This window comes from Vibrio sp. 10N.261.51.A4 (assembly GCF_041471945.1).
GTDB lineage: Bacteria > Pseudomonadota > Gammaproteobacteria > Enterobacterales > Vibrionaceae > Vibrio > Vibrio crassostreae_C.
On record NZ_JBFRPJ010000104.1, the window covers coordinates 1 to 57,671 of the forward strand.

The window sequence follows — 57,671 nt, forward strand, 5'->3', positions numbered from 1 at the left end:
AACTTTACGGGGTCACTTCACAAGTAGATGGCTTTTCTATGTTCGGGTGTTCACTGCTGCTATCTAGAGCATCGTTAACGCCAACTTCGCGAGGTTATAAGCATCGACATAACCCGAGTGCTGACGACCTTCCCACTCAATATTTTTGGCTTCTTGAGCAGCGCGGTGACCAATGCGTTTGTCTTTCAAGCGATTCTGAACACGGTAAAGCGTTGCGATGTTTAAGAACTCGCTAAACGGAGGCTCGATGCCTTTTTCAATACACTCTTTGTGTAAGATAAGATCGTCGCGTCCCCACGCTGCGTAGATTTTTTTGGGACCACCAAAGTTCTTAATCATCGACTTTATGACAGACTCTAATGGGCGACCCTGCTTTTCGATTTTACGAGGTGTAATGCCCGTTAACTCGGCACAGAATAGAGAGACTTCGTCTTTCTCTGGCTTAACGTAGTATTGTGCTCGCTTCACGATAGTACCGGATGCTAGATCAATCTCAGCAAGACCAACTTCAATGATCTCTCCTGTTGTTCCCACACCGTCTTCGCTCCAACAGCACATTTCCAAATCGAAACACACAACTCGATTGTGATTCATACGTCGCCTAATTCTCTCGTCAAAAATTTTGTGAAATTGTACATGAGCCCAATACAGAACTCGACCCTAGTTGTATCAAGTGCTCATTTAGCCTGCAATTGTCACTCGATTTCGGCCATTCGACTTACTTTGATAGAGCATACTGTCTGTTTTTTGCAGAATCTCTTCCGTGTTTTCATTAGCGTAAATAGCAGCACCAATACTCAAAGTACAACTGAGCTGTCGACCTTTGTGCTCACAATGAGACTGGCTCACTGTTCTTAGAATACATTGTAAGTATCGTTCTATGGCTTCATGGTTTGTAATACTAGAAATGATACAGAACTCATCTCCACCTATACGAAACAGGTTATCCCCCTCTTTCAAGCTCACTGAAATCAATTTAATTACATGAATGAGTAAAGCATCCCCTGCAGGGTGACCGAATTGGTCGTTAATGCCTTTGAACTTGTCGACATCAAATCCGATGAGACTAAAGGGTTCATTTCGCTGTATCGCTTTATCTAACATCTTATTGAAAGCACGTCGGTTATAAACCTCGGTCAGGCTGTCGTGGTTGGCTAGAAAACGAAGCTCTTCTGTTCTTTTATCAAGCATTTGATACAAGCGCTCTTTCTCTCGGATTTGCATATTAACGATATACGCCAACAGCAATGAGATAGTTGTTCCGACTAACGCGATTCCGGTTAATACCAGATAACCATAGAAAGAGATGCATGAATCTATTTTGTAATCGACCTTCCAATCTCGATTGGTCAGTGAGATTGTTTTGGTAATGTGGTGCCCAGATACCGCTTCATAACCCTCGGTTTCAAACAATATTGGGGAGTCTTCTGCTTCGAAACCCGTATCGGTAACACGAATATAGACATCCATGTCTCCCACTGCCGAAGCCAGTAGATTTTCAAAGTAGTAAGTCGTTCGAACCACACCAATCACAACGCCAAGTAGATTATCGCTTTCGCCTTCAAACACAGGGTGATAAACCAACATGCCGGTCTTTGGTGTATTTTGATCTAAGCCGTCTTGAAGCAAGCGAACTTTGTCTGAAATATTCGCTTTACGTGTCTGTTTAATATTATCTAAAACCAGCTTGAAGCGCTCACGAGAAAAATAAAAGCCAAGTACATTGTCGTTTGCTTGTGTGTTGGGATACAGGTCACTAGCAATGAACGCCGGCTCACCATCTAAGATGTAACCAAAGACTTTGGCTTCGTGTTTTGGAATAGTGAACAGCTCGCAAGACGGGTATTTTTCTTTCATCTTAGCGGTATGCTCGGCAATCTCGTCTGCTGCCACTTTTTGCATCCACTGCAAGCCAATTAGACTTTTTGAAACATTAATCGTTTGTTGTGCAAAACGATCAAACTTATCCCAGTTTTCAGGATCATTTGCGTAGAAAAAATTAGCACCAGAACCAATGTAAGCCACGTCATTAGCGATAAACGCTTCCAAACTCAGTGTCTGGTGAGTAGCAAAGCTATCCAAATTCATATTTAACGCGCGGTTTTGGTTTAACGCGACTAATATAAAACACAACACAGTAATCAAAAAACTGACCAAAAATACGACCAATGGGAGAGTTCGTCTCTTCAACCCTGTAAGTGGGTCGGTAGTGTGCGGCATGTGGCTTCCAAATAGTCTCTAATGAGTTAAAAGTATATAACGGAAGGGAATCATGCTCCATTTCTGTTTAGTCTTAAAACTGACATAAAACGGGCATTGTTTACCTTGCCCTCACATCGACGACCAATATTCGACCGAATCTCGACTAAATTTCAAGCTAACACACCAAAAACCCACTTGATTAAAAACATTAAATACCACTCTTAAGCCTTGAATATGCTAGTATCCATCCATATTTATAGCTTGAAAGTGACCGTTTCGGCTTAGTGCCAATGAGTTTCTTTCCAACCTGTATATTCCTTTGAACCGACGAATATACCGTTAAATCAATTTTAAAGAGAAATCACTATGATCGTTGATTTGAACCTAATCCCACAAACGTTTGATATGCTTCACGCAGGCCTAACTGCATCAAGCGTTTTACTACTGTTAATTGCCGTTTCTCGTAAAACCAAAGTGGTTGAGAAAGTCGTAGAAAAACCAGTAGAAAAGATCGTTGAAGTTGAAAAGCCAGTTGAGAAAATTGTCGAAGTAGAGAAAGTTGTTGAAGTTGAACGTGTGATCGAAAAAGTAGTAGAAGTTGAATCTAAGCTGGCAACAGCACCAACAGATTCTGCAATGCAGCTACTGTCTATCATGCAGCAAGAAGCTCGTTTAATTGACTTCCTAAAAGAAGACCTAACATCATTCTCTGATGAAGAAGTTGGCGCGGCAGCTCGTGTTATTCACACTGGCGGTCAAAAAGTATTAGCCGATTACGTAACGCTTTCTCACATCCGCACTGAAGATGAAGAAACACGTATCACTATCGCTGAAGGTTTCAACCCTCAAGAAATTCGCCTAACTGGCAACGTAACGGGCAATGCACCATTCAACGGCACACTAGTTCACAAAGGTTGGAAAGCAACTGACATGAACCTGCCTAAGCTTGCTGAAAACTACGATGCATCTGTAATTGCACCGGCAGAGGTGGAGCTATAATGAAACACCAAAGTCATTCAGCTCAAGAGCCATCTTCTCAAGAGCAAAACCAGGTACCCAAGTTCAGTGTTGGTATCGATTTAGGTACTACACATTGCGTTTTGTCTTACATAGACACAAGCAATGAAGACGCTCGCGTTGAGGTGATGCAAATCCCTCAACTGACGGCGCCAGGTACAGTAGAAACTCGCAGCCAACTTGGCTCGTTCCTATACCAACCGCACGAACATGAAATGAATGCGGGCTCTCGCGTTCTTCCTTGGTCTTCAGAGCCAAAAGCGCTAGTGGGTGCAATTGCTCGTAACCTTGGTTCTAAAACCCCTATCCGTTTGGTAGCAAGTGCAAAATCTTGGTTATGCCACGGTGGTGTTAACCGTCGCGATGCTTTCCTTCCTGCAGGCAGCCCTGAAGAAGTTGAAAAAGTATCTCCGCTTAAGACAACTGAATTGTACCTTGAGCATCTTAAAGACGCATGGAACCACGCAAACCCAGAACACAAACTGGCAGACCAAGATGTAACGATCACGGTTCCAGCTTCGTTTGATCCTGCGGCTCGTGACCTAACAGCAGAAGCTGCACGTAATGTTGGTTTCACTCACCTAACGCTTCTTGAAGAGCCACAAGCGGCTCTGTACAGCTGGATTGATAACAGCAACGACACATGGCGTGATGAAGTAAACGTTGGTGACATCGTTCTTGTTGTCGATATCGGTGGTGGTACAACCGACCTTTCGTTAGTTGAAGTAACACAAGATGACGGCAACCTAAGCCTGAACCGTATCGCAGTAGGTGAACATATCCTACTTGGCGGCGACAACATGGACTTAGCACTGGCTTACCGCTTGAAGATGAAACTGGCGCAAGAAGGCAAAGAACTGGCTCCTTGGCAGGTTCAAGCAATGACTCACGCATGTCGTGATGCGAAAGAAGCACTGCTTAACGATGCTGAACTGCAATCTGTGCCTATCGTTGTTCCAAGCCGTGGTTCTAAACTGCTTGGCGCAACACTGAAAACAGAACTGACTCAGCAAGAAGTTCAACAAACATTAGTGGACGGCTTCTTCCCTAAAGTTGCTGTAACTGAGCACCCTGTACAAAAGACGCGTGGCGCACTGACTCAAATGGGTCTGCCTTACGCTCAAGACGCAGGTATTACTCGTCACATTGCCGCATTCCTTTCTAAGCAAGCGAACGCGCTTTCTGGAAATAGCGAAACGGCTCAGCAAGATTTCAACCCGTTTGCAAACATGCCCGGTATGCCCGGTACGCAAGGGTCAGAAGCGCCAGCGGCAGACTTCATCAAGCCAACAGCAATCCTGTTCAATGGTGGTGTTCTAAAATCGAACCTACTTGCTGATCGTCTTTCAGATACGATCAACGAATGGTTGATCAATGCTGACGAAGAGTTCGCAAAACAGCTTTCAGGTTTAGATTTAGACCTAGCGGTTGCAAGTGGCGCTTCATACTACGGCGCAGTTCGTCGTGGCCAAGGCGTTCGTATCCGCGGTGGTATCGCTTCTTCTTACTACGTAGGAATTGAAAGCGCGATGCCAGCTATCCCAGGTATGGCTCCTCCGATGGAAGCTTTGTGTGTTGCACCATTTGGTATGGAAGAAGGTTCAAGCGTACAAGTACCTAGCCAAGAATTCGGTCTAGTGATTGGTCAGCCAGTACACTTCCAGTTCTTCGGTTCAACCATTCGTCGTGAAGATGAAGCGGGTACGCACCTTGATCACTGGGCGCCTGAAGAGCTTGATGAGCTTCCTGAAATCCAAGTGACATTGCCGGTTTCTGAAGGCCGTCGCGAAGGTGAAGTGGTTCCAGTGACTTTGGCTTCTCGCGTTACTGAGCTAGGCACCTTACACCTAGAAGCGATTGCTACTGACAACGGTCAGAAGTGGCACGTTGAGTTCGATGTTCGTGAAGACTCGAATAACGACTCAAACGAACAAGCATAATGAATCAACGGCACCTTAGCGGGTGCCGTTACTTTATCAATGCATTTCTCAATCTAGTCCTGCCTGTTTCTCAGGAATGACGTTTACGAATAACAACAATAAGACCAAAGCTATCAAAAAACTGGTCATCACTCTGGAAGAATAAGGTTTTGTATGGCAACTCCTCGTTTTTTAGTCGGCATTGACTTAGGTACAACCAATACGGTTGTCGCTTACTGTGAAATCAACGACGACCTACAACATGCTCCCGTTTCTCTTTTCGATATTGACCAACTCATCGGCCCCGGTGAAGTGGTTCGCAAGCCCTTACTCCCATCCTTTCGTTACCACCCAGCACAAGGTCAAATCTCCCCTTCTGACCTGACGATGCCGTGGGAACCAAGCCCCGTTGAAGGCGATATTAAGAACGTTATCGTCGGTGAATGGGCTCGTGAATTAGGCGCTAAGGTTGAAGGCCGCCAAGTATCGAGTGCTAAGAGTTGGCTATCACACCAAGCGGTTGATCGTAACTCCGACATTCTGCCTTGGGCTGGCGTAGCTGATGTCGATAAAGTCTCGCCAGTTGTGGCGAGTGCAAGCTACCTCAACCACATTCGCCAAGCATGGAACTACCGTAACCCGAGCAACAAGCTGGAAAATCAAGATGTTGTGGTTACCGTTCCGGCTTCCTTCGATGAGACAGCACGTAAGCTGACACTCGAAGCGGCAGAACTGGCGGGCTTAGGTAAGATTCTATTACTCGAAGAGCCGCAAGCCGTTTGTTATGACTGGTATGCCCGTCACCAACAAACCGCAGCAGATGAACTTCAACAAATTCCGCTGATTCTAGTGTGTGATGTTGGCGGTGGTACCACCGATTTAAGCTTAATTGAAGCCAAATTCGATGCGAACACCGACGGTAATAACGAGCTCGCACTCGACCGTATTGGCGTTGGAGAACACTTGATGCTCGGTGGTGACAACCTCGATTTAGCGCTTGCTCACCTCGCTGAGCAACGCTTCAATCAAAACAAAAAGCTCAATGCCTCTAGCCTAACCAAACTGATTCAACAGACTCGCGCCGCAAAAGAGAGCCTGCTTTCTGCCAATGCGCCCGATGATGTAAAGATCACCATGCTGGGCAGCGGTTCAAAACTGCTTGGCGGTACTAAGAGTATTGGTTTAACTAAACAAGAAGTCCATCAAATCGCATTGGAGGGTTTCTTCCCGCTTTCTGAGTTTACTGAAACACCCGACAAACGCCGCAGTGCTGTGGTTGAGTTTGGTCTGCCTTACGTGGCTGACCCTGCGGTGAGTAAGCACGTTGCAGAATTCCTAGCAACGCACCAACAAGTGTCTAAAGCCGCATTGGAAAACTCAGACTCTATTGAGTTCGATGACACCAAACCTGCAATTCCAGTTGGCGTGCTGCTCAATGGTGGTGTGTTTAACAGTGAACTGGTAACAGAGCGAATTACTCAGCTACTGGGCAACTGGAACGGTTCTCCTATCACAGTGCTTGATAACCCTCATCCAGATTGGTCTGTTGCCCTTGGCGCGGTTGCCTTTGGTAAAGCACGCCGCGGTGCACAGCTGAAAATCGGTGGCGGTGCTGCCCGTTCTTACTTCTTGCATCTGCAAGAGAAAAACAAGATGGGTAAAGCGCTTTGTCTGCTTGCCAAAGGAACCGAAGAAGGCCAAGAGATACGCTTGAACAGCCGTCGTTTCTCGCTGACTTTAGGTGAGCCAGTACGATTTAATCTTCTGACTTCAACACACGATCAAATTGCTCATGACACCGCCATTCAAAACGGTGTGATGGTCAATGTGGATGCCGACTTGTTCTCCCCTCTCCCACCGTATATTTCTACGCTGGAAGGCTCAGGTACTGCAGAACTTCAAGCCAACCAAAAAGAGCGTGTTGAAGTACTGCTCGCTTGTCAGTTAACCGAAGTCGGCACATTGAAAATGGAGTGTGTGAGTATAGAAGATGACTCTAAGCGTTGGTTGCTTGAGTTTGAAGTAAGAAACAAGCAAGGCGATGAATCTGATACCTCCGCGCTTCACCCAAGATTGGAAGAGTGTAAGGAGTTGATTTCTCGCCTGTACAGCGGCAACAAGAAGAGTGCTGAATCGAAAGAGATCAAAACACTATCGAAAGATCTTGAGAAGCGACTAGGTAAACGCGATGAATGGGACTTCACGACCCTTCGTCATCTATTTGATACCTTCTCATTAGGTCGTAAACGTCGTCGCCGCTCAGAAGCACACGAGAAGAACTGGCTACGTTTGGCGGGATACTCGCTACGTCCTGGCTTTGGCGATCCGACTGACTCATGGCGTATCGAACAGATTTGGGGCCTTTACCAACAGAACATTCAGTTCAAGAACCACCAAGGCTGGACAGACTGGTGGGTATTCTGGCGTCGTGTCGCTGGTGGGCTAAACCAAGAGCAGCAAGAGAGTATCTTGGCGGACATCGCTAAATACCTTCACCCAGGTGCAATGAAGAACCCTAAGACAGCCAAAGATGCGCAAGATAATGGTTATGAAGCCATGGTCCGTTTAGCGGCGTCACTTGAGCAACTTGAGGTTGAAGACAAAGTGCTGCTGGCAAGTTGGTTCTTAAGCAAAGCGATCAACCATAACCAATTTGAACAAGCGCACTGGTGGGCGCTAGGACGATTAGCATCAAGAACGCCTTTGTATGGCAGCCAACACAGCGTAATTCCTAGAGAGCAAGCTGAACAGTGGTTACCAAAACTGCTTGAACAGAACTGGCAGAAAGAGCAGATGATCGCCTTCGCAGCGGTGATGATTTGTCGAAAAACCGGTGACCGTCAGTTTGATATCTCTGACGACTATCGCAATCAAGTGATTGAGAAGCTTAAGCAAAGCAAGGTACCTGACTCATGGTTAACACTAGTGAGTGAAGTGACTGAGCTTTCTGAGAGTGAATCTAAGCGTGTGTTTGGTGATGCGTTACCAAGCGGATTAAGCCTAATCAATAACTAGGTTTGAAAACGATTAGCTTTCGTTGCTAATGGTAAAGAAGCTAGCAAGAAAAGAAAAAGCCACTTTCGATTCGTTGAAAGTGGCTTTTTTATTGGTGGCTTAAGGCTGGTATGTGTAATCGACTTATAGCTTTTTGGTTAAGAGCCTTAGCCGTGTTGCAGTTCATCATTGTTAATGTTTGGTTCCAGTTGGGTTGATAGGAAAATCCGTATTTTCATAAATGTCAGATAGTTTTTTCGGTTTCTTCTCTTTTGCTCCTTTGTTCGATTGATTATGAGTTTCGCTTAAAAGCCATTCCTCATGCATTTTTGCTGAATCCAAAAACTCTGGATCCTCCATTGCTTCCTTGCGAAGTTTATTTACACGTTCGAGAGTATCCCAAATCATAATACTTCACCTCCACTAAGGCAGTAATATAAAGATAGCTCAACCCCATGAAACTTCAACTAACCCAATGAGATAGCGATCTCAATTTCGTAATTCACTCGCTTTAAATGAGTGGATATGGTCACCTTTAGTTGGGCTCAAATAGTGGGTCTTTCCCCATGATCTTCGAAGATCATTAGGCACAAAAAAAGCGAGCTCGATGCTCGCTTTTTGTTTTTCTATCTGTTGATCGAAACACCAACACTCACTCGATTAAATCACACCGAGATTAAGCACGGTTACCGATTTTCACCTTGCCATTGGTAGCAAACCAAAGGGCTTCTGAACGACGACGACCGATTAAAATCGGGCCATCATCGTAGAACAAAAAGTTCTTCCAATGCTTCTTGAAAATCGCCCATTTGGTTTCAAGAACATTGTACTTTTCATAACAAAAATAAACAGTTACGTCATCTTGCCAATCAATAAAGTTAAGAATCTCTTCTGGCATTTCAGGCTCATCCGCTTCCCAATGCGCCATCCAGCTGATCTCTTCATTCCAGTTCGATGCTTTGCTTGGCCAGTCTTGCGAGCTCAGTCGTTCTGCGTCTGGGCTTTGAGGGCTCACGTTCTCTTTCCAGAACTGAGATGCTCTCGCCTGTGTCATTGGCTTAATCTTTTCCAAGTCCTCTGCCGGCAGCGGCATTGACTGGTGTGTGAAAATCCATTTTCTTTGGTATTCGTCCAAAGTTGTGTATGACATCAAAATTCCTCAAATATCTTCTCAGGCTGATGGATTTACCATGCCTATCTGTTCTTTTTGATGCAGTGACGGTTTCATTTTATCTATGTCGTCACTGCCTCTAAATCTGTATTTACGCTTAATTGGTACTTACGCCTAATGACTATTGATCTCTATACAGCGCGTCTATCTTCCCAGTTTGGGTTAACTAATGCCGTCAGTATATGGTCTTCCCATTTACCGTTAATCTGTAGGTAGTCTTTAGCAAAACCTTCTCGGACAAAACCAAGATGTTCTAATACACCAGCACTGCGTTCGTTGTGAGGCATGTAGCCCGCCATTAAGCGGTGCATGTTCTGCACATCAAACATGTAGTCTTTGGCCATGCTCAAACCTCTGCGCATGTAACCGTGGCCTTGTGCACTTTGCGCCAATGAGTAACCGACATTACAAGCGTAGAACGGGAAACGCGACAAATTACTGAACGATATGGTGCCTAACATTTCATTAGAGTCAGCGTTAATCAGTAAACAGTAATAGCCTAGCCCCATTTTATGAAGCTCGTTTAACTTAATCAGTCGCTGCGCCCAACTCGCTATATCAAAGAACGCATCTTCGCGTATCGGCTCCCAAGGTTTCAGGTACTCTCTGTTAACCTGAAAGTACTCGCTGATCATGCCAGCGTCATCGATTTCAGCCGTGCGTAAAATCAGACTACCATCATGCTTATAAATGCGCTCTGGTGTACTCAAATCTTCCATAATCTTGTTCTTATTCGATCAGTTCTTTCTGATACCGTAATCACGAAGCTTATTCGCAATTGAGGTATGAGATACATTCAAACGTTTTGCTAGCTTACGGCTTGATGGGAAAGACTGATAAAGCTTCTCTAGAATCTGAGATTCATAGTCTTTCATGATTTCATCGAGCGAACCATCTAAGCTCAGGTTCGCCATTCCTGCCGTCATTGTTTCAAGCTGTGGCAAGTGGAATTGCTCAACCGTTAGCGTGTCTGAATCCAACTCTGTCAGTGCGCGTAGAACCATGTTGTCTAACTGACGAATGTTGCCCGGCCATTGGTAATTACCAAGCTGGTCGACTAACTCTTGAGTCAGTTTTGGTTTTAACATACCTAACTGCTGCGCGTACTTTGCAACGAACAGTTCCAACAGTGGCGCTACGTCGTTTGAGCGTTCACGCAATGCAGGGATAGACAGAGTCAGTACATTCAAGCGGTAAAACAAATCTTCACGGAACGAACCCGAGTCGGCTAATTCAGAAAGACGGTGGCGCGTTGATGCAATAATACGAACATCCGCGTGCATCTCTTCTTCTTCACCAACACGACGGAATGAACCATCTTGTAGGAAACGCAGCAGCTTGATTTGAAGATGCGGGCTCATCTCGCCAATTTCATCTAAAAATACGGTACCGCCATTCGCTTGCTCGAAAATGCCTTTATGACCTTGCTCATGGTTGAATGAACCCGGCGCATGACCAAACAATTCCGTTTCCGCTACGTCATCAGGCATCGATGCACAGCTTAGAATCAAGAATGGGAAAGACGATCGATTTGAACGGTTATGACACGCTTTCGCCAGCATCTCTTTACCCGTACCTGTATCGCCTTCAATTAATAGAGGCTGATCCAGCATAGCCAATTTCTTAGCTTGGCTGATCAAGGCTTTATGGCGATTAGAGACACCAACAAAGTGTTCAAAACCCAGGTTGTTCTGTTCTGGGATTGAATCTGGCGAGTTCATCTCTTGATTACAAGAACGAATCGTCATTACTGCGCTTGCCAGTACCGCTTCGTTGACATCACCACCAAGGTAAATCGGCAGGATCTCAATAGAGAAATCTAAGCCATCCAACACGACAACTTCACGATGGCGCGTTACATCGCCTTCGATCCAACGAGCGAAGTTAAAGCTAGGAATGAACGTCGCTAACGGCTCACCGATCACTTCGTCTTCTTGCTTGTTAAAGAGGTTCAATGCAGCGTGGTTTGCCATATCGATTGAGCCTTTAAGGTCAATCGCTATCACAGGGTCAGGTAGGTTTGCCAGCAGAGCAATCAACTCTGTGTTGTGCCTTTCGCTTGGCATAAATTGGATTTTACGTACATCCTTCACACCTGAAATTCGGCGAATTTCAGCCATAAGTTCACTAAAAGCATCAAAATTAATATCAGGGCAGTTTAAGTAAATAATGCCTTTAACATCAATTTCGATTCCTCTTAAATCAATGCTTTTTGAGGCCAAGATATCGAGCAACTCACGCGTTAAGCCGAGTCTGTCTTCACACAATACTTCAAGACGCACAAATAGTCCTATTATAGGTGTCAGGATAAGTTGACAGTAGTGTGGATTAAGCTCTGAGTTCAGTCAAGAAGAAGAGTAAACATATGTTTACTCTTCACTCGCAAACGACTCAATGTCATACACTTTATTGCTAAGTAACTCGCTTTATTGGTTAGTAGCTCGCTTTGTTGATCAGTAGCTCGCTTTGTTTAAGCGTGATGCGCTTTATTAATAAGCAACTCACTCTATTTAAGCGTAATGCGCTTTATTTCAGAAAGGACGGCTTTGCGAAGATCTGATATTTTTACTTTTCGCTCATTATGCCAAGGCATAGGACGCAGCAATGTCATGGCTTTTAAACCCAGTCTCGCAGTGAGAATACCGACACCGAGCCCCTGCCCTGCTCGAGCTGAAACCTTGCCTGCAAGATCCATCGAGACGAGGTCCATACTCGCGTCTATCGCGAGTTCACTCGCCCCTGCCGCTGCCATGTTGATCAACACCAACTTGAACAACTTAATACGCGACCAGTAACCAAGCTCAATGCCATACACATCAGCAAGCTTGTCTATCATGGTGAAATTGCGCCACGCCACCAGCAACATATCGGCAGCCGCCAATGGGCTCACAGCAACCAAAGCGGCCGATTCGGTCGAGAACTTGGTGACAATTTGAGTCGCCACTTTATCTTGTTGGGCAACAACGAGTGCATCATACATATCCAAGACTTCAGCATCGCTGTGCGCAGGGTTAATGCTGTTTCGCCATTTATCATAAGCGGGTGATTCAGCGACAATACCGCCCTGCTTCGCAATGTGTTCACAGAACGCTTTGCCTTTACCGACACTCTGGCTTTGCAGTAGCTCTTCACTCTGCTCTTGGACACTGAAATGGTCTTTCAGCGAACGCAGCTTCCACAACTCTTTGCCTATTGCGCCTAAACCTAATGAAGCAATGGCAGCAATAAAGCCAGCCCAACCTAACGCAAGCCAGTCTGCTGTTTGAATCGCGGTAATGACAGAGTCAATCGCCTGCCAGCCCACCAGACCAGAGAAAGCGACAAGTAAGCCCGTTCCAAACCACTTCTTCTTTTTACTCGGTCGAATCACTTGTTCCAGTTGCTGCTCAGCATCACCATCAAGATCTGTTTCTACTTGTGGTGCAACGGGTACAAACTTTTCTTGTTCCGTGAATAGCTTTTGAGCCCCCAAATCTGGGGTAACTTCATTCTTATCAGGCTCATCGAACGAGGTCTTCAACGGTTCATCAAAGACCTGTTTCGTTTTTAATTCACTCATTTTAATTGCCTCAATTACTTCAACTTGTCGCCAATGAGATATTCTAAAACCTTGTCGATTCTCAGATGCTGGCAAGGCTCGTCAGAGTGCTGCTCCATCGGCCTAAAACTCGTGAAATCAAATTGGTTGGTTTCCCAATACTGTTTATTGGGCAGTTTACGCGGCACCTCTCCCGGATACATGGTTTGAGGTTCGTTATCTAAAGTCACACCTTGCAACGCCGGAACATTGTCTGAGCCCGACGAGATATAACCCGCACTGGTCGCTTGAATAGACGCGATGCTCATGCAACTCATGTCGATATGTTCAAACGCCGCCTGTTGCCAAGCCGGATGTACCATCTGTTGTAACAGCGATACCAAGTTCGGATGTTGATCCGGTGTCACGTGGTCAGCCTTGGTGGCTGCAAATAAGATCTTGTCGATCTTCGGCGCAAACAAGCGTCTTAGCATATTGCTTCGCCCGTACTTAAAGCTCTTCAATAACTGTTCTAACGCACCACGCATGTCCATGAAAGAGTCATAGCCTGCGTTAAGTGGTTGTAAGCAATCCACCAGCACGATTTGTCTGTCGAACGTGGCAAAGTGATTCTTATAGAACGCCTTTACGACTTTCTGTTGATACTCTTCATAACGCGCTTTTAAAACTGCATAGTTGCTGGTTTTTGAGAACTTGCCCTCAGGTGCGATGCACGGGAAAAATTGCAACACAGGCGCGCCTTCAAGCTCACCTGGCAATACGAATCGACCCGGTTGTACCCAGTGCAATCCGTTATCCTTACAAGTATGAAGGTACTGAGTATAGCTATCGGCAATCGCGATCAGTTTCTTTTCTTCTGCTTCGGCTAGCAAGTCAATGTCGCCACGTATTGTGTTCCACTGTTGCGAATAGGTTTCTCTATCGCCTTTCAACGCGGCAAATTGAGATTGACTCCAAGTATCAAAATCCATATCCAGCAAAGGTAAATCTAGTAGCCATTCTCCCGGATAATCAACAATATCGAGATAAAGGGTGCTGTTTTTGCTCAGCAGCTTCTTTGCGCCTTTAGCTGGCTTATATTTAATTGCTAGACGAATCTCACTAACATCTCGCGTTGGCACTGGCCATTCTGGTGGTTGTGCATTCAAAGATTCCATCGCTTCATCATAAGAGAAGCGTGGAATCATCATGTTTTGTTGCGGGATGCGCTTTGCGCCAATAATTCTGCCATCTCTCGCTGATGCAAGCAGTGGTAGATTTTTGTGGGTAGACGTATGAAGAAGCTGATTTACCAGCGAAGTAATGAATGCTGTCTTACCCGCACGAGAAAGCCCCGTAACCGCTACTCGAATGTGAGAATCCGTTCCTCTGCTTATAAAGTCACTCATTTCTTGAGTTAGGTGTTTCATTTGAACGACTCCGTGATAGTTAGGCTGGATTGCTGACTCACCAAGAGCGCAATCATTTGGAAAAATAGCCTACTTATTTATTCCAATCGGAATATCTTAAATACTGATGTTTTTGCTTATGGTGATAAGTATGCAATACACATTCTTAATGCTAGATGAATAAAAGCCCCTGACTACATTCATAATCAGGGGCTTTAGAATTTTTCTGCGATATCCGACGTTTAATCGTCTTCAATCAACTTGTAGATAACAAACAGTGCAATCTCTGCAATTAGCCAAAGCGCACAAGTAATTGTCACGTATTTATTATCAAAGATGCTGATCCCTTTCAAGATCAGGTCGTAACCAACAAAAGCACCAATCACCACTGCCAAGATAATCTGTAGGATCTGAATAAAACGAGGCATTCCTCTCTCCTATATTCTTATATCAAACTATGTGTTTATCACTATATCATTGATAATAAGACAAAAGTGCAAATAATGCTGCACTTTTGTCTTCAACTTTCTGTCAAGAATTGCAATTCAAACGCTGAAGCTAGCGCCTGTTACGACTTTTGACTTCGGTAAATTATGCTTTTTCAGCTTCAGCAATTTTCACTTTCCACGTATCAGGGCCGATCTGGTGCGCGTTCACGCCGTTAGAGTCAACCGCGACCGTTACCGGCATGTCTTCAACTTCAAACTCGTAAATCGCTTCCATACCGAGATCTTCAAACGCAACCACGCGTGCTTTTTTAATTGCTTTCGCGACTAAATAAGCTGCACCGCCAACGGCCATTAGGTAAACCGATTTATGTTGTTTGATTGACTCTACCGTTGCAGGGCCACGTTCTGCTTTACCAATCATGCCCATAATGCCGGTTTCTTCTAGCATCATGTCGGTGAACTTATCCATACGAGTAGACGTTGTTGGGCCAGCAGGACCAACCGCTTCATCGCGTACCGCATCAACAGGGCCAACGTAGTAAATAAACTTACCTTTCAGGTCAACGCCTTCAGGTAAACCTTCACCACTTTCAAACATGCCTTGAATACGCTTATGCGCTGCATCACGACCGGTTAAGATCTTGCCTGATAGAAGAACCGTTTCGCCAGTCTTCCACTCTTGAACGTCTTCTTTAGTAATTTCATCTAGGTTAACACGGCGTGTATTTGCGCCTGCTTCCCAAGTAATATCTGGCCACTCTTCTAACTTAGGTGGTGTTAGTTCTGCAGGGCCGCTGCCGTCTAGCGTGAAGTGAACGTGACGCGTTGCTGCACAGTTCGGGATCAAGCAAACGGGCTTAGAGGCTGCATGCGTTGGCGCTGTTTTGATTTTAACGTCAACCACAGTCGTTAGACCGCCAAGACCTTGTGCACCAATACCCAGTTTGTTTACACGGTTGAAGATATCTAAACGAAGCTCTTCTTCTGCGTTCTCTGGACCTTTGTCGATAAGGTCTTGAATATCGATGTGTTCCATCAGAGATTCTTTCGCTAGTACTGCTGCTTTCTCAGCCGTACCTCCGATGCCTATACCAAGCATGCCCGGTGGACACCAGCCCGCGCCCATTGTTGGGAGCGTCTTCTCTACCCATTCTGCAATATCATCAGAAGGGTTAAGCATAACCATCTTGGTTTTGTTCTCAGAACCGCCACCTTTTGCCGCGATTTGAATTTCAACTTTGTTGCCAGGAACCATATTAATGTGAACAACCGCAGGTGTGTTGTCTTTGGTATTAATACGCTTACCTGCAGGATCCATTAGGACAGATGCACGCAATGGGTTATCTGGATTGTTGTAAGCTTGACGAACGCCTTCATCAACCATCTGTTGTACTGTTTGATCCGTTTCCCACCTAACATCCATACCGATGTTCACGAAACAAGTAACAATACCCGTATCCTGACAAATTGGACGATGGCCTTCCGCAGACATACGCGAGTTAATAAGAATCTGAGCGATAGCATCTTTTGCTGCTTGGCTCTCTTCTTTCTCGTACGCTTTTTCTAGGGCTTGGACAAAGTCTAAAGGGTGATAATAAGAAATGTACTGAAGTGCGTCAGCGACACTGCTGATCACATCTTGCTTACGAATAACCGTCATTGCATGCCTCTTTATTGTTCTGGTTCCATGTGGGTTCACAGTTTGACTATATGTGCCAAATCGAATTAGGTGGTTTAGCTTTTTATTGTGTTGAGCTGTATTTAGTTGCTTTAGCAATCGCTTGCATAGCTTTAAACTAAACCACTTGGATTACTCCGTTCTAATCAAGAACCCATTTTATTTTCAATTTATGATACTCTTGCTTCCTCTCACACGCCATGCAGTGATCGAACTCTTTGTCACAAATTAAACAAATGAATAACAACGAATTTCGCTCTATCCAAATCAAGCCGCTTGAATATCAATCAACTTTAGCTAAACAGCTGTTTTCCCATATTGAAAACCTGCCGTGGGCAATGCTATTACGCTCCGCTTCAGAACGCCACGTTGATAGTCGATACGATATTTTAGTTGCTCAACCCATCGCCACCTTCGAGACAATCGGTGCAGAAACGACCGTTAATGTTAATGAGACGTGCGAGGTTTCAGACTCTGATCCTTTCGAACTACTCGACCAATATCAGCAACAATTATTGCCTGCGACTAAAGAGCACACTCAGTTGCCATTCGTTGGCGGCGCTTTAGGCTATTTTAGCTATGATTTAGGGCGCAGAGTCGAGACACTTCCATCACTCGCAAAGCGTGATATTGAAGCACCTGACATGGCAGTTGGCTTGTATGAATGGGCTGTTATCGTTGACCACCAATTGAAAACGGCGTGTATTGTCGGTAGCAATATCGATGAACATCATGATTGGCTAATGCAGCAGATGGCTCAATCACACCTATCACATGCGCCCTTTGGGTTAACCACACCGTGGCAATCCAATATGAGCGAAGAGAGCTACGCCACTAAGTTCGATAGTGTTCAAGAGTACCTGTTATCCGGGGACTGCTATCAGATTAACTTAGCTCAGCGCTTCAATGCCCAATACCAAGGTAGTGAATGGCTGGCTTATGACAAGTTAGAACAGTACAACTCAGCGCCCTTTTCGGGTTTTATCCGTTTGGCCGACTGCGCAATCATCAGTGTTTCGCCAGAGCGTTTCTTAGAACTCAAAGACAACGTCATTGAAACCAAGCCAATCAAAGGCACACGACCTCGTTCTGAGGACCCGATGATTGATAATGCCAACGCGCAAGACCTAGCAAGCGCCGATAAAGATCAGGCGGAAAACTTGATGATCGTCGACCTACTTCGTAATGACATTGGCCGAGTAGCAAAACCGGGCACAGTGCATGTACCAAAGCTCTTCGATATTGAAAGCTTCCCTGCCGTGCACCACTTAGTGAGCACGATACGAGCGGACCTTGATGACCAATACTCTGCAACTGACCTTCTGAGAGCCTGTTTCCCTGGAGGCTCGATTACTGGCGCACCAAAAGTTCGCGCGATGCAGATCATTGAAGAGTTAGAACCGCATCGACGTTCAGCGTACTGCGGCAGTATTGGCTACATCAGCCGAAATGGCAGAATGGATACCAGTATTACCATTCGTACATTAGTCGCCGAGAACAACACGCTTTATGCTTGGGCTGGCGGTGGTGTGGTATTTGATAGTGATTGTGCTTCTGAATACCAAGAAACACTGGATAAGCTGAGTCGAATTCTACCGGTACTTGAAGATTGCTAAACCTAATGTCATTAACTGCGAGTTCCGCGACTTAATGACGAGTTCCGTAGCTTAACGGCTAGCAAAAGTTCGATATAAAAAGAAACCGAAGGATCGCAAGATCACTTCGGTTTTTTAGTCTTTGAACTAGAGTGCATTGCTCACAACGCATTATTAGCGTGTTTAAGCGACCTTCACCGCAGAGACACCCCACTTCTTAAGCATCTCTTTAAGATCATTGGCGGTGTAAGGTTTACTCAAAATGTCATCCATTCCACACTGAATACAACGTTCGCGTTCTTCAAGTGTCGTTCCGGCGGTCAGTGCCACAATAGATTTAACGTAACCGTTCTCTCTTAGTTTCTCTGTCGCTTCAAAGCCGTCCATAACGGGCATTCTGCAATCCATGAATACAATGTCGTATTCATTGTCTGACGCGAGCTCAAACCCTTCAACACCATTACTTGCGATAGCCGGTTCAATCTCATGTTTACGAAGCATTTGTTGGATGATGATCTGGTTCATTTTAATATCATCAACCACCAGCACTTTAAGTAGTGACAATTCCGCTTCAGACTCGAAGCCCTTGGCGACACTATCACTCTCAGCTGGAACATCGACAACTTGAAGAGGAATCGAGATGGTAAACGTCGTACCTGAGCCAACAACACTGGTCACCCCAATATCGCCATTCATCAGAGCCACCAGTTTGCGACAAATCGCTAACCCAAGCCCGGTGCCCTCATAGTTTCTGCTACTTGAGTTATCTGCCTGCGTAAAAGGTTCAAACAGCGTCTTATGCGCCGATTCAGCAATTCCGACTCCGGTATCTTCTACAGAGAAAACAAATTGGTTTTTGTCCCACTCAATATCAACATTCACATGCCCTTCTTCTGTAAATTTAATCGCATTACCGATTAAGTTCACAAACAGCTGAGTGATGCGCTCTAAATCGCCTTGAAAATGGGAAGGAACATTTGACGCAACACTGATATTGAATTCAAGCTGCTTCTCTATTGCTCGATTGACGAAGATGCTTTCAATCGTGTTTCTCAAATCATGCAACGCAAATTTCTTAGGAATAAGATCCAACATCCCTGCATTGATTTTGCTGTAATCCAATAGATCATTAATGATGGTTCTGAGAAACTCTCCAGACTGGCTCAGGTTGTTCACAATTTCACGCTGAGAACTGTTGAGTTCGGTATCACTGATCAATTCTGCACTACCTAACAAGCCATTAAGCGGAGTTCTTAACTCATGGTTAATCATGGCCACAAAGTCACGCGTTGCCCTTTCGGACTCTTCCGCTCGTTTACGTGATTCAATATTTCGGTTGATTGCTAGTTGATGGGTTAAGGCACTGCAGATAAGGTCCGTTACTAACAGCAGTTGGCTTTGTATAAACTCGTAGTCTTGGTCTAACAACCTGACTCTGACGATTAACGCGCCGACTATGACTTTTTCAACCTCTAAGGGCACGGTCAGCAGGTCGTCTTGCCAATGAGGTTCTTGAATGTCTTGCTCTAACACCTCGACAGTCTCATCGCCATAATCATAGGTGTGTAACTGAGGGATGAGCTTGGGAGGTAGAATCAAACGACTGGCTTCGATTAAGTAACTGTTAGTCACGTTCGTCGTTAGTTCAGATAGCATGACATCATCGAGATCATTTCTTAGAAACGCGCGCCCAAAATCAATCAACAGGTTGTCGATTTGTTCTTGGAATTCAATGCGGCGTATATTCGCGTTGGAGCGCTTTTCTAACTGACGCAAAGCAAGCTCAAGTTGTTGGTTAGCCTCGAACAGCTCGAGGCTCTTCTGTTCCAACAATCCTTCAGCCGCTTTTCTTGCCGCGATTTGACGCTTGAGCTTCTTCTCTAGGGCAGATGCCAGATCCATATTACTTTTCTACTTTGAGATTAAACCTAACCACGCTTTGGTCATCATTTTGTGGCGTCATCTCCACCGCGATAGATTCACCGTGGTATTCAGCGCATCCTTCTATAAGTCCTAAGCAAACATGAGACATACACCTTGCGCTTTTGTAGTCAAAAACAAGTTGTGCTTCGGTCGTGGTGATAAAACTGAATTCAGGTGGCTCAGCATCTGGATAGAGCTTCTTCACTTCAACGTGAATGTAGCGCTCTACGTGCTGAATAAATTGAAAGGTGGTCGTGCTATGAGCAAGGCTCGCTTTATTCGGTAATGAGGCCAGTAAGTTCTTAAATACAGACTGCCCAAACACGCGTTGCAAGCTTGCCGCATCAATATCGGTTTTCTTACTCAAGTTGATAATCAACCTGACAAGGTCTTTGTGGTCGTAACTGCCGACCGACGTATAGATCCCTTCGTCTTCTGACATTTCTAGAACTTCTTCCAAAAGCTCTAGCCCAAACTTGTCTTCAACAAGCTCTAAAAATTCGGTGAATATGATTCCTTTCATCTCATACCTTTTCTTCTATTTCTTTTTAGAATGGTCCACTAAGTTATTGTTATCAAATTCTTAAACAAAAAATCTACGTTTCGTCACCCAATTTTATGACATGGGTAACGCTTACTCGCCTGTATGCACATATTGAATATAGCAAAAATCGTCATTTTGAGGAGATTCATCGGTAAACAGCCTCTCATGACGCCCAATTGATAACTAAAAGAGGGAAAGTGAATGAAGAAAAACTCAATATTGGTAATCAACCCACGGTTATGTCTATACTTAAAATCATAATAATCAATATATTGGCTTGATATGAATAAAGAAAACTTCCTTCAACAATTCCAACTAAACCCTACCGTTGGCTATCACCCAGAGTCAGTAGAGCGTGTTTCGCATATCAGTGGCGATCAATTACGTAAAGCGGCAGTGGTGGTCGGTTTAGTGGAAAGAGAAGATGGTTTACATGTCATTTTTACAAAAAGAGCGGCTCATTTAAAGCATCATCCTGGCCAAGTCAGTTTTCCTGGCGGTAAACACGAACTCTCTGACCCTTCTATGCAATTCACCGCACTTAGAGAGCTCCATGAAGAGGTAGGAATTCGATCGGATCAAGTTAAAGTTGTTGGGCAATTACCCGCTTTGAGTACCATTAGTAAATTTTCTGTGACGCCGATTGTTGCAATGGTCGATCCTGACTATGAAGCCATCATCGATGAGAACGAAGTTGCCTCTATTTTTGAGGTGCCTGCCACCTATGTTTTAGACCAAGCCAAGTTACACAGCCACACTGTTAACTTCAAACAAATCAAGCATCGTGTTTTTGCGATGCCTTTCCAAGAGCACCTAATTTGGGGCGTTACGGCGCAAATTATCCAATCACTGCAGCAACATGTAGTGCAACGAATTACATAGCAACTACGTTTTGTTTAATCTCTGTTAACAAAATCCAGACTTTCTATGGAACAGATTTATTAATGCAATTTTACGCAAACGTTTCCCTGGTATAAATCTATACAACCCCGCCTTTCGCATAAATAAAACTAATACCATGCATAAACATAAATCACATGTAGCACGCTATTTTCGTGATCAAAAATTCGTTTTTCGCATATCATGTGACACGCCGTTTCATTACATGATTTAGATCTATTTTTTGCAGAAGAAAATTCTGCAGAATTAGCCCCGACTTATTTCCTGTTCCCAAAAAATGAGTAATTTAACATGAACACAACAACTTCTTCGGCAAATGCCGTTAAAGATTCAAGCAAGTTTAACTATAAAGATTTTACCTGGTGTTTATCACTATTCGGTACAGCAGTTGGTGCTGGCGTACTATTCCTTCCAATCAAAGCTGGTGCGGGTGGTTTTTGGCCATTAGTTATCCTAGCTCTAATTGCGGCACCAATGACTTGGTTCGCACACAAATCTCTAGCTCGTTTCGTACTGTCTGCTAAAAACCCTGAAGCTGATATTACAGACACAGTTGAAGAGCACTTCGGTAAGACTGGCGCAAACATTATTACTTTTGCTTACTTCTTCGCTATCTACCCGATCGTTCTTATCTACGGTGTTGGTATCACAAACACAGTTGATTCTTTCCTAGTAAACCAAATGGGTATGGAATCTATTCCACGTCCTCTTCTTTCTGGTGCACTTATCCTTGCTATGACAGCAGGTGTTGTATTCGGTAAAGAGCTGATGCTTAAAGCAACTTCAGCAATGGTTTACCCACTAGTATTCATCCTACTAGCGCTATCTTTTTACCTAGTTCCTGATTGGAACACTTCAATGATGGACGTAAGCCCAGAATGGTCAACAATGCCTTCTATTATCTGGCTTGCTATTCCAATCATCGTGTTCTCTTTCAACCACAGCCCAATCATTTCACAGTTCTCTAAAGAGCAACGTCGTGTATACGGTGATGACGCAGTTAAGAAAACTGACGCGATCACTGGCGGCGCAGCAATGATGCTGATGGGTTTTGTAATGTTCTTCGTATTCTCTGTAGTTCTTTCTCTATCTCCAGAGCAACTAGCAACAGCACAAGCACAGAACATCTCTGTTCTTTCTTACCTAGCAAACGTACATGAGTCTCCACTTATCTCTTACATGGGTCCTCTAGTAGCGTTCGCAGCGATTACTTCTAGCTACTTCGGTCACTTCCTAGGTGCTCACGAAGGTCTTGTTGGTCTAATCAAGTCTCGCTCTGGTTCTTCAATCTCTAAGATTGAAAAAGCATCTCTAGCGTTCATCGTTGTTACAACTTGGATTGTTGCGGTAGTTAACCCAAGTATCCTAGGTATGATTGAAACAATGGGTGCTCCAATGATTGCAGCTATCCTGTTCCTAATGCCTGTGTTCGCGATGCAGAAAGTACCAGCTATGGCTAAGTACAAAACTTCAGCACCTGTGCAAATCTTTACAGCTTTATGTGGTCTAGCGGCTATTAGTTCTGTAATCTACGGCGCTCTTTAATCTCAAGCCCTTTTTATAAGATGGCATCCATCTTATATCGCGAGATTAGACAAAAAATATAATGATAATAAATGAGCCTCCCTACTCCCCTTGGGAGGCTCTCTTTTTGAGGTAATCGCTATGATTAGTGTATTTGATATCTATAAAATCGGTGTTGGTCCATCGAGCTCACACACAGTTGGACCAATGAAAGCGGGTAAAGAATTTATTGATGACCTACGTTCAATGGGAAAATTGCGCGACATCACTAAAATCACCGTGGACGTATATGGATCACTATCACTGACAGGGAAAGGTCACCACACAGATATCGCAATCATCATGGGTCTTGCTGGCAATACTCCTGAGCGTGTTGATATCGATTCTATTGCTGGCTTCATTGCTCGCGTAGAAGAAACTGAGCGCCTTCCTGTTGGCATGCACTGTCATACAGTATCGTTCCCACGCGATGGCGGTATGAACTTCCACACTAGCAACCTTTCTCTACACGAGAACGGCATGAGCATTCATGCATGGGTTGGTGACGAAGTTGCATACTCAAAAACGTACTACTCAATTGGTGGCGGTTTCATCGTTGACGAAGAGAACTTCGGCAAAGAAGAAAAAAACCCAATCAAAGCACCTTACGAATTCACAACAGCTGAAGAGCTGGTTAATCAGTGCAAAGAAAGCGGTCTTTCTATCAGTACACTGGTTATGAAAAACCAAGCAGCGTTCCACTCAGACGAAGAGTCTCGCACTTACTTCGCTAACATCTGGAAAACTATGCGTGAGTGTATGGATCGCGGTATGAATACTGAAGGTATCCTACCTGGTCCACTACGTGTTCCTCGCCGTGCAGCAGCACTTCGCCAACAGCTAATGACTTCAGAAAAAACAACCAATGATCCAATGTCGGTTGTTGACTGGGTAAACATGTTTGCTTTCGCAGTAAACGAAGAAAATGCAGCTGGCGGCCGTGTAGTTACGGCACCAACAAACGGCGCATGTGGCATCATCCCTGCTGTATTGGCTTACTACGATAAGTTCATCCAAACAGTGACAGAGAAAGATTACATCCGTTACTTCGCAGCTTCTGGCGCGATCGGTGGTCTTTACAAGCGTAACGCTTCAATCTCTGGTGCTGAAGTTGGCTGTCAGGGTGAAGTTGGTGTGGCATGCTCTATGGCTGCTGCTGGTCTTGCTGAGCTTATGGGTGGTAGCCCTGAGCAAGTATGTATGGCTGCAGAAATCGGCATGGAGCACAACCTAGGTCTAACATGTGACCCAGTTGCTGGCCAAGTACAAGTACCATGTATCGAGCGTAACGGTATTGCTGCAGTTAAAGCAATCAACTCGACTCGTATGGCACTTCGTCGTTCTTCTGCTCCTACTGTTTCTCTAGATAAAGTTATCGAAACAATGCTAGAAACAGGTAAAGACATGAACGCTAAATACCGTGAGACTTCTCAAGGTGGTTTGGCTGTTAAGGTTGTTTGTTGATAGCCTTTGAATCAATCTGTTTTTAATCAGCAGATAATAAAAAGGAACGCCGATGCGTTCCTTTTTTGTATCTGAATTCCGGCCACTTATATCTAAGATGCTCGATTCGCATCTTAGATAATGGACCAAAGAACTAGATCACTTGTGAGATAAGCAGGAAGCAACCAAACAGCAGTGAGAACAACATCATTGCGCTGCCACCTTCTGCTCGGTATCGGTCATCAGCAACTTTCATGAAACGCTGTTTGTGGACCATAACCAGAGGAACAAACACCGCTAGGAACACCAAGATGATACCTGCGTAATTCAGTACTTGTAGGAACTTGTCTGCCGCAAGCAATGAACCAGCCAACGGCAAGATAAAGCTAATGCAGTACGTTACCGCTGTATTTTGGTTGAACATGTCTTTGTTCTGGTTGAACAACGCCATCGCCACACCAAAGAAAGAGGTCAACAACGCCAAGCCAGTGAAGGTAGACAAGACGTTACCCACCCAAGGAGACTGAGCCTCAAACGCCGCCATCAAATCTGATACGTTCTCAAAGCTACGGAATTGCTCTTCACTCAAGTTACCCACTACCGCAAACAACCAACACAAGTAACACACTAATGGGATCAGAGAACCGATGATCACCATGTTACGCAGCTGTTTGTCTGTCGCTTCGTGGTTGTAAGAAACCAAGGTTGGAATCACCACCATAAAGCCAAAGCTCGTAAACAGGATGGCACTGGTTTTGATTAGGTCAACGTGGTCATGGCTGGTTACCTGCATCAAGTTTTCTTGAGTCATGCTCGGCGCTAAGAAGGCCATGGTTGCAAACAAACTAGCAAGCATCACGAAGAACAATGCTCGATTGAGCTTATCAATCACACCAGTACCACTTGCGACTACTGCGCCAGCAAGCAAGGTAAACACGGTTTGGCTGGTAGTCGCGGTAATTTCGACGCCAAAGTTAGACAGTAACTTACTCAGCAAGTCACCTGCGCCCAGAATGTAAGCCATTAATAGGCAAATCAACAACGCGTATAGCAAGCCGTTGGTAAGCAACTGACCTTGTTTACCCAAGGTTTTTCGGGCAATAGAGTTTAATCCTAGACCGCCACCCGCTTTGATGGTCGCTTCTAGAAGTAGTAATGCTGCGTAAGTCGTACCGAAGCAGATCAGTACCATAAGCAGTGTGCCGTAAAGCAATCCGAATTGAGCTAATACCATTGGGATCGCAAGCATACCAGCACCGAGAGCGGTACCAGCGATAATTAGGGAGCTACCCATCATTTTAATATTCATTGTTTTTAACTTATTTGTTTAGTTTTTATAGATGTGAGTCTTCGTTCATCGAGCGGATGACAAAGGAGTTCAGATAGAAATAAAGTTATAAAACGAATAACAATAGGAGCGATAAGCGGTAAAGAAGCGTGCAGAGACGTTGTCGAACAGGGCGTTCAAAGGGGAGCTTGTCTTAAAAGAGGTAAAACGAGAAGCGTGAGTAAGCATTAACTGATGTGGTGAACCTTCCGTAGGTTCAATAATCGGTGATGTAATCTTGAATTTCATGTATGTGTCCAATAAGTCACATTCCATAGTATTTGAAGCAGCGTATCCGTTGCTGCCCTACCTCTATCATAGAGGTCTTTTCATCTTATCGAATGAGCCTCGAAACACAACGCTATAACCACAATTTTTGCTATTAAATTGAACAAAACAACCATTTGGATATAAATTGACCACTAAGTCGTCTAAAACAATAGTCTTTATTGATAAAAGACAAGCGGACAAATACATCGAGCTAATTAACAACCTAGGCTTTTCTAATTATCAGCACAATCAAAACTCGATGCTGCACTTCAATTTTCCCAAAACAACAGTCTGTTTTAAGAACAGCGAGGAGCTTGAAGCGCGTTCCATTTCAACACCAGGTTCCGCACAAACTTGCTACATCACAGAAGCATAACCACAACCGGAGTGTGGTCACACAATTCGTTATACCCCATAGGTGGTAGGAATTCTTACTAGTACAGTATTTGCGTCATTATAATTAATAAAAACAAACACCTTATGCGCTCAACAATCACCTTTAAAATCCTAGTGGCCCTCGCCATCGTGTTCACCTTTTTGCTGGCAATATCGACCTATTTCCAATATTCGCAACAAAAGCAACTTGTAAACTCAGTGTTAAGTGAGCAGCTTCACGACAAAGCAAGTAACTACTTCGATAGCCTCAATATGATGATGCTCACCGGCACCATGGCACAAAAAGAGACCCTTCGTCAGAAAGCACTGGCTCAAGAAGGCATTGAAGACGTTCGTGTTTTACGCGCCGACGCTGTCAGCAAGTTATATGGCCCAGGTAATGACAACCAAACACCGGTTGACGATATTGATAAACGAGCGCTAGCGGGCGAAACCGTTATCGAACCTTTTTCTGCTGATTGGGGCAAAGGCTTGGTTATTGCTCTGCCAATGAAGTCGAGTGAAGATTACCGAGGAACCAATTGTGTCGCCTGTCATATGGCACCAGAAGGTGAAGTCTTGGGTGCGATTCGTCTCGAATATAACCTTAACCATGTTAACTCGCTGATTAACACTCAAACCATGGCTGCTATTGGCATTATGGCAGTGATCTCGTTTGCCGGATTTGTCCTTACGATGGGATTAATTCGTAAGATTATCGTGCGCCCGCTGCAACAGACTTCTCGCTTTATGACCCAAATCAGCAACGATAAAAACCTATCCACTCGCCTGCCGGAACAAAGCAAGGATGAGATTGGCACGCTGGCTAACTCCATCAACTCGTTCATGGGAACCGTATCTGACAGCTTAGAAAAGGTACAAAGCACCTCGCACAAGTTAAATGCGTCTGCCAACCAACTGACTAGTGTCGCGCAAATTACCGAGCAAGCCGCCAGCGACCAGCAAAGCGAAACCGCAGAAGTGCAACACAATGTCGAAGGAATACAGGCACAGCAAGTCAATGTAGAACAAGCGACTTTAACAGCTTCAGAGCTTATCAATCACACCGCTGATGTGGCGTGTAAGAGTGCCAACCAAGCACACGAAGCAAGCAGTGAGATAAAAAACCTCGTTAGCAGCATAGAAGAAGTGAAACACAAAATACTGACACTCAATGAGCAAACCGGAGAGGTCTCTTCAATATTGAGTGTGATTCGTGGCATTGCTGACCAAACCAATCTTCTGGCCTTGAATGCAGCAATTGAAGCGGCACGTGCGGGAGAACAAGGTCGTGGGTTTGCGGTGGTGGCTGATGAAGTTCGCCACCTTGCATCGCGAACCGCAGAAGCAACAGGCAGCATTGAGTCAATCATTCATCAATCCCAGCAAGGCAGTGAAGAGTCGCTAACTTCTGCCGATCGCGTTTGCGAACAAGCTCATCAAAGCTCAACCGATATCGACGCACTTTCAATTGAAATGAATGGTGTGGTCGAAGAGATGAAACAAGTCTTGGCTCACGCACAGAATATTCAGCAGCAAACACAATCCACCACACAAGCGACTCAAGATGTTCAACAAAAGGTTGAGACCATCACCTCTCACGCCAACAACACGTCGCAATCTGCGGCTGAAACTCGCAACATCAGCAATGACTTAGAAGAGCTGTCTGATCACCTTGAGTCACTGATTAATCAGTTTACTTTATCGAGTACAAAGAAGAAGTCATAGATCGCCAACAAAAAAGCGCTCAACAATGAGCGCTTTATCTTCATAGCAACGTCTAATTCAGGCTTTAAAAGAACCGTAAACCAAGATTAGTGCGTAATGGAAACCGCGGTTAAGTCTTTATGCTTGTGATACATCGCGTGTTTGACTATCAGATTCGCACTCACGCTATCCATTCCTGACACTTCAACGTAAGCCCCTTTTTTACGGAACTTGAACACAACCTTATCAAGCGCCTCGACCGAGGTATTATCTAAGAATGACGCATCCGATATATCGATGGTCACTAAAGAGGTCGCGTTGTCATAATCAAATAAGTCGACAAACGCATCTGACGAAGCAAAGAAGACATGGCCTTTTACTCGGTGAATGGTGTGCATTTCGTTTGTCACGACTTCATCGGATATAAACACCATGGATTTGCTGGCATGTGCATAAAACAGAGCCGACAGCACCACGCCAACCGCCACCCCAATCGCTAAGTTATGAGTAAACACCACCACCGCCACGGTCGCTAACATGGTTACATTAGTTGGAAGTGTGTGGTCTTTAAGCTCAACAATAGAACGCCACGAGAATGTGCCGATAGAAACCATGATCATCACAGACACTAAAGCTGCCATCGGTATCAGCTTCAACCAATCAGAAACAAACACCACCATTAATAACAAAACAACCCCGGCGATCATGCTGGACAATCGGGTTAAGCCGCCTGATTTGATGTTAATGATTGACTGGCCAATCATCGCACAACCCGCCATACCACCAAAAAGGGAGGCCACTATATTGGCAACCCCCTGCCCTTTACACTCATTGTTTTTATTACTCTCAGTATCTGTCAGGTCATCGACGATGGTCGCTGTCATCAAGGATTCCAATAAGCCAACCAAAGATAGAGCAATCGAATATGGAAGGATGGTTGCAAGCGTATCGAACGTGAATGGAATATTGGGAATTAAAAACACAGGCAGTGAATCAGGAAGCTTACCCATATCGCCAATCGTTCTCACATCTAATCCGAACAACAAACTAATGACTGTCAGGGCAACAATCGCGACTAATGGAGAAGGTATTGCACGACCAAACTTGGGGAAATAAGGAAGCAGATAAATGATCGCCAAACCCAAAGCGACTAATACATAAACGCTCGAAGGGACGTTGACCAATTCAGGGAGCTGGGCCATGAAGATTAGGATGGCGAGCGCGTTAACAAATCCAGTAATCACCGATTTGGAAACAAAGTTCATCAGGTTACCGAGCTTGAGATATCCCGCCGCGATTTGAATAACGCCTGCAAGAAATGAAGCAGCAAGCAAGTACTCCAATCCGTGCTCTCTCACTAAGGTGACCATTAACAACGCCATTGCGCCTGTTGCTCCGGAAATCATTCCCGGACGACTGCCAACCAAAGCAGTGACGACACAAATACAGAACGAGGCATAGAGCCCTACTTTAGGGTCAACGCCTGCAATAATTGAAAATGCGATGGCTTCAGGGATCAATGCGAGTGCAACCACAATCCCAGATAATGAATCTCCTTTAACGTTTGATAACCAGTGTTTTTTTAAATAATTAAGCATGTAATTCTCTTTTACTTGTACAGCCAGTCCTGCCTTGTTGAGACATAATTTGATCGACTGTTTTTCTTGAATGAGCGAGCGCTCGAAAAGTGCGGGTGTAGAGAGAATGCAGGGGTTAAGGCGGCGTAATTAACACGTAGATATTAAACTCCTCTTGTACTTTAGTGGGAAATTAAGAAGGTGATCAAGTCCAAAATGACTGAATCCGCGCCAATATAGAGTGAGTCTCAACACAATCACACTCCCATTATTGAAAACAAAGGTTTCGATTACGCCATGCTCGTTCAGCAGCTCACATAGGGTGAAAGGTAAGGCTGACGCTAAGATCGAACAAAAAACACACCCTCAAACCTATTTATCGTCAGTAGACACAATATTTCTTTCACCAAGCAAGAATAAAGGTTGAAGCTGTCGGTATGACAGGTAATATGTCCAATCGATTTAAAAAGTTTATACGACTTAATGTTTCGGCTAATTATTGTGCAAATGTATGTTTATTTGCAGCAATGCCAGATACTTTGAGTTGAATTTGTCCCTCAATGGAGAATGAAATCAACATGACTTACGCGCCTGTAACAGACGTACTTGGCGGCAAGCTAGCGGTAGACAGTGAAGTAACTGTTCGCGGCTGGATCCGTTCACGTCGTGATTCCAAAGCTGGAATCTCTTTCCTTGCCATTTATGACGGCTCTTGTTTCGACCCGATTCAGGCCGTGGTTCCTAATAATCTTAATAATTACGAAAACGAAGTATTAAAGCTAACAACTGGCTGCTCTGTTGAAGTAACGGGTAAGATTGTTGAGTCTCCTGCGAAAGGTCAAGACTTCGAACTAGCAGCAACTGACGTTAAAGTTGTAGGCTGGGTTGAAGACGCTGACACTTACCCAATGGCTAAGACACGTCACTCTATCGAATACCTTCGTGAAGTTGCTCACCTACGTCCACGTACAAACGTGATTGGCGCAGTAGCACGTGTACGTAACTGTCTATCTCAAGCGATTCACCGTTTCTACCACGAGCAAGGCTTCTTCTGGACTTCTGCTCCGCTTATCACTGCATCTGATGCAGAAGGCGCTGGTGAAATGTTCCGTGTTTCTACGCTAGACATGGAAAACCTACCACGCACTGAAAAAGGCGACGTAGACTTCAACGAAGATTTTTTCGGTAAAGAGACGTTCCTAACAGTATCTGGCCAACTTAATGCTGAAGCTTATGCTTGTGCACTAAGCAAGGTTTACACGTTCGGTCCTACGTTCCGTGCTGAAAACTCAAACACAAGCCGCCACCTAGCTGAGTTCTGGATGGTTGAGCCTGAAGTTGCGTTTGCAGACCTTAACGATGTAGCGAAACTGGCTGAAGACATGCTTAAGTACGTTTTCGCTGCTGTTCTTGAAGAGCGCCGCGATGACCTTGAGTTCTTCGCTTCTCGCATCGACAAGCAAGCAATTACTCGTCTAGAGCAATTCGTAGACGCTGATTTCGCACAAGTTGACTACACTGACGCAATCCAAATCCTACTAGACTCTGGTAAGAAATTTGAGTTTGACGTTGAGTGGGGCATCGACATGTCTTCTGAGCATGAGCGTTACCTAGCTGAAGAGCACTTCAAAGCACCTGTTATTGTTAAGAACTACCCGAAAGACATCAAAGCTTTCTACATGCGCTTAAACGACGACGGCAAAACAGTTGCAGCAATGGACGTACTTGCACCAGGCATCGGTGAAATCATCGGTGGTGCACAACGTGAAGAGCGTCTAGACATTCTAGACGAGCGTATGATTGCTATGGGTATCGACCCTGAGCACATGAGCTGGTACCGCGACCTACGTAAATACGGTACAGTGCCACACGCTGGTTTCGGTCTTGGTTTCGAGCGTCTAGTATCTTACGTAACAGGTATGGGTAACGTTCGTGACGTGATTCCATTCCCACGTACACCACGCTCTGCAAACTTCTAATTCGAAACCTATTCGATATTAAAAGTTAAGAACAAACAAAAACCTCCGCACTTGCGGAGGTTTTTTTATGTTCGGAATAAAACGAGTCCAGATGCTTCTGCGTGCCACTATCTGAGACTCATTATTTCAAAAGCTAATCCACATCTTGGTCGATAGCGTATTTTATTGCAAGACCGCAAATTGCCATCATAACGAATGGGATCGCGGCAGTGGTGTATTCCGCCCACGCCATATCAGCGAATGCTTTTGCCAGCAGTACGTGGCCGAGAATAAGCAGAAGCGCACACACAATAGCGACAATAATCAGCTTAACTTCATTTCCCATAGTCATTTTCAACATAACGGTATCTCCAATATTTGGTCTACCGTTATTGAATCACAACTCTTTGGTCAATTAGGCGTACAGTTACCCCACAAACAACCCGTACAGTTGGAATGATTGTCTTTTTTATGAGGGACTTAAGGTTTTACGAGTGCGTAAGTTGATGTGCCAGTTTGCCAAGCCAGATGAGCGCCTGTTCTTTCTCTTCTGTCAGTTCATAAGAGAAGTTCAATCGTATCGCGTTATCCACTCTGCCATGCTCACTAAACAGATCGCCAGATGCAACGCTAATACCTTGTTCGATAGCCAGTTGATGAAACTGTTGGCTGTCGAATTTTTCAGAAAAGCGAATCCATATCAAGTAACCACCAGCCGGCTCTTCAATCTCGATTGAATGCGGAAAGTACTGCTTAATGACATCGATAAATCGCTCTTTCCTGACGACAAGGTTTTTACGCAGTTTACGAAGGTGATTGTCGTAGCTTTCATGCGTTAAGAAATGAGCGACACCAAGTTGAACAGGAGCGCTACTCGATAACGTAGAAAGAAGCTGTAACTTTTGAATCGCGTCGTTAAAACGCGTGTTCACAACCCACCCTACTCGATAACCAGGACACAAACTTTTTGAATACGACCCACAAAGCAAGACGGAATCGGTCTTATCGAAGGCCTTTAGTGGCTTCGGCTTATGCCCTTCGTAATAAAGATCGCCATACACGTCATCTTCAATAATGTAGGTTCCATGCTGTTCTGCAATCTCTACCACACGGCGCTTTGCCTGTTCCGACAAACTGGTTCCCGTTGGGTTTTGAAAAGTCGTCATCAGCCAACACGCTTTAACATCTTGGTTTTGTAGCGCGTTTTCAAACTGCTCTATATTCAACCCATTGATTGGGCAAACGTCCACTTCGATAGGGTTAAGCCCGAGCCTCTCGACAGCCTGCAGAGCACCATAGAAGGCGGGAGACTCAATCACGACGTTGTCACCCGACTTGGTGACCGTTTGCAGGCTCAAGTTGAGCGCTTCCATAGCACCCGACGTAATCACGATGTCTTGATGATTAACCGTAATCCCTTGCTGCAGATAACGCTGTGCGATTTGCCTTCTCAAGGACTCACTGCCCGGTGGTAAATTATTTATCACACTCGCGCCAGTCATCTTCCTACCCGCGCTGGCAAGGTTTCGAGTCAAGGTAGGTAACGGGAAAAGGTCGGGATCTGGGAATGCAGAGCCGAAAGGAATCACACCTTCGGCTGAACTCGACTTCAAGAAATCAAATAAGCGGTCATTAATGGCTTTCTTTTCACTAACGAGTGGCTGTGCGTAGTCAACGCCGTCCAGCCTTGGCGCTACAAAGTAGCCCGACTGAGGTTTAGCGATGATCCACCCTTCGCTTTCTAGCAACTGGTAGGCTTGTAAGACAGTACTATTGCTGACGTTGTAATTTCGACAACTCATGCGTACCGAAGGGATCTTCTCTCCGGATCGCCACGTATTGTTGGCTATCTGAGTTCGAATATCCTTTGCAAGCTCTTCATAACGCGCCATCTAATTGTACTACCTAGAGAAATTCTGTGAGCCGGTGATTTTATCACTTACGCCAACAACTATTGCTGCTATCCATATGATCGCACCTAATTTCCACAATAGTGTGAATTGGTTCACAGATAACTTTGTAAGCTTTGCTAAGTTTGTACCCAAGGTAGGAGCTAAGTTGGCTTTCTACCTCAATAATTTGATGTAACCCAAAAACATGCGAGATAACAATGAAAAAAATAGAAGCAGACCAATTAAGTTATAAAGGAGAGTCAAACGGTGTTCACAGTTGGACAACACCGAGCGGTCAGCCATATTACTGGCACCCAGATTGGCTCCATATTGCTGAAGATGCGACAGGCTCACATCCAAAGCAAAAGATCGATGTCGAACAAGACCAAGCACCAACGGAAAAACACGCGGTGTCTGCTATTCTGAAACACATCAACCAATGGGCTGCAGACAAACTAGCGTCTCACCCTGAGATTGAAACCGGCTCAATCGAAGCTGAAATCAATCTCAAAAAGTAACGGGGTAAAGTAGATAGCAAACTCAATCACTCGCGATTCTAACCAGTACACAGACTGAATAGCCTCGAACCTCGACCGAGGCTATTCAAGTATCTTCATAAAAATGCTGCAATAACCCCCACCTAGCTAACAAATCTCTAACACAAACCAGTTTCTTGTATCAATCCACGAAAGCTATCGATAGAATTTCCGGTCTTATTCACGTCACTTATGCTAATCATTCGCAATTCTAAAGTCGTGAATCAATGAATGCGTAAATCTAATAAGAATGAGAACAAAGGCTTACCGATGGATACTTCAAATTACAATCAATCGCTAACGACTAAGTTATACGTCATTGCTGGCGTGCTGTTTGGCACCTATGGCAGTCGGGTGTGCCCTATGCTCGATAGCTTAACGACGTTAGAGATTTTCACACAAGTCAGTATTGTGTTTATCTTATTATGGCTCGCACGTCGTTACCCATTGGCGCAACATACCTTGGTCAAGCAAGGCCGATTCGCGCAACTCGATACCCTGCTATTTTTTGCTGCAAGTGTGCCTTTCGCGCTCTACTACAACTTAAGCTATGAATTCACCATAGATAGTAATTTGAAGGTGCTGTTTGGCATGAGTCTATTCGGCTTCTTTACCGGAACCATTCTTCAATTGAATGCCAAGCTCAGCCAAATGGATAAAATGGAGACGACTGGACAATTCGACTTCCAACTGGTTGGTGAAAGAAGTTCACTGGTCAAGCAGATGATAGGCTTGGTTATCGTGCTTCTGGTAACACTGACGACTATGTTGACGATGATTGCTGTCAAAGACATCTTCTGGTTAGAACATAACCCTGACCGCTTATTGGATGGCACCGGCAAGATCAGCGTGATCAAAGAGTTTATTTATTTGGCTGTGGTACTGGGTGGCTACGCGATAACCATCATGACGCTTTGGAGCAAGCTAATTAAGCGTATTCTCCTAAGCCAAGAGCACGCATTAAACAAAGTCACCAATGGCGAGCAAGGCGTTCGCTTACCTATTTTCGGCTACAACGAGCTTGGCTCAATGGCATCTATGACCAATACCATGCTTGATAGCCTTGAAACCGCGCAAAACGAAGTCAAAACCACACGTGACGTGGCCATTGTGAGCTTATCGGCATTGGCTGAATCTCGAGACAATGAAACGGGCGCACATATCCTAAGAACTCAAGAGTACGTCAAGGTGCTCGCACAAGAGCTCAGCAAATCAGAAACCCACTCAAGCTTGTTAACACCAAACTACATCGAGTTGCTCTACAAATCTGCGCCTTTGCACGACGTGGGCAAAGTAGGTGTTCCTGATAGTGTGTTATTGAAGCCGGGCAAATTGACGGACGAAGAGTTTGAGATAATGAAAGGTCACCCCGCGATTGGGGCTGAAGCGTTATCTATTGCAGAAAAGCAGTTGGGAAGTAGCTCTTTCTTAAGAGTCGCAAAGGAGATATCTCTGACTCACCACGAGAAATGGAATGGCAGTGGTTATCCTAATCAGTTGTCTGGTGAAGATATCCCGTTATCTGGCCGTTTAATGGCATTAGCTGATGTTTATGATGCGCTCATCTCGAAGCGAGTCTACAAGCCACCCTTTACTCATGAACAAGCTAAACAGATCATCTTAGAGGGCAATGGGACGCATTTTGATCCGCAAGTTGTCCAAGCTTTTCTGGTCGTCGAACAAGCGTTTGTTTCAATTGCTGCGACCTACAAAGATGGCAAAAATGTAGCGAGTGAACTCGAGCGCGAAAGCTTTATTGCTCAACCAGCGTAATCTATTCAAAATCCACTAACTTCTTGCACCCTATAGGTTAATCCGTAGGGTGTTTTGTTATCAAATATCCTCTTTAGTCAATAAATCTGATTGAAATGGATTTTTTTTGGTCTTTCTGTTCACTTCGTATTGTCTTAAAAATTCCATACAGGTATAACTACCCATAGATACTATCCCCTCTCAATTGACATGGATGAAGATTATGTTTGAAAAAGTGTTAGCTGCTCCCGCCGATCCTATCCTCGGCCTTACTGAAGAGTTTAAAAAAGACTCTCGTGCAGAGAAAATCAACCTTGGCGTTGGCATCTACAAAAATGAAGATGGTCAAACACCAGTACTTAAAACAGTAAAGAAAGCAGAAGCTGCACTTCTTGAAAACGAAAAAACCAAATCTTACCTAACGATTGAAGGTACAGCTGAATACGGTCTAGCGGTTCAGAAACTTCTTTTCGGTTCAGACGCAGAGCTCGTTGCATCTCAACGCGCTAAAACAGCACAAGCTCCAGGTGGTACAGGTGCACTTCGCGTAGCGGGTGAATTCATCAAGCGCCAACTGGGCGAAGTGAAAATCTGGATCAGTAACCCAACTTGGGCTAACCACAACGGCGTTTTCGCAGCTGCGGGTATCGAAACTGCTCAATACAGCTACTACAACGCTGAAACTAAAGACAAAGACTTCGCTGGCATGGTTGCTGACCTAGAGAAAGCTTCTGAAGGCGATATCGTTCTTCTTCACGGCTGCTGTCACAACCCAACAGGTATCGACCCAACAACTGAAGAGTGGGAAGTACTGGCTAAATTGGTTGCTGAGAAGAAACTGCTGCCTCTATTCGATTTTGCTTACCAAGGTTTTGCAAAAGGCGTTGAAGAAGATGCTGCTGGCCTACGTATTTTTGCTCAATACAACAAAGAGATCCTTGTTGCTAGCTCGTTCTCTAAGAACTTCGGCTTGTACAACGAGCGTGTTGGTGCATTCACTCTGGTTGCTGAATCAGCAGACGTAGCAACGACAGCATTCTCTCAAGTTAAGAGCATTATCCGCTCTATCTACTCTAACCCACCAGCCCACGGCAGTGCTGTCGTTACTCACATCCTTGGTGATGCTGATCTACGTGCTGAATGGGAAGCAGAAGTGGCAGAAATGCGTGACCGTATCCAAGAGATGCGTGAACTATTCGTAACGACACTGAAATCAGAAGGTGTTGATGCAGACTTCACATTCATCGAACGTCAAAACGGCATGTTCTCGTTCTCAGGTCTAAGCAAAGAGCAAGTAACTCGCCTAAAAGACGAATTCGCAATCTACATTGTTGGTTCTGGCCGTATCAGTGTTGCTGGTATGACTAAGTCAAACATGGGTCCTCTATGTAAAGGTATCGCTGCGGTTCTTTAATCGAAAAGCGAAACCTGTATTTGCAGACCACAAGCTTGCACTTACAGACCAATAGATGTGTAAAAGCCAGCAATTAAGCTGGCTTTTTTGTGTCTCCACTTTCAGGTTTAGATACTTTGTAAGTTAATACTCTAGGAAAAATTCCACACCTAGCTCGTTAGTACGTTCGCTACGAATTTTACCTTCACCATCTCGATGTTGGTATGACCCACCAATCGCAAACTTGTTGGTCACTAGATAACGTAAACCTAAGTGATAGATCTGTTCATCAAACAGGTCACTTCGATTCACTTGCACACTCCCGTTAGCTATCCAACGTTTCGCAAATCCATAGTTAAGCTCAGCTTTTACCCCTTGGATGAACTCGGTGTCTGAAGATTCAGTTCGGTTGGTGTCATTATCTTCAACCTTACCTTTCGTGATACCAAGCAGGTAGTAAGCCACTATATCTAAATCTTTCTTAATGCTGTAACGGTAACCAACACCTGGCATCAGCGTATCAATTCGAGTTGTGGTGTCATCAGGGTGAATGAAGCGTGCGCTGTAGTCTCCCAGCAGCAACCAATCATCCGTCATCGCGTAACTGACGCCTAATCCATAAGACGAGGCATTGTTATTACTGCCTGCATCTTCATTTAAACTGCCCGAATGCGCCGTGGCATAAATATGGTCGTAATCTAAAATATCCACCGCGTTAGTGTCCGCCCACAAACTTGGAGAAAACATAAAAACCGCAGATACAAAACTAAGCTTCCACTTCGACATTCCTATCATCCTTAAACTGTCACTCCATTAATTGAAAGGTTAGTCTATCCATAAGACTTTAAAAAGGTTTTAGCTCACAGATTGATTTGTGACGGCAAAATATTATCAAATGTTGTACCATGAAATCATACAAACCAATGGATGATCATTATGGATGCTGAGTTATTAGAGATTCAAAACTTTCTGGCACAATACCCCCCTTTCACAGAACTCCCTGAGGAGATGTTGGCGAAAGTGACCAGTAGCGTGGAAATTTCTTATTACCGCCAAGATACCCCTATCATTCACTTTGGTGATCAAATACATGACTTATACATCGTTCGAAGTGGCGAAGTCGAAGTCTACCGTCGTAAAGGCGAACTCTATAACCGCCTTGATGAAGGCCACTTGTTCGGGCAAATGGGTCTACTGACCAACAACAAGGTTCGTTTCCCAGTAAAAGCGACCGAAGATACTCTTCTCTACTGCATTCCTGAGCCAATTTTCCAAGAGCTCTACGACAACTACGACTCCTTTGCAGATTTCGTAGAAGTAGAAGACAACGCCCGTCTTCGCCAAGCAAACTCAAGTAATAACGATGCCAACGATCTCACGACATCCAAGGTAAAAACGCTACTGACTAGCGAAGCGCCGATGATCGAGAAGACTCGTACGATACAACAAGCCGCGACGATGATGGCCGAAGACAATGTCTCTTCCCTGCTGATCATTGATCCAGAAATCGTTGAAGATGATGAAGATGACTCAACACCCGTGATTGGCATCATCACCGACCGAGATTTATGTACTCGCGTTTTAGCTGAAGGGCTTGACCCATCGGATGAAGTCTCTAGCGTAATGACACCTGAGGTTATCTCTCTCGATCACAATGCTTACGTATACGAAGCTATGATGACCATGCTTCGCTATAACGTGCATCATTTACCAGTGCTTAAAGATAAGAAGCCGATTGGCATTATCGAAGCGACCGATATTGTTCGTTATGAGTCTCAAAACTCGCTGTTATTGGTAAGTAGTATCTTCCAGCAACAAAGTATCGAAGATCTGAAGGTGCTTTCCGAGCAAGTAAAAGACAGCTTTGTGCGCTTAGTTAACGAAGATGCCAACGCCCACATGGTGGGTACTGCAATGTCGGTAATTGGTCGTAGCTTTAAGCAGCGAATTATCGAACTGGGCGAAGAGAAATTGGGCAAGTCGCCTATTCCTTACTGTTTCCTCGCACTGGGCTCTATGGGGCGTGATGAGCAGCTGCTGGTTACCGACCAAGATAACGCAATCATTCTTGATGATACCTACGACGAGAAAAAGCACGGTAAATACTTTGAGGAGCTGTCGACCTTTATTTGTGATGGCTTAGATCAGTGTGGCTATGTGTATTGTACTGGCGATATCATGGCGACTAACCCAACGTGGCGTATGACTCGTCGACAATGGGAAGAGTGCTTTGCCGATTGGATTGATGATCCAAACCCGAAAGCACTGTTAAATGCTTCAATCTTCTTCGACTTAGATGGCGTTTATGGTCGCCTGAAATGGGCTGAGCAATTGAATAGCTTTATTGTTCGACGCGCACGTAAGAACAACCGCTTCTTGGCGTGTCTTGCACGTAATGCTCTTAACCGCACACCGCCACTCGGCTTCTTCAAAGATTTCGTGATGGAGAAAGATGGCCGCCACAACAACTCAATCAATCTTAAGCGTCGTGGTACTGCGCCACTGGCCGATTTGATTCGTGTTCACTCACTGGCGGTAGCCTCTCGTTCTAAAAACTCGTTCGAACGTTTAGATGACATTATCGACGCTGGTATTCTGCCGAAAGGCCGAGCTCAAGATTTGAAAGATGCGATGGAGTTTATCTCTCTGGTTCGTATTCGCCACCAAGCACACGATGTCGACAACAACATCGAGCCCGATAACAACATCGAGCCAGAGAACCTGTCTGACTTCGAACGACGTAACCTAAAGGATGCATTCCAAATATTAAGTAATGCACAAAACTTCCTTAAGTTCCGTTATCAAGCCAGCAACAAGTTTAAGTAGGGCCTATGAACAAACTATTCAGATCACCTGCGGTCGATTGGCCATTTAAGTTTGCTCAGAAGCTAGAACGAGCGAGAGACGAGCGCTTAAAGTACTTTTACAGCCAGCCTCTTCCTGCGCCTGATACGCCACTTTCAGAAGTGATGTTCTTGGCTGTCGACTTTGAAACGACGGGGTTAAACCCAAACAAAGACGGCATCATTACCATTGGTTTAGTGCCATTTACGCTCAATCGCATCTACTTGCGACAAGCCAAACACTGGACGCTGAGACCAAAACAGAAGTTAGAAGAAGAGTCTGTCGTGATTCATGGCATCACTCACAATGACATCATTGATGCGCCAGACCTTAGCGAAGTGTTGGGCGAGATCTTAGAATCAATGGCGGGGCATATCCCTGTGGTTCACTATCGTCGTATCGAACGTGACTTTTTGGACAATGCATTGAAAGTGCGACTCGGTGAAGGCATTGAGTTCCCAGTCCTCGACACGCTGGAGATTGAATCTCAGATCCAAAATAAACTGGCTGGCGGCTTGTGGAATAAGCTGAAAGGTAAGAAGCCAGCTTCAGTGAGACTGGGTCAGAGTCGTCGTCGATACCATCTGCCCGACTACACGCCGCATCATGCATTAACTGACGCTATTGCGACCGCTGAGCTACTCCAAGCGCAAATTGCTCATCACTTTGACTCTGAGATGCCTCTGAAGAGTTTCTGGCTCTAGCTGAGTTACGTAAGCTAAATACAAACACAAAGCCCATCAACTTTCCATTGGTGGGCTTTTTCATTTTTATCGTCTGTGTTTAAGCAACGGTTGGCCCGACTAAGCGCATTTCCCATAAGCGTTTAAACATATTATAACGTCACACCGCAGCAGTTCCGCTCTAATGGACGTCGAAAATCGTGATCGCTATTTGTCAGCGTGATTGGCATTATTACTTCCCAACCACAGACAACGTTTGGTAATAAAGACGCTTTTGCTGATACATATTCTCATCAGCGACTGAGAACAATTGCTCAACGTCTGTTGAATTACTAGAGGCTGCACCAATCGAGAATCTGACAGGAATAGAGATACCCGCTTTAGTCTCGATTGCCTGTTGCTCCTGAGCAATGTACAACTGCTCAGTCATCTTTGCGACATTGAGCGAACTCGACTCACCAGACGTTAAGGTAAGCACCGCAAATTCATCTCCACCCAAACGGTATAGGTTACTGGCAGGTGTCAATTCGTGGCTGATTACGTCTACGCAGCGCTGTATCAGCTCATCCCCGATCTCATGCCCATGAACATCATTGGTCGTTTTCAAGCCATTGATATCAATAATGATCAAAGAAATCTGATTTTGATTGTCGTTAATGCTGCGTTTACTGAATTCGAGATCTTCATTAAAAGCTTTACGATTCAAACAGCCAGTCGGCATGTTAATCCGTGTAATATTTTCGAGCTCTAGCCAACCAGCTAACTGTTTTTGGTACATGTCAAAAATCAGAAGATCTTCTTCACTGAGGACATCAAATGAACTTGAACAAAAATACCCGATCGCCGTCCCCTGTGAGTCACAGAGTATCAGGTCAGCCTCGCCAGTCCGGTTAAAATGAAACTGAATCGAATGTTGAACAAGTAATGTCTTTAACTCTTGATCGACCATTTGAGGAATCAACCGATATTCAGCCGCGTGTCTTGATGATGCAAACTGAACGATCTTCAAAAGACGATGCTTCTGGGATTCTTCACGCGCGAGCGAATACGTTAACTTGCTGGTTTTCTCTTCAACTAAGTCCTCTAGCAGAACATTAAACCTTTCGAGTTTATCGTTGCTTTCGGTCAGTTCACGGACTTGGCATTGTATACGACCCCACATGGTTTCCAATAAACGACTCAGCGTGACGAACTCTGTAAAACGATGTTCATCCACACTATGAGTCGGTGACTGGTTATGCGAATACGACGTAACAGATTCAGCCAACAAGTTTAACTGCCCTGAGAACCAGCGGCTTAGGAACAGAGCAAACACAATCGAGATGGCAAGTGTCGCCACCAATATTCTGACAAAGACCACCTGAGCTTGTTGCATCTCTAATAAACGCTCACTGTCGGAAATATGATGTTTGACGTTCAGTACCAATTTGTCGGTAAAGAATGTGCTGTCGATAGAGATAATGTTCGCACTTTGTTCAGAAGATTGAGCATCCGTTGAATCAATATAGTTAAACTCAACCGACTCATTTTGATAAAGGAAAGGCGTCACTTTAGTCTTAAGTCTGTCATACCCCATAAGAACCACAAGATAACCCTGCGGCGTGTATGTAGAACCTTCTATCAAACGATAAGGTAAAATCGGCGCGACAAAAGCGATACCTGCAGCGGCATTATCCGCCACTTCAGTTTCGGTAAACTCGGTGTGGAACAATTTCCCTTGCCCATAAACCGATTGAGGACGCTTCAAGCTTTCTAATAACTGGCTCTGCTCAAAATGGTACAAGCTGCCTTTGCTGTCATAAATGGGCTTCCAGTTTTGGTCCAGAATATAAGTCGCGGACACACTCTCCGCTAGCGCATTGAAGCTATCCATCTTGTCCCAAACAACACTCGAGAAAAAGATATTACCACCCGCTTTAATCAATGATCGGTCATGCGAATACCATTGAGTTAGGCTCGCCGTCAGCTTAATTTGCTCTTGTACGGTTTGACGAATACCGGTCGTAGAGTTGTCCAGCTTGGTTTCTTTTTGCTCTAAAGAACTTTGGTTTTGTTTATTGAGAATCAACTGTCCCGCTAGGTAAACAGGAAGCATTGAGCAAGCCAGCAACACCAAGCCCATGGTGTATTTTAATGATAGCTTCAATCTCTTACCCTCATATTCGCCGAGTAATATTGAACAAAATCATTGTAAAATTTATGCAGTTCACTCTTTGGCATCCCTGACTTGTAACGCTGATACGCCCGAGCCGATGCCTCCCAAACGATCGCCATCTTGTAGTCACTCGACATCATTTGCGATGCTTGAAACTCATCGTACATATTTGAAAGTGTCTGGTTACCTTCCTCAACACGGCGTTGATTAACCTCATAAAACGGCGAAACCATGGCACTCGAGTGAGCTAAAGAGGTGAAACTGTTTGATTGCAGGTATTGAACGACTTCTTTCAAAGCCAATTTCTTATCTGGGTTTTGCATGCCTTTTTCCGTGACAGCAAAAACCTTTGCGCCACTAAATGAAGACATACTTTCACCACGATAGGTCGGCAACGAATTGATGTACAAATCTCGACCAAAGGCGGCATCGAGTTCGCTGAACGCCCAATCACCGTCAATCAAAAACTCGACTTCCCCATTGATGAACCTCTGCCTCGCGCAAATATCGCTGCACGATGATTCGATGACTTTTTTCTGCTGCAACATGTCGATGAAATCAAAGATAGCAACTAACCCTTCACCATTAACATTCTTCGACGATAATAAGTCTTCAGAAAAAAGCTGATAGAAAGCTAGATAGAAGTACATGTTTGGATTGGGAAAAAGCACGCTCACTTGATCGGACTGAGCAGAGCGTTCAATTAGGCTCTCCCATGTCACGACTTGCGCTTGAGGCTTGCTCGAATACAGAACGACTTGGTTTCCAATACCAACCGGTAACGCCTTAAGCTCACCGTTGATGACCACTGCATCGAGCGCTTTTTTCTCATAGCGTTGGGGATCGACCCAAGCATCAGGAAGCGTCGCTAAATCGATATATTCAGTTAGACCTAAGAAGTCAGAAGGAACCCAGATGGCGTCGGGAAAGGTATTGTCTCTAGGATCAGCAACAAGCAGTTCAGAACGAATACTGTTGACGTCAAACGAACGAATTTCTACACGATGATCAGTCATCGCTTCGATATGTTCTTTTACATAATCGGCCGTTTCATAATTAATACCAGCCCATATTTCAAGTGTGGACGAACAAGCAACGGCCGGAAATAGCATCGCAAATAGACTCAATAACCTCACACTTGGTTCCTTGTGGTAAAAATTAGACGTTGGATTTTAATCGCCCATCAATAAACCGGGCGATGCGGCTTATCGCTCACTGCTCATGATTAGAGACCTAGCTTTGGGCGACACGTTATATAGTAAAAAGTGCCTAAATAACAGTTGATACTCTCGCTTTAAGAGAAAGGTCTGCTCATTCTGATACATCCGTCATATCTCTGGATGACTGTTCTTACAATAAATCAACATACCATACCCTTTATTATTAACGACAAAAAAAATGCCGCAAAAGCGGCATCTATCTCGTTCGGTGCATTCGACACAATAAAAATCAAATAAGCAATTTATCAGTCAAAGCCCTATCATCGATTAAGCGTATTTCTCTTCGAAATCTTTCATGAAGCTAACCAGCGCTTGAACGCCTTCCAGAGACATTGCGTTGTAAAGTGAAGCTCTCATTCCACCTACTGCTCTATGCCCTTTCAGTGATTTCAGACCTGCAGCATCAGCCAATTCTAGGAACTTGCCATCTAACTCAGGTTTCGCCAGTTGGAACGGCACGTTCATTCTAGAACGGTTTGCAGTGTGAACATCGTTTTTGTAGAAAGCTGAGCTATCGATTGCATCGTAAAGCAGCGCTGCTTTCTCTTTGTTCACCAACTCCATCGCTTCAACGCCACCTTGAGCTTTCAGCCACTTGAACACAAGGCCTGATAGGTACCAAGCGTACGTTGGTGGTGTGTTGAACATTGAGTCTTTTTCAGCAAGTACTTTGTAGTTCAGAATACTCGGCAACACGTCGTTTGCGAGTTCGAGTAGATCATCACGTACGATTGCAATGCAGATACCCGCAGGGCCGATATTCTTTTGCGCGCCCGCGTAGATAACACCGTACTGAGACACATCAATCTTACGAGACAGAATGTTAGATGACATATCCGCTACGATTGGCTTATCCGTTTGAGGAAGCTCGCTGATTTCAATACCATCGATGGTTTCATTCGGACAGAAATGTACATACGCAGCTTCCGGGTCAATTTTCCAATCTTTAGCTGGAACAACCGCTGCTTTACCATCAATTGACGTCTTCGCGTTGAATACATCGATTTCGCAATATTTGCTCGCTTCAGTCACTGCACTTTCTGCCCAGTAACCCGCATCAATGTAAGTCGCTTTCGTCGCATCACCTAAAAGGTTTAGAGGAACAGCAGCGAATTGAGCACGAGCGCCCCCCTGACAGAAAAGAACTTTGTAGTTGTCTGGGATGTTCAGAAGATCACGTAGGTCCTGTTCGGACTCGTCAGCAACTTGAATAAATTCCTTGCTGCGATGGCTGATTTCCATCACGGAAGTCCCTAAACCATTCCAATCAATAAAGTCCGCTTGCGCTTGTTTCATTACCGGTTTAGGCAGTGCAGCTGGGCCAGCACTGAAGTTGAATACGTTATCTAATGTAAGTTCCATGGGGATGATTGCTCCTGCTAAATAATAACTATGCAAGTAATACCATGTTTTACCCAACATAAAAACAACAAAAGAGGTCTTAAGACCTCTTTTGTTTTGTACCGTATAAAATGTTTAAGCTTAACCTGCTAAATCACCCTATCAGTATTCACGCCTGCTCTGTTTATTGAACCAAAACCGGCATAAGTAGAGCGATTAATGGAATTTCTTGTCCATTTTCGAACACTAGGTTTCCATTTTCTAAGTCAGCGCTGATTTCATAACCACTGTCTGTTTCCTTGATCATTTCCATCACAAGCAATTCATCGATACCTTCACGGATGAATGGATACTCTTCAACAAGTTCATTTGAGAAGCTAGAGTGAACGTTGCCCGTTAATGCAGGCATGATCATCGAAGGGTTGCTGCTGATGTTTTCGGTCCCTTCCGGCACGCTCACCAACCACTTAGATTCGAACTGTCCCTTACCTAACTCTAACGACATGTTGTTCATTGAAAGGTCGAAACCTTTAGCAAACAGGATATCGATAAATGGAATGATCTCTGCAACGTCTTCTTGCGTCATCACAGGATTAGATTGGTAAATCTCAAAGATTTTCTCAAACGACTCGCTATCCAACTTCGACATTTCAAAATCGACGTTTAGGTTGTTCAACTGGCCTTCACTGGTCTCGATGTTTGCGATATCCAGCTTGAGGTTGCTGCGCAGACGCTTAGTTGCTTCATCTAGATGTGATTCAAAATCGTACTTAGAATTTTCAATGGTCATGAAAGGCTGCATTGCAGAATCTGAAACCAAGAAGCTATCGATAGTAAAATTCTGAGTACCTAACCAGTAGCCTTTCGCTTGTTGGCCTGAACCCACACCTTTCAGATTAGACAGCGTTACCTCTTCACCGGTTTCAAAATCAATTTGAACTGAAGGGATTGAAAGCTCGTAATCAACTTGGCCTAAAACAGTCGCATGGCCAGAAAGATTCGATTTAGTGATCGAGACCGAAGTCCCATTCTCATCAGAACCTTGGTGATTGAACTGGCTTAACTCAAAGTTAAAGTCAGTGTTGCCGTTTAGCTCAGTACTAGTGGTCAGAGTTAAAGGCAGAATATCGGTATTCTCAAACGTCGACAGTGCATTTAGACTCACCAAACCATGGCTAACCGCACTATTTATGACAAACTCACTCGGCAACCCATCAATCGCAAGTTGCTCTTTCAGGTTTTCATCCGTCACAGTTAAACGAGTGGTTACGTTGGAAGACAAGTAACCTCTATCGTATTCCACGATCTCAGCTTGAATGCTTGAATTGTTAAGCTTTGCAACACCGTCAGTAATAGCATTTTGTCCAATTTGGCCAACCGCTAAAGGCCAACATAGTGCCAATGAGATTGCTCCGCCAATTGCACCAATTTTTCTTAACTGTTCCATGAGTTCTCTTTCTACACGTGTCTGTTTTTTTTAGTCTACCCCATCAGTAGCAAACAAGAAACATTGAGTTAAATCAGTCTATTGCTCGATACTTCGATTGCCTCAATAAATTAACGGCTAGCTCTCATCCTTATTCGGCGGTTCTTGCTAGGCTAGAGACGTCGCTACTATTAAGGTTGAGCTGTGAATCAATACGCTGTTATCTGTTTGGACAATAATCCGGTTAGCATTGAAAGAATACGTTCGGAGCTGGCTCCGTTGGCTTGTGTATTCGATATTTATACTGCCGAGAACATCGAAGACGCACATCACGCATTAGAAGATATTCATGATCACAACCAAACCGTTGCCTTGGTGATCACTCATCATCATTCTGAATTTAATGGCGTGCAATTTCTGATTGAACTTGAACAGCTGCCCCATAGTAATACCGCAAGAACGATATTAGTCAGCGCTTCGTCAGACATTCAATCCATTCTAACCGCTGTAAATGAAGGCAGGCTCAACCACTGTCTAACCAAGCCGGTTCAAGATCAGGTTCTATTCAAATCAGCGCAAAAAGAGCTAACCTCTTTTGTCATCCAATACGACTCAGAAAACCTGCTCTCTTACAGCGATGCATTGGATCAACAGCGCTTACTCAGAGCGCACATTGAGCAAAAGATTCACTCTTTCCAATCGGGTTTCATTCACGACTACCACCAGCTTTCTGATAATGCCCTTGCAGAACGTGTTGTCAGTGCCTTACAAGATGTGTTTTCAAAAGATGATAAAACCAAGGCCATTCGTGACTACTCCCCCGAGCATCTGCTCACTGTGGAAGGCGAAGACAATCGCTTTTTATGGCTGATCATTGAGGGTGAAGCGGCTCTATATAAGAAAGATGAACTCGGGCAACAGCGGGAAGTGGTACGTCACTCCAAAGGGAACATTGTTGGCGGGATGTCATTTGTGACAGGTGAACCTTCGTTTTCTACCGCGGTCACCCTAACGCAAACACGCGTTATCAAGCTGGATAAAGATAGCTTTGCTCAGGTGATGCATTCAAACAATACTCTACTGCCGTTATTTACCAATCTACTGCTCCGTCATTTCAATCGACGTTTGCAACGCAGTATCACCAATAAGATCAAACTGCAACAAACATTAGAATCACTAGAGTCTGCACATCAGCAACTGATCGAAAAAGAGAAAATGGCGATGCTCGGGCAGCTTGTCGCGGGAGTCGCACATGAGCTGAATAACCCGATTGCTGCCATATTAAGAAGCATCGAAACTCTGTCAGACCATCTCGACCAAATATTGGCAAACCTATCCGTTCCAGAGTCCAATAAAGGGACTGACGTACTGGCACATTCAAAGTTAGCTAAGCCACTATCAACAGCCCAAGAAAGACAGCTCGTAAAGCATCTTACGTCGACGATTAATGACCGTGCTTTAGCAAAAAAAGCCGTGAGACTAAACCTAAGCCAAGACTCTACGGTTCTAAACACATTAAAGGCGTCCCCTGTCGCAGGCAAAGAGCTGCTCAATGACTTAGAGCATTACCATTATGTTGGAAACTCTATCCGCTCAATTCAAGTGTGCAGCAAGCGTATTGCCGATATGGTCAAAAGCTTAAAAAGCTATGCTAGAGAAGATGAAGAAGTTCGCCACTACACAGATATCCACGAAGGGCTTGAAGATACCTTAGTGATCTTCGAAAACAGGCTTAAACACCACCAACTCGAAAAGCATTACGATACCGACTTACCGCCTTTATTGTGCCAGTCGCTCTCGCTGCAACAAGTGTGGACCAACCTTATCTCCAATGCGCTCGATGCCCTATCTGAACGAGGAAAAGTGACCATCACCACTTCTCAACAGACAAAAGGCGACAACGCGTTTCTTGTGGTGCAAATCTCCGATACTGGCCACGGCATTGCCAAAGAAGACATCAACACCATTTTCAACCCAAATTTCACGACTAAAAAAGAAGGCAACTTTGGTTTAGGGATTGGGTTATCCATTTCTCAACAAATCGTTTCGGCTCATCAAGGGTTTATTTTGGTGGAGTCAGAGGTAGGCAGCCATACAAACATGCAAGTGTGGCTTCCATTCAAACAAGAAGGAGCACCTCATGAATAAGTACCTAATTTTATGTGTCGATGATGAACCTGAAGTTCTCAATAGTGTCCTTCAGGACTTGGCGATATTTGAAGAGAACTTTCTGGTTGAAGGTGCAGAGTCGGTCGATGAAGCCAAGCAAGTAATCAAAGAAATGGGACAAGATGGTATTAAGCTCGCGTTAATCTTATGCGACCACATCATGCCAGAAGAAACCGGCATTGATTTTCTGATCGAACTCAACCAACACGACGCTACTAAACCAACGCGTAAGCTGTTGCTCACCGGGCAAGCTGGGCTAGAAGATACCGTCACAGCCATTAACAACGCAGCACTTGATTTCTATATTTCAAAACCTTGGCAAGGCGACCAACTGAGAGACACGATTACTCAACAATTGACTGACTATGTCATTGCCAACGACAAGCAATTGCTAAACTGGACTTCCATCTTAGATACCGAGCGCATACTGACTTCAATGGCGGATAAACGCACCAGTTTTGGTGAATAGCACTGATTGGTTAATGGATACTGAGAATAGCGTCATCCGATATAAAAACCTTCCAAATGTATACAAATTTTGGATAATTCGCTCGTCTATTTTTCTCATTCGCCCTAAACATGAGATCTCCGTTACATACTGATCCTTAATTTGCTTGTTTTTTAACTAAATGAGTAAGGTTTTACATTTTAAAGGATTACTTTTCCGTGAGTTAGATTAAACTGTCTCAATGTTTATGGTTTGCCGATTTGTCTCAAACCAAAGGAATTAACACTAATATAGGTTTACGGTCGTTATGCGCAAAATTCTACTTACTACCGCTATGCTATTGGCTTCTGGTCAAGCACTAGCTGTTGATGAACAACCACAGGTAATGAGCAACTTTAACTATGATTACTTTGAAGCACGTATCGGTGCTAGCCCAGTAACATTTGGTGGTGCGTTCAGTAAGTCCATTCACCCGAACGCTCACGCTATAGCACGTATCGATTCAGAATTTGAAAGCGATTACGACTCAGCTGTAGGTCTTGGTTTCCACGCTCCATTAAACAACTGGGCAGACCTAACAGGTGAAATGCTAGCTCGTATCGTTCAACCTGAGAACTCAAGCTCTACTGATATCGGTATGGAAATCAACATTGGTGTTCGCCAATGGCTTGGTCCACAACTAGAAGTTGGTGGTAAAGGTGGTTACGTTTCTATCGATGACAACGATGATTGGACAGGTTCTGTTTACGCGCGTTTCCACTCTACAGAGCTTTTCTCTCTAGGCGCTGAAGCTCGTATTAACGACTTCTACGGTGACCAACTTATGTTCACTGCTCGCTTCAAGTACTAATACTTAAAGCCAAGCTAGCTCTTAACGAGCACTTAGCCTTTTGATACTTAGTCTTTTAAGAAGTCCGACTAAGACAGAAACAAAAAAACCGAGGACATTCCTCGGTTTTTTTTATTGACAGTAATCTTAAGCATATAAGGCAAACTTCTTTAGTGGCAGCTCTTCAGTAATTGCTGCTTGCGTGGCTCTTGTAATAGTTTCCAGTGAATACCATCAATTGCACCCGCAAATTTCCAAAGTAGTTTTAGGTCAACATCGTTTCCGTACGCTTCGCGAACCTTATTAAACACTTCAGGTGCGCCCAACTGCATAAACATTGAAACATCATCCACACCCGCCTTTTTAACCATGCGCTCTAACGTAAGCTGCATGTTTGGTAGATCTCTTAATCTACGGCTAGCTGATGACTTCTTGAAGCTACGCTGCTGAATTGAATTATCGATTGAAGTACGAATAATACTATCCAATTCAGGATGTTCACAGGTAAACAGATCCGTAATGTCGTAATAGTTTACGGTTGCTGTTGTCTGCTTCTTTACATGACGATACTTTTCACAATCAAGATCGGTCAGTTTTTTATCTAATGATTTTCCACCTCTAATGAATAAACAACCTTCACTCAATAAAGCGAACATAGCGTCATTTTGAAAGAGGCCAATACCTCCGAACATAGAACGTTTTTGATGCTCACCAAATTGATTCACGTAATTAATAAATGCTGTCTCGGTCATATCCGTTGATCCTTAATCAAATTACCCCGATTAGGTTGATCACCAGACAAGCAGCTTGTTATGCGAAAATTTTAAATCTATTTTGTTATTCTATAGGTGAATATTATGGTTTCGTTTTTCACCTTTAAATAAATCATACTTCGAAAAGAAAAATAAGTCTGGACTTAGTTCACATCAATCAATTGAGTATTCCGGTTTTTCATGATTGACTTCACAGTAAACTATCAAACCATGCTTGAATTTGGACACCTAGTGATACACCGGTTCAAATTATTAAAGGTTATGTAGACGGGTGAGTATTGCCTCGCAGCATCGTGGCTTGTAAAATGGCAGGACAGACCTGTTTTTACTTTTTATATGAATCATTTATCGTTTTTCTGGCTACCTCAAAATAAGACTCTTCTCTTAAAGGGTCTAGAATCAGAGTTTGCCCAACTTGTTGGACATTCTATCTCAGCGGGAAAAATAACACTTCCTCCTATCCCTAACGTTGTACTGAAGATTCAATCGCTTTGTACCCTTGAATCAACTGGGATTGCTGACGTTGCCGAATGCTTACTCGAAGACCCAGGCCTCGCTGCTATTGTCATTCGTGTGGCTAACTCTGTCGTCTTTAACCGACGTAATATTACTTGTGTTGATATTATGACGGCGGTGTCGCGCCTTGGCATATTAAGAGTACGTGACATCGTGACGGCTCAGGCTATTGAGCAACTCAAACACTCAGTCAACCTCAGTAAAGAATGTAATAAGGTATTGGTTCAGAGCGCTTCTGTATCAAAAGAGCTGGGCGCTACTATGGTGCTTGTTACCAACAGCTTCAAAGAGCTCTCCCCTACTGAATACCGTTACCTTGAGCATGAAAAATCGCTGCTTGTTGGATTACTGGCTGATATTGGTTTGTTCTGTTTGGTTAGCGAATACCACCTCTACCTCGAAAATGGCAATTACCTAGATCACGACATCGCTCTACAAATCTTCCAAGGCCAATGTTCTGCTACCAGTAAATTGGTGCTTAACCGTTGGGGCTTCGACAGCGACTTTATTGATGTGTGCAGCAATACCATCAATAACCACGAACAGCGTGAAGTCTCTTACTTAGATATCGCTCGAATCGCTAACCACCTGCTGATGTTCAGAAACAAGGATGAGAACATCGATGATCACGAAGTTGAACTTAACGTGACAGGTGCAGAGGTGCTTTATAAATTAAGCAACTTGAGCAAGCATGATTTTAATGCAAAGCTAAGCGACGTGATCAATACTAGCGGCTTCTAAGTCACTGTTAAATTACAAGTAAGTGTAATATGAAGTAAATGCAATGGGGAAAGCATGTTTACAGGGATGATCTTTATATTTGCGCCACTCGTCGTGGGGTATCTTTTTGCAATTTCGAACGCTCAGACATTAGAATTTATCAACCGCTCAACATCGCGGTTGATCTACGTGATTCTGGCGTTAATGGGACTAAGCTTAGCCGCCCTCGATAACCTAGGCAGTAACCTGCAGACAATCCTTCTATATACCGTCACTTTCTTTGTCTGCTTAAGCGTATGTAACCTAATGGCACTGCCCGCTATTGATAAGTTATTGCCACTCAAAACCGACAGTAGCAAGAAGAAGCTTCCCCTCTCTTCTATGGCGATGGAATCTGCAAAACTCATCTTAGTGGTAGGTTCAGGGCTAATCGCTGGCTTAGTGCTGCCTATTGGCCTTGATTGGGTTGATACCGCAAGCGAATGGATTCTGTTTGTTCTTCTATTCTTTATCGGCATTCAGCTGCGTAATAGCGGACTCACACTTCGTCAGATCTTACTCAACAAGCACGGTATGGTTATCGCAATCACCATTATCATCACCTCAATGTTAGGTGGTGTAATCGCGGCTTACATCCTAGATATCCCTCTGTTCAAAGCCTTGGCAATGTCTTCTGGATTTGGTTGGTACTCTCTGGCTGGTATCTTAATGGGTGACGCCTTTGGTCCTGTCTATGGTGGCGCTTCTTTCATGCTTGAGCTGTTAAGAGAGTTAGTTGCCTTGGTACTGATTCCAGTGCTAATTCGCAGCTACCCATGCACTTCCATTGGTTATGCTGGTGCGACTGCGATGGACTTCACCTTACCGGTCATTCAAACAACAGGCGGCGTTAGATGTGTGCCTATCGCTATCGTCAGTGGCTTTATCCTCAGCTTGCTTGTTCCGATATTGATGTTGTTCTTTGTATCTCTTGCTAACTAGATCGCAGGAATAGCGTTTGTTTTAGATTAGAATGCAACTCGAATACCAATGCCCAAGACACCGATACAGTTACCGAAATAAAAAGACACTAAGTGTCATTGCTCAACAAATAACGATCACGGTAACCTGTAACGACAAAGTTATAAAAAGAATAAACTTACAAAAGGAACCACTATGAAACGCCTTTGCGTCGCATTACTGCTAGCTTCAACTTCTACTTTCTCTTTTGCAGCAGATTCAATGTCTGAGACAAACCAGTGCCAAGCAAAAAAATATGATGCGTACATCGACGCTTCTTTGAATTGGTATGCCGACCTTGCTGCATTAACCTCTGAGCAATATCCAGAGCTAACAGAAGTGAGTGAGTGGTTCCTAGAAGGTCGTAAGCACCACTTTGAGCTTAACCGTGCTGCGGTTCACTACTACTTAGTAAACGACTCAAGCAAAGTGGCAACAGAGCAACCTGTAGAAGGTTGGTTGCAACTTGAGCAACACGACATTAAAACGCTATCAACACGTGATGATGAGCTTGGTAAAATCGCGAAAACAACATTCGATGACCGCCAATCAACGCCTCACGCTCAAAACTACGAACTACGTTCTGCCTTTGCAGAGCTGCTTAGTCACCCTAAGCAAATCGACTCAGCGCTGCAGCGTTACAACCAGTCGATCAGTAAACTTGAAGCGATTAAGTGTAAATAACCCCGCATTTAATATGCTTTTTTGAGAAGTTGGATTTCATAATTAAGACGGGACATTGTTCCCGTTTTCGTTTAGATTGTCCCGCTCGCGTCAATATTAGAAAAATAACTCGCTTGCTATGGTTACGGAACAAAAAACAGCAGATGTTAGCTTCGACAGTCTTCTACGTATCTTCACGGTACCTGAAGGCCCAGATTCAACACTCACTCAAATTGAAGACAAACTTTCACGAAACCTGAATCAATTCTTACGTGAACATATTGTGGCTGAAGAAAAGCCGCTACGTGAAATTGAGAAAGATTTTTCAAATGCTCATATCCCAGAGCAGCCTGAGTTTGTTTCTGAACATACTGAGCATCTCCTCGATTCTCTTGTGTCTCATTCGGTTCACACGTCTTCGCCAAGTTTTATTGGCCATATGACCTCTGCGTTGCCGTACTTCCTGATGCCGCTTTCAAAAATCATGATTGCGTTGAATCAGAATCTAGTAAAAATCGAGACCTCAAAAGCTTTCACTCCCCTAGAACGTCAAGTTCTGGGCATGTTACATCGCCTGATTTATCAAGATAGCGACCAGTTTTATTCTCGTTGGATGCACAGTGCAAACCACTCTTTAGGTGCGTTTTGTTCTGGTGGTACCATCGCGAACATTACTGCGCTTTGGGTTGCACGTAACAACGCTCTAAAAGCGCAAGGTTCGTTCAAAGGTGTGGAAAAAGAGGGCTTGTTTAAAGCCATGAAGCACTACGACTACGAAGGCCTTGCCATCTTAGTCTCTGAACGTGGTCACTACTCTCTGAAAAAAGCTGCGGATGTCCTTGGTATTGGTCAAGAAGGTCTAGTGTCTGTTAAAACGGATAACGACAACCGTATTTGTACTGATGATCTAAAGCTCAAGATCGAGCAACTCAAGCAGAACAAGATCAAACCTTTTGCCGTCATTGGTGTGGCTGGTACAACCGAAACCGGGAATATCGACCCACTAAGAGACATTGCTGAGGTGTGTGCCGAATCCGATTGTCATTTCCATGTTGATGCTGCTTGGGGTGGTGCGACTCTGATGTCTAACAATCATCGTCACCTGCTTGATGGTATTGAACTGGCGGATTCAGTCACGATTGATGCGCACAAACAGCTTTATATCCCTATGGGTGCGGGCATGGTTCTGTTTAAGAAGCCAGATGCGATGACAGCGATTGAACATCATGCTCAATACATTCTTCGCAAAGGCTCAAAAGATTTAGGTAGCCATACGTTAGAAGGTTCTCGTTCAGGCATGGCAATGTTGGTTTACGCCGCAATGCACATCATTAGCCGTCCTGGTTATGAACTGCTGATCGACCAAAGTATCAACAAAGCACGCTACTTTGCCGACCTGATTAAAGATCAGAGCGACTTCGAACTGGTTTCAGAACCTGAGCTCTGCCTACTGACTTATCGCTATTTACCTGAATCAGTCAAAGCGGCACTGCTTAAAGCTGAGCCTGAACATCGTGTCGAACTGAATGAGTTGCTCAATGAACTGACTAAGTTTATTCAGAAGAAGCAGCGTGAGACAGGCAAATCTTTCGTGTCGCGTACACGCTTAAACCCTGAAGCATGGGCACATCAGCCAATCATCGTTTTCCGGGTGGTGTTAGCAAACCCACTAACAGGCAATGATATTCTTTCGTCAGTGCTTGAAGAACAGCGTGAGATCTCTAAACTAGCACCAAACTTGATGGGAAAAATCAACAAACTGGTTACGCAAATCAACGCATAGTCATTCAATTTTAGTTGCATCAAATTGAAAATTTCTTTCTTTTTGATGTAACTAAGCTGTCAGTTTATACTCATTTTGCATTCTTTTTGCTCAAACTCTCTTCCAATTCTGTAGTTTTCTAAAATTTTGTTGAGGTTTGTCATATTCTTAAGCATTCATGCCCTGTTTTTGTATTAGTAAATAGTATGTTGGGTTTATACTGACTCTATGGTGCTAGTTAGCTTGATATCTATTTGACGCAGCAGTATTTACGATACCAAGTATAGATTTGGCTTTGTGTTTACTGATATTTGCTTCAGCCATACCCCCTGGTAAAAGATATTAACTAGCAAGTTGTTCTCTATACCCTTGTGAACACTATGAATACATTAGAAAAAATACAAAAAAACCTGGAAAATTTCAGCAAGTCTGAGCGCAAGGTAGCCGAAGTAATTATGGCTTCCCCTCAAACTGCAATTCATTCTAGCATTGCTACCTTAGCTAAAATGGCTGACGTGAGTGAGCCTACAGTTAACCGCTTCTGTCGTCGATTAGACACAAAGGGCTTCCCTGACTTCAAACTTCACCTAGCTCAAAGCTTGGCAAACGGTACACCTTACGTGAACCGTAATGTTGAAGAAGATGATGGTCCAGATGCTTATACGCATAAGATTTTCGAATCAACTATGGCTTGTCTAGACGTTGCTAAAAACAGTCTAGACGCGATGCAAGTAAACCGTGCTGTTGACTTGCTGACTCAAGCAAAACGCATTTCGTTCTTCGGACTGGGTGCCTCTTCTGCTGTCGCCAAAGATGCTCAAAACAAGTTTATTCGTTTTAATATCCCAATCACATGTTTCGAAGACATCGTGATGCAACGAATGAGCTGCATTAACTGCAGTGATAACGACGTTATTGTTCTTATCTCTCATACTGGCCGCACTAAAAGCCAAGTTGAGATTGCAAACTTAGCGCGTGAAAACGGTGCGACAGTTATTGCTATCACAGCAAAAGATTCTCCACTGGATAAAGCGAGCTCGTTGTCTATTTCTCTGGATGTTCCAGAAGACACTGACGTTTACATGCCAATGGCAAGTCGCGTTGTTCAGATGACGGTTATCGATGTGCTAGCGACAGGCTTTACGCTACGTCGTGGTTCTGGTTTCAGAGAGAACCTAAAGCGCGTCAAAGAGTCACTTCGTGATTCACGTTACGAGAAGTACTCTCAGTTCTAATCTGCTTAGTCATGAACTGAAAACAGATGACCAGAGAACAAGTTGAATTAAAAAACGGAGCCTAGAGCTCCGTTTTTATTTGTCTGTATAAAATGACTTATACAACGAACAAGTTTAAGACCGTTAGATAGTCCAACTATTGCCCTTCTCAACCACGCTGTTTTCGGACGCATAAGAATTGATAATGGTAAAGCTCGACTCGACAGCTGGCTCTTGCCCAATTTGATTCATTGAAACTCCCTCATGATGCCCTTCTCTACAACTGCACTTCTCGCATACTTGCTTCAAAATATGCACGAGCCTCTCTTGGTTAAGCGGCAAAGGGTTTCCTTTAATCGCCACTGATTTGAGCGCGTCGGCAGACACCTCATCAAACTGGGCTTCACAGACACCAAATTCCAACAAGTTGGGTAACTTAAGCGTATCAAGCACTTCCGATAACCAAGAAATTGCCTCCTCTTCTATTGCTTCTACGTTACCTGTTACTATCTGAGCGATTCGCTGATAACGCGCTAGGATGTCGCTTCTTTGCTGCTCTTTTGCAACGGCTATGTTCTCCAACATCACAAACGGCGCTAAACGCGCGGTAATCACACTATGAGGCGCAGAAATCTTACCTCCTAGTGCGGAGGCTAAACCATGGGCTGCGCCAAGCTTGGCATTAGTTATCGCCATACCACCGAGCATAGAAGCGAAAGCAAGATCAGAACGCGCTTGAGGCTCATCATAAACACACGCTTTAACCACAGAACCACTCAACTTACGCAGCCCTTCTTC

46 protein-coding genes (1 of these 46 running past the window's edge) are annotated in these 57,671 nt (G+C 44.3%); 22 read left to right on the forward strand and 24 right to left on the reverse strand.

Going from position 1 to position 57,671, the window contains the following annotated elements:
• Window positions 1–63 precede the first annotated feature (63 nt).
• Window positions 64–594: a 3'-5' exonuclease gene (locus AB4384_RS21300; protein ID WP_102321043.1), complete on the reverse strand. Its 531-nt coding sequence runs from the start codon at window positions 592–594 to the stop codon at window positions 64–66.
• 87 nt (window positions 595–681) lie between these two features.
• Window positions 682–2,220 (reverse strand): diguanylate cyclase domain-containing protein, encoded by a 1,539-nt coding sequence (locus AB4384_RS21305; RefSeq protein WP_372130075.1) that lies wholly within the window; start codon window positions 2,218–2,220, stop codon window positions 682–684.
• Between the two features lie 348 nt (window positions 2,221–2,568).
• Here AB4384_RS21305 and AB4384_RS21310 point away from each other — a divergent pair, with 348 nt between their 5' ends.
• The 3 genes from AB4384_RS21310 to AB4384_RS21320 all read left to right on the forward strand — a co-directional run bounded on the left by AB4384_RS21310 (window position 2,569) and on the right by AB4384_RS21320 (window position 8,153).
• Complete coding sequence (locus AB4384_RS21310) at window positions 2,569–3,201, forward strand: DUF2760 domain-containing protein (RefSeq protein WP_017091262.1); 633 nt, start codon at window positions 2,569–2,571, stop codon at window positions 3,199–3,201.
• Complete coding sequence (locus tag AB4384_RS21315) at window positions 3,201–5,159, forward strand: Hsp70 family protein (RefSeq protein ID WP_372130076.1); 1,959 nt, start codon at window positions 3,201–3,203, stop codon at window positions 5,157–5,159. The genes AB4384_RS21310 and AB4384_RS21315 overlap by 1 nt, the downstream gene beginning before the upstream one ends.
• 153 nt (window positions 5,160–5,312) lie before the next feature.
• Entirely contained in the window at window positions 5,313–8,153 is a 2,841-nt protein-coding gene (locus AB4384_RS21320; RefSeq protein ID WP_372130077.1) for an Hsp70 family protein, read from the forward strand.
• Window positions 8,154–8,324: 171 nt separating this feature from the next.
• Here the strand turns inward: AB4384_RS21320 and AB4384_RS21325 are convergent, their stop codons facing one another.
• The 8 genes from AB4384_RS21325 to AB4384_RS21360 form a co-directional block, all read right to left on the reverse strand.
• On the reverse strand, window positions 8,325–8,540 hold the full coding sequence (locus tag AB4384_RS21325; RefSeq protein ID WP_012604204.1) for a hypothetical protein: 216 nt from the start codon (window positions 8,538–8,540) through the stop codon (window positions 8,325–8,327).
• A gap of 268 nt (window positions 8,541–8,808) precedes the next feature.
• Complete coding sequence (locus AB4384_RS21330) at window positions 8,809–9,282, reverse strand: DUF2947 domain-containing protein (RefSeq protein ID WP_017060433.1); 474 nt, start codon at window positions 9,280–9,282, stop codon at window positions 8,809–8,811.
• A gap of 152 nt (window positions 9,283–9,434) precedes the next feature.
• Window positions 9,435–10,022: a ribosomal protein S5-alanine N-acetyltransferase gene (gene rimJ / locus AB4384_RS21335; RefSeq protein ID WP_372130078.1), complete on the reverse strand. Its 588-nt coding sequence runs from the start codon at window positions 10,020–10,022 to the stop codon at window positions 9,435–9,437.
• Window positions 10,023–10,040: 18 nt separating this feature from the next.
• Entirely contained in the window at window positions 10,041–11,585 is a 1,545-nt protein-coding gene (gene tyrR / locus AB4384_RS21340; RefSeq protein ID WP_372130079.1) for a transcriptional regulator TyrR, read from the reverse strand.
• Between the two features lie 224 nt (window positions 11,586–11,809).
• Complete coding sequence (locus AB4384_RS21345) at window positions 11,810–12,862, reverse strand: YcjF family protein (RefSeq protein ID WP_017086459.1); 1,053 nt, start codon at window positions 12,860–12,862, stop codon at window positions 11,810–11,812.
• A gap of 14 nt (window positions 12,863–12,876) precedes the next feature.
• Window positions 12,877–14,250, reverse strand: coding sequence for a YcjX family protein (locus AB4384_RS21350; protein WP_108109677.1), 1,374 nt, complete (start codon window positions 14,248–14,250; stop codon window positions 12,877–12,879).
• 221 nt (window positions 14,251–14,471) lie between these two features.
• Window positions 14,472–14,657 carry a hypothetical protein gene (locus AB4384_RS21355; protein WP_004734731.1) on the reverse strand — a complete coding sequence of 62 codons (186 nt, stop codon included), beginning with the start codon at window positions 14,655–14,657 and terminating at the stop codon, window positions 14,472–14,474.
• A gap of 163 nt (window positions 14,658–14,820) precedes the next feature.
• Window positions 14,821–16,338 (reverse strand): fumarate hydratase, encoded by a 1,518-nt coding sequence (locus tag AB4384_RS21360; protein WP_372130080.1) that lies wholly within the window; start codon window positions 16,336–16,338, stop codon window positions 14,821–14,823.
• 254 nt (window positions 16,339–16,592) lie between these two features.
• Here AB4384_RS21360 and pabB point away from each other — a divergent pair, with 254 nt between their 5' ends.
• Window positions 16,593–17,972, forward strand: a complete 1,380-nt coding sequence (pabB, locus tag AB4384_RS21365; RefSeq protein ID WP_372130081.1) for an aminodeoxychorismate synthase component I — start codon at window positions 16,593–16,595, stop codon at window positions 17,970–17,972.
• A 162-nt stretch (window positions 17,973–18,134) separates the two neighbouring features.
• On the opposite strand, the gene AB4384_RS21370 is transcribed toward pabB, so the two are convergent.
• Both AB4384_RS21370 and AB4384_RS21375 read right to left on the reverse strand, forming a co-directional pair.
• Window positions 18,135–19,853, reverse strand: coding sequence for an ATP-binding protein (locus tag AB4384_RS21370; protein ID WP_372130082.1), 1,719 nt, complete (start codon window positions 19,851–19,853; stop codon window positions 18,135–18,137).
• Between the two features lies 1 nt (window position 19,854).
• Window positions 19,855–20,397: a heme NO-binding domain-containing protein gene (locus tag AB4384_RS21375; protein WP_017080579.1), complete on the reverse strand. Its 543-nt coding sequence runs from the start codon at window positions 20,395–20,397 to the stop codon at window positions 19,855–19,857.
• A 303-nt stretch (window positions 20,398–20,700) separates the two neighbouring features.
• Between AB4384_RS21375 and AB4384_RS21380 the strand changes: the two genes are divergently transcribed.
• From AB4384_RS21380 to AB4384_RS21390, 3 genes are all read left to right on the forward strand, one after another.
• Window positions 20,701–21,300, forward strand: coding sequence for a CoA pyrophosphatase (locus AB4384_RS21380; protein ID WP_052878187.1), 600 nt, complete (start codon window positions 20,701–20,703; stop codon window positions 21,298–21,300).
• Between the two features lie 309 nt (window positions 21,301–21,609).
• A complete protein-coding gene (locus AB4384_RS21385; protein ID WP_048609200.1) occupies window positions 21,610–22,863 on the forward strand; it encodes an aromatic amino acid transport family protein in 1,254 nt (417 codons plus the stop codon).
• A 120-nt stretch (window positions 22,864–22,983) separates the two neighbouring features.
• Window positions 22,984–24,345, forward strand: a complete 1,362-nt coding sequence (locus AB4384_RS21390; RefSeq protein WP_372130083.1) for an L-serine ammonia-lyase — start codon at window positions 22,984–22,986, stop codon at window positions 24,343–24,345.
• A 133-nt stretch (window positions 24,346–24,478) separates the two neighbouring features.
• Here AB4384_RS21390 and AB4384_RS21395 read toward each other — a convergent pair whose 3' ends face one another.
• A complete protein-coding gene (locus tag AB4384_RS21395) occupies window positions 24,479–25,621 on the reverse strand; it encodes an amino acid permease (RefSeq protein WP_017060419.1) in 1,143 nt (380 codons plus the stop codon).
• 81 nt (window positions 25,622–25,702) lie between these two features.
• A complete protein-coding gene (locus AB4384_RS21400) occupies window positions 25,703–25,900 on the reverse strand; it encodes a hypothetical protein (protein ID WP_048611631.1) in 198 nt (65 codons plus the stop codon).
• Between the two features lie 501 nt (window positions 25,901–26,401).
• On the opposite strand from AB4384_RS21400, the gene AB4384_RS21405 reads away from it, so the two are divergent.
• A complete protein-coding gene (locus AB4384_RS21405) occupies window positions 26,402–28,024 on the forward strand; it encodes a methyl-accepting chemotaxis protein (RefSeq protein WP_372130084.1) in 1,623 nt (540 codons plus the stop codon).
• Between the two features lie 86 nt (window positions 28,025–28,110).
• Here AB4384_RS21405 and AB4384_RS21410 read toward each other — a convergent pair whose 3' ends face one another.
• A complete protein-coding gene (locus tag AB4384_RS21410; protein WP_055318577.1) occupies window positions 28,111–29,601 on the reverse strand; it encodes a SulP family inorganic anion transporter in 1,491 nt (496 codons plus the stop codon).
• Between the two features lie 557 nt (window positions 29,602–30,158).
• Here AB4384_RS21410 and asnS point away from each other — a divergent pair.
• On the forward strand, window positions 30,159–31,559 hold the full coding sequence (gene asnS, locus AB4384_RS21415; protein WP_017060416.1) for an asparagine--tRNA ligase: 1,401 nt from the start codon (window positions 30,159–30,161) through the stop codon (window positions 31,557–31,559).
• Window positions 31,560–31,692: 133 nt separating this feature from the next.
• Here asnS and AB4384_RS21420 read toward each other — a convergent pair whose 3' ends face one another.
• Both AB4384_RS21420 and AB4384_RS21425 read right to left on the reverse strand, forming a co-directional pair.
• The gene (locus tag AB4384_RS21420; RefSeq protein WP_004734707.1) at window positions 31,693–31,899 is read right to left on the reverse strand and encodes a hypothetical protein; all 207 of its coding nucleotides are present in this window, start codon (window positions 31,897–31,899) and stop codon (window positions 31,693–31,695) included.
• Window positions 31,900–32,026: 127 nt separating this feature from the next.
• Window positions 32,027–33,430 carry a PLP-dependent aminotransferase family protein gene (locus AB4384_RS21425; protein WP_017065418.1) on the reverse strand — a complete coding sequence of 468 codons (1,404 nt, stop codon included), beginning with the start codon at window positions 33,428–33,430 and terminating at the stop codon, window positions 32,027–32,029.
• A 218-nt stretch (window positions 33,431–33,648) separates the two neighbouring features.
• Here AB4384_RS21425 and AB4384_RS21430 point away from each other — a divergent pair, with 218 nt between their 5' ends.
• The 3 genes from AB4384_RS21430 (at window position 33,649) to AB4384_RS21440 (ending at window position 37,132) form a co-directional block, all read left to right on the forward strand.
• Window positions 33,649–33,948: a hypothetical protein gene (locus tag AB4384_RS21430; RefSeq protein WP_017060414.1), complete on the forward strand. Its 300-nt coding sequence runs from the start codon at window positions 33,649–33,651 to the stop codon at window positions 33,946–33,948.
• A gap of 249 nt (window positions 33,949–34,197) precedes the next feature.
• The gene (locus tag AB4384_RS21435) at window positions 34,198–35,739 is read left to right on the forward strand and encodes an HD-GYP domain-containing protein (RefSeq protein WP_136974827.1); all 1,542 of its coding nucleotides are present in this window, start codon (window positions 34,198–34,200) and stop codon (window positions 35,737–35,739) included.
• 202 nt (window positions 35,740–35,941) lie between these two features.
• Entirely contained in the window at window positions 35,942–37,132 is a 1,191-nt protein-coding gene (locus AB4384_RS21440; protein ID WP_372130085.1) for an amino acid aminotransferase, read from the forward strand.
• 123 nt (window positions 37,133–37,255) lie between these two features.
• Here AB4384_RS21440 and AB4384_RS21445 read toward each other — a convergent pair whose 3' ends face one another.
• A complete protein-coding gene (locus AB4384_RS21445) occupies window positions 37,256–37,897 on the reverse strand; it encodes an outer membrane beta-barrel protein (RefSeq protein ID WP_102333202.1) in 642 nt (213 codons plus the stop codon).
• Between the two features lie 150 nt (window positions 37,898–38,047).
• Here AB4384_RS21445 and AB4384_RS21450 point away from each other — a divergent pair, with 150 nt between their 5' ends.
• Together AB4384_RS21450 and AB4384_RS21455 are read left to right on the forward strand one after the other, a co-directional pair.
• Window positions 38,048–39,937, forward strand: a complete 1,890-nt coding sequence (locus tag AB4384_RS21450; RefSeq protein WP_017066062.1) for a DUF294 nucleotidyltransferase-like domain-containing protein — start codon at window positions 38,048–38,050, stop codon at window positions 39,935–39,937.
• A gap of 5 nt (window positions 39,938–39,942) precedes the next feature.
• On the forward strand, window positions 39,943–40,659 hold the full coding sequence (locus AB4384_RS21455) for a 3'-5' exonuclease (RefSeq protein ID WP_372052352.1): 717 nt from the start codon (window positions 39,943–39,945) through the stop codon (window positions 40,657–40,659).
• Between the two features lie 211 nt (window positions 40,660–40,870).
• Here the strand turns inward: AB4384_RS21455 and AB4384_RS21460 are convergent, their stop codons facing one another.
• The 4 genes from AB4384_RS21460 to AB4384_RS21475 form a co-directional block, all read right to left on the reverse strand.
• Window positions 40,871–42,760: a diguanylate cyclase gene (locus AB4384_RS21460; RefSeq protein WP_371725326.1), complete on the reverse strand. Its 1,890-nt coding sequence runs from the start codon at window positions 42,758–42,760 to the stop codon at window positions 40,871–40,873.
• Window positions 42,761–42,780: 20 nt separating this feature from the next.
• On the reverse strand, window positions 42,781–43,929 hold the full coding sequence (locus AB4384_RS21465; protein ID WP_372130086.1) for an extracellular solute-binding protein: 1,149 nt from the start codon (window positions 43,927–43,929) through the stop codon (window positions 42,781–42,783).
• Window positions 43,930–44,280: 351 nt separating this feature from the next.
• Window positions 44,281–45,375, reverse strand: coding sequence for a 3-phosphoserine/phosphohydroxythreonine transaminase (gene serC / locus AB4384_RS21470; RefSeq protein ID WP_017065411.1), 1,095 nt, complete (start codon window positions 45,373–45,375; stop codon window positions 44,281–44,283).
• Window positions 45,376–45,538: 163 nt separating this feature from the next.
• Window positions 45,539–46,801: a DUF945 family protein gene (locus AB4384_RS21475; RefSeq protein ID WP_017068763.1), complete on the reverse strand. Its 1,263-nt coding sequence runs from the start codon at window positions 46,799–46,801 to the stop codon at window positions 45,539–45,541.
• Between the two features lie 183 nt (window positions 46,802–46,984).
• Here AB4384_RS21475 and AB4384_RS21480 point away from each other — a divergent pair, with 183 nt between their 5' ends.
• The 3 genes from AB4384_RS21480 (at window position 46,985) to AB4384_RS21490 (ending at window position 50,247) form a co-directional block, all read left to right on the forward strand.
• Window positions 46,985–48,928, forward strand: a complete 1,944-nt coding sequence (locus AB4384_RS21480) for an ATP-binding protein (protein WP_372130087.1) — start codon at window positions 46,985–46,987, stop codon at window positions 48,926–48,928.
• A complete protein-coding gene (locus tag AB4384_RS21485; protein WP_017065410.1) occupies window positions 48,921–49,418 on the forward strand; it encodes a response regulator in 498 nt (165 codons plus the stop codon). The genes AB4384_RS21480 and AB4384_RS21485 overlap by 8 nt, the downstream gene beginning before the upstream one ends.
• 286 nt (window positions 49,419–49,704) lie before the next feature.
• Window positions 49,705–50,247 carry a hypothetical protein gene (locus AB4384_RS21490; RefSeq protein ID WP_017065409.1) on the forward strand — a complete coding sequence of 181 codons (543 nt, stop codon included), beginning with the start codon at window positions 49,705–49,707 and terminating at the stop codon, window positions 50,245–50,247.
• 149 nt (window positions 50,248–50,396) lie between these two features.
• Here AB4384_RS21490 and AB4384_RS21495 read toward each other — a convergent pair whose 3' ends face one another.
• On the reverse strand, window positions 50,397–50,978 hold the full coding sequence (locus tag AB4384_RS21495; RefSeq protein WP_017060401.1) for a TfoX/Sxy family DNA transformation protein: 582 nt from the start codon (window positions 50,976–50,978) through the stop codon (window positions 50,397–50,399).
• A 357-nt stretch (window positions 50,979–51,335) separates the two neighbouring features.
• Here AB4384_RS21495 and AB4384_RS21500 point away from each other — a divergent pair, with 357 nt between their 5' ends.
• From AB4384_RS21500 to AB4384_RS21520, 5 genes are all read left to right on the forward strand, one after another.
• Entirely contained in the window at window positions 51,336–52,256 is a 921-nt protein-coding gene (locus AB4384_RS21500) for an HDOD domain-containing protein (protein WP_017066065.1), read from the forward strand.
• Window positions 52,257–52,310: 54 nt separating this feature from the next.
• Window positions 52,311–53,216: a lysine exporter LysO family protein gene (locus AB4384_RS21505; RefSeq protein WP_017071961.1), complete on the forward strand. Its 906-nt coding sequence runs from the start codon at window positions 52,311–52,313 to the stop codon at window positions 53,214–53,216.
• A 174-nt stretch (window positions 53,217–53,390) separates the two neighbouring features.
• Window positions 53,391–53,918, forward strand: a complete 528-nt coding sequence (locus AB4384_RS21510) for a hypothetical protein (RefSeq protein WP_017066066.1) — start codon at window positions 53,391–53,393, stop codon at window positions 53,916–53,918.
• 118 nt (window positions 53,919–54,036) lie between these two features.
• Window positions 54,037–55,680 (forward strand): pyridoxal-dependent aspartate 1-decarboxylase PanP, encoded by a 1,644-nt coding sequence (gene panP, locus AB4384_RS21515; RefSeq protein ID WP_102320463.1) that lies wholly within the window; start codon window positions 54,037–54,039, stop codon window positions 55,678–55,680.
• A 359-nt stretch (window positions 55,681–56,039) separates the two neighbouring features.
• Window positions 56,040–56,894: a MurR/RpiR family transcriptional regulator gene (locus AB4384_RS21520; protein WP_004734686.1), complete on the forward strand. Its 855-nt coding sequence runs from the start codon at window positions 56,040–56,042 to the stop codon at window positions 56,892–56,894.
• Window positions 56,895–57,017: 123 nt separating this feature from the next.
• On the opposite strand, the gene AB4384_RS21525 is transcribed toward AB4384_RS21520, so the two are convergent.
• Window positions 57,018–57,671, reverse strand: the 3' portion of a protein-coding gene (locus AB4384_RS21525) for an iron-containing alcohol dehydrogenase (RefSeq protein ID WP_372130088.1). It continues 639 nt past the right edge of the window; the window shows 654 of its 1,293 coding nt (coding positions 640–1,293); its start codon lies off the right edge, out of view — the gene reads right to left on this strand; the stop codon is at window positions 57,018–57,020.

Coding starts and splice junctions, on each gene's coding strand:
- AB4384_RS21300 (WP_102321043.1), bottom strand. CDS start 594: ATGAATCACAATCGAGTTGTGTGTTTCGATTTGGAAATGTGCTGTTGG.
- AB4384_RS21305 (WP_372130075.1), bottom strand. CDS start 2,220: ATGCCGCACACTACCGACCCACTTACAGGGTTGAAGAGACGAACTCTC.
- AB4384_RS21310 (WP_017091262.1), top strand. CDS start 2,569: ATGATCGTTGATTTGAACCTAATCCCACAAACGTTTGATATGCTTCAC.
- AB4384_RS21315 (WP_372130076.1), top strand. CDS start 3,201: ATGAAACACCAAAGTCATTCAGCTCAAGAGCCATCTTCTCAAGAGCAA.
- AB4384_RS21320 (WP_372130077.1), top strand. CDS start 5,313: ATGGCAACTCCTCGTTTTTTAGTCGGCATTGACTTAGGTACAACCAAT.
- AB4384_RS21325 (WP_012604204.1), bottom strand. CDS start 8,540: ATGATTTGGGATACTCTCGAACGTGTAAATAAACTTCGCAAGGAAGCA.
- AB4384_RS21330 (WP_017060433.1), bottom strand. CDS start 9,282: ATGTCATACACAACTTTGGACGAATACCAAAGAAAATGGATTTTCACA.
- rimJ (WP_372130078.1), bottom strand. CDS start 10,022: ATGGAAGATTTGAGTACACCAGAGCGCATTTATAAGCATGATGGTAGT.
- AB4384_RS21345 (WP_017086459.1), bottom strand. CDS start 12,862: ATGAGTGAATTAAAAACGAAACAGGTCTTTGATGAACCGTTGAAGACC.
- AB4384_RS21350 (WP_108109677.1), bottom strand. CDS start 14,250: ATGAAACACCTAACTCAAGAAATGAGTGACTTTATAAGCAGAGGAACG.
- AB4384_RS21355 (WP_004734731.1), bottom strand. CDS start 14,657: ATGCCTCGTTTTATTCAGATCCTACAGATTATCTTGGCAGTGGTGATT.
- AB4384_RS21360 (WP_372130080.1), bottom strand. CDS start 16,338: ATGACGGTTATTCGTAAGCAAGATGTGATCAGCAGTGTCGCTGACGCA.
- pabB (WP_372130081.1), top strand. CDS start 16,593: ATGAATAACAACGAATTTCGCTCTATCCAAATCAAGCCGCTTGAATAT.
- AB4384_RS21370 (WP_372130082.1), bottom strand. CDS start 19,853: ATGGATCTGGCATCTGCCCTAGAGAAGAAGCTCAAGCGTCAAATCGCG.
- AB4384_RS21375 (WP_017080579.1), bottom strand. CDS start 20,397: ATGAAAGGAATCATATTCACCGAATTTTTAGAGCTTGTTGAAGACAAG.
- AB4384_RS21380 (WP_052878187.1), top strand. CDS start 20,701: ATGAATAAAGAAAACTTCCTTCAACAATTCCAACTAAACCCTACCGTT.
- AB4384_RS21385 (WP_048609200.1), top strand. CDS start 21,610: ATGAACACAACAACTTCTTCGGCAAATGCCGTTAAAGATTCAAGCAAG.
- AB4384_RS21390 (WP_372130083.1), top strand. CDS start 22,984: ATGATTAGTGTATTTGATATCTATAAAATCGGTGTTGGTCCATCGAGC.
- AB4384_RS21395 (WP_017060419.1), bottom strand. CDS start 25,621: ATGATGGGTAGCTCCCTAATTATCGCTGGTACCGCTCTCGGTGCTGGT.
- AB4384_RS21400 (WP_048611631.1), bottom strand. CDS start 25,900: ATGAAATTCAAGATTACATCACCGATTATTGAACCTACGGAAGGTTCA.
- AB4384_RS21405 (WP_372130084.1), top strand. CDS start 26,402: ATGCGCTCAACAATCACCTTTAAAATCCTAGTGGCCCTCGCCATCGTG.
- AB4384_RS21410 (WP_055318577.1), bottom strand. CDS start 29,601: ATGCTTAATTATTTAAAAAAACACTGGTTATCAAACGTTAAAGGAGAT.
- asnS (WP_017060416.1), top strand. CDS start 30,159: ATGACTTACGCGCCTGTAACAGACGTACTTGGCGGCAAGCTAGCGGTA.
- AB4384_RS21420 (WP_004734707.1), bottom strand. CDS start 31,899: ATGTTGAAAATGACTATGGGAAATGAAGTTAAGCTGATTATTGTCGCT.
- AB4384_RS21425 (WP_017065418.1), bottom strand. CDS start 33,430: ATGGCGCGTTATGAAGAGCTTGCAAAGGATATTCGAACTCAGATAGCC.
- AB4384_RS21430 (WP_017060414.1), top strand. CDS start 33,649: ATGAAAAAAATAGAAGCAGACCAATTAAGTTATAAAGGAGAGTCAAAC.
- AB4384_RS21435 (WP_136974827.1), top strand. CDS start 34,198: ATGCGTAAATCTAATAAGAATGAGAACAAAGGCTTACCGATGGATACT.
- AB4384_RS21440 (WP_372130085.1), top strand. CDS start 35,942: ATGTTTGAAAAAGTGTTAGCTGCTCCCGCCGATCCTATCCTCGGCCTT.
- AB4384_RS21445 (WP_102333202.1), bottom strand. CDS start 37,897: ATGTCGAAGTGGAAGCTTAGTTTTGTATCTGCGGTTTTTATGTTTTCT.
- AB4384_RS21450 (WP_017066062.1), top strand. CDS start 38,048: ATGGATGCTGAGTTATTAGAGATTCAAAACTTTCTGGCACAATACCCC.
- AB4384_RS21455 (WP_372052352.1), top strand. CDS start 39,943: ATGAACAAACTATTCAGATCACCTGCGGTCGATTGGCCATTTAAGTTT.
- AB4384_RS21460 (WP_371725326.1), bottom strand. CDS start 42,760: ATGGGCTTGGTGTTGCTGGCTTGCTCAATGCTTCCTGTTTACCTAGCG.
- serC (WP_017065411.1), bottom strand. CDS start 45,375: ATGGAACTTACATTAGATAACGTATTCAACTTCAGTGCTGGCCCAGCT.
- AB4384_RS21475 (WP_017068763.1), bottom strand. CDS start 46,801: ATGGAACAGTTAAGAAAAATTGGTGCAATTGGCGGAGCAATCTCATTG.
- AB4384_RS21485 (WP_017065410.1), top strand. CDS start 48,921: ATGAATAAGTACCTAATTTTATGTGTCGATGATGAACCTGAAGTTCTC.
- AB4384_RS21490 (WP_017065409.1), top strand. CDS start 49,705: ATGCGCAAAATTCTACTTACTACCGCTATGCTATTGGCTTCTGGTCAA.
- AB4384_RS21495 (WP_017060401.1), bottom strand. CDS start 50,978: ATGACCGAGACAGCATTTATTAATTACGTGAATCAATTTGGTGAGCAT.
- AB4384_RS21500 (WP_017066065.1), top strand. CDS start 51,336: ATGAATCATTTATCGTTTTTCTGGCTACCTCAAAATAAGACTCTTCTC.
- AB4384_RS21505 (WP_017071961.1), top strand. CDS start 52,311: ATGTTTACAGGGATGATCTTTATATTTGCGCCACTCGTCGTGGGGTAT.
- AB4384_RS21510 (WP_017066066.1), top strand. CDS start 53,391: ATGAAACGCCTTTGCGTCGCATTACTGCTAGCTTCAACTTCTACTTTC.
- panP (WP_102320463.1), top strand. CDS start 54,037: ATGGTTACGGAACAAAAAACAGCAGATGTTAGCTTCGACAGTCTTCTA.
- AB4384_RS21520 (WP_004734686.1), top strand. CDS start 56,040: ATGAATACATTAGAAAAAATACAAAAAAACCTGGAAAATTTCAGCAAG.